This is a genomic window from Chitinophaga filiformis, assembly GCF_023100805.1.
Classification (GTDB): Bacteria; Bacteroidota; Bacteroidia; order Chitinophagales; family Chitinophagaceae; genus Chitinophaga; species Chitinophaga filiformis_B.
In genome coordinates, this window is sequence record NZ_CP095855.1 from 2,176,372 (window position 1) to 2,234,042 (window position 57,671).

54 protein-coding genes (2 of these 54 only partly in view) are annotated in these 57,671 nt (G+C 47.3%); 49 read left to right on the forward strand and 5 right to left on the reverse strand.

Going from position 1 to position 57,671, the window contains the following annotated elements; translation table 11 throughout:
• The 16 genes from hisB to MYF79_RS09140 all read left to right on the forward strand — a co-directional run.
• On the forward strand, positions 1-948 hold the 3' portion of the coding sequence (gene hisB / locus MYF79_RS09065; RefSeq protein WP_247813508.1) for a bifunctional histidinol-phosphatase/imidazoleglycerol-phosphate dehydratase HisB. It extends 189 nt beyond the left edge of the window; only the last 948 of its 1,137 coding nucleotides appear in the window; the start codon falls outside the window, past its left edge; the stop codon is at positions 946-948.
• Positions 949-2,366: 1,418 nt separating this feature from the next.
• Positions 2,367-3,776 carry an anthranilate synthase component I family protein gene (locus tag MYF79_RS09070; RefSeq protein WP_247813509.1) on the forward strand — a complete coding sequence of 470 codons (1,410 nt, stop codon included), beginning with the start codon at positions 2,367-2,369 and terminating at the stop codon, positions 3,774-3,776.
• Position 3,777: 1 nt separating this feature from the next.
• On the forward strand, positions 3,778-4,347 hold the full coding sequence (locus tag MYF79_RS09075) for an anthranilate synthase component II (RefSeq protein ID WP_247813510.1): 570 nt from the start codon (positions 3,778-3,780) through the stop codon (positions 4,345-4,347).
• A gap of 10 nt (positions 4,348-4,357) precedes the next feature.
• A complete protein-coding gene (gene trpD, locus MYF79_RS09080; RefSeq protein ID WP_199657612.1) occupies positions 4,358-5,353 on the forward strand; it encodes an anthranilate phosphoribosyltransferase in 996 nt (331 codons plus the stop codon).
• Positions 5,350-6,150 (forward strand): indole-3-glycerol phosphate synthase TrpC, encoded by an 801-nt coding sequence (gene trpC / locus MYF79_RS09085; RefSeq protein WP_199657611.1) that lies wholly within the window; start codon positions 5,350-5,352, stop codon positions 6,148-6,150. The genes trpD and trpC overlap by 4 nt, the downstream gene beginning before the upstream one ends.
• Positions 6,147-6,782, forward strand: coding sequence for a phosphoribosylanthranilate isomerase (locus tag MYF79_RS09090; RefSeq protein ID WP_247813511.1), 636 nt, complete (start codon positions 6,147-6,149; stop codon positions 6,780-6,782). The genes trpC and MYF79_RS09090 overlap by 4 nt, the downstream gene beginning before the upstream one ends.
• Before the next feature lie 7 nt (positions 6,783-6,789).
• A complete protein-coding gene (gene trpB / locus MYF79_RS09095; protein WP_199657609.1) occupies positions 6,790-8,016 on the forward strand; it encodes a tryptophan synthase subunit beta in 1,227 nt (408 codons plus the stop codon).
• A 9-nt stretch (positions 8,017-8,025) separates the two neighbouring features.
• Positions 8,026-8,796, forward strand: a complete 771-nt coding sequence (gene trpA, locus MYF79_RS09100) for a tryptophan synthase subunit alpha (protein WP_247813512.1) — start codon at positions 8,026-8,028, stop codon at positions 8,794-8,796.
• Positions 8,797-8,809: 13 nt separating this feature from the next.
• Complete coding sequence (hisH, locus tag MYF79_RS09105; protein ID WP_247813513.1) at positions 8,810-9,403, forward strand: imidazole glycerol phosphate synthase subunit HisH; 594 nt, start codon at positions 8,810-8,812, stop codon at positions 9,401-9,403.
• Between the two features lie 6 nt (positions 9,404-9,409).
• Positions 9,410-10,570 (forward strand): 1-(5-phosphoribosyl)-5-[(5-phosphoribosylamino)methylideneamino]imidazole-4-carboxamide isomerase, encoded by a 1,161-nt coding sequence (hisA, locus tag MYF79_RS09110; protein WP_247813514.1) that lies wholly within the window; start codon positions 9,410-9,412, stop codon positions 10,568-10,570.
• 30 nt (positions 10,571-10,600) lie between these two features.
• Complete coding sequence (hisF, locus tag MYF79_RS09115; protein ID WP_247813516.1) at positions 10,601-11,356, forward strand: imidazole glycerol phosphate synthase subunit HisF; 756 nt, start codon at positions 10,601-10,603, stop codon at positions 11,354-11,356.
• A gap of 58 nt (positions 11,357-11,414) precedes the next feature.
• A complete protein-coding gene (gene hisIE, locus MYF79_RS09120; protein WP_247813518.1) occupies positions 11,415-12,023 on the forward strand; it encodes a bifunctional phosphoribosyl-AMP cyclohydrolase/phosphoribosyl-ATP diphosphatase HisIE in 609 nt (202 codons plus the stop codon).
• Positions 12,024-12,047: 24 nt separating this feature from the next.
• Positions 12,048-13,136, forward strand: coding sequence for a TlpA disulfide reductase family protein (locus MYF79_RS09125; RefSeq protein WP_247813520.1), 1,089 nt, complete (start codon positions 12,048-12,050; stop codon positions 13,134-13,136).
• Positions 13,137-13,265: 129 nt separating this feature from the next.
• Complete coding sequence (locus MYF79_RS09130) at positions 13,266-14,438, forward strand: TlpA disulfide reductase family protein (RefSeq protein ID WP_247813521.1); 1,173 nt, start codon at positions 13,266-13,268, stop codon at positions 14,436-14,438.
• A gap of 176 nt (positions 14,439-14,614) precedes the next feature.
• Complete coding sequence (locus tag MYF79_RS09135; RefSeq protein WP_247813522.1) at positions 14,615-14,971, forward strand: BlaI/MecI/CopY family transcriptional regulator; 357 nt, start codon at positions 14,615-14,617, stop codon at positions 14,969-14,971.
• Between the two features lie 5 nt (positions 14,972-14,976).
• Positions 14,977-16,590 carry a M56 family metallopeptidase gene (locus MYF79_RS09140; RefSeq protein ID WP_247813523.1) on the forward strand — a complete coding sequence of 538 codons (1,614 nt, stop codon included), beginning with the start codon at positions 14,977-14,979 and terminating at the stop codon, positions 16,588-16,590.
• 175 nt (positions 16,591-16,765) lie between these two features.
• Here the strand turns inward: MYF79_RS09140 and MYF79_RS09145 are convergent, their stop codons facing one another.
• Positions 16,766-17,818: a formylglycine-generating enzyme family protein gene (locus tag MYF79_RS09145; protein ID WP_247813524.1), complete on the reverse strand. Its 1,053-nt coding sequence runs from the start codon at positions 17,816-17,818 to the stop codon at positions 16,766-16,768.
• A gap of 102 nt (positions 17,819-17,920) precedes the next feature.
• Between MYF79_RS09145 and MYF79_RS09150 the strand changes: the two genes are divergently transcribed.
• The gene (locus tag MYF79_RS09150) at positions 17,921-19,297 is read left to right on the forward strand and encodes a GH1 family beta-glucosidase (protein ID WP_247813525.1); all 1,377 of its coding nucleotides are present in this window, start codon (positions 17,921-17,923) and stop codon (positions 19,295-19,297) included.
• A gap of 136 nt (positions 19,298-19,433) precedes the next feature.
• On the opposite strand, the gene MYF79_RS09155 is transcribed toward MYF79_RS09150, so the two are convergent.
• Complete coding sequence (locus tag MYF79_RS09155) at positions 19,434-20,666, reverse strand: hypothetical protein (RefSeq protein ID WP_247813527.1); 1,233 nt, start codon at positions 20,664-20,666, stop codon at positions 19,434-19,436.
• Between the two features lie 20 nt (positions 20,667-20,686).
• Positions 20,687-22,021 (reverse strand): DUF4270 family protein, encoded by a 1,335-nt coding sequence (locus tag MYF79_RS09160; protein ID WP_247813528.1) that lies wholly within the window; start codon positions 22,019-22,021, stop codon positions 20,687-20,689.
• 251 nt (positions 22,022-22,272) lie between these two features.
• On the opposite strand from MYF79_RS09160, the gene MYF79_RS09165 reads away from it, so the two are divergent.
• From MYF79_RS09165 to MYF79_RS09180, 4 genes are all read left to right on the forward strand, one after another.
• Positions 22,273-23,292 carry a Kelch repeat-containing protein gene (locus MYF79_RS09165; protein ID WP_247813529.1) on the forward strand — a complete coding sequence of 340 codons (1,020 nt, stop codon included), beginning with the start codon at positions 22,273-22,275 and terminating at the stop codon, positions 23,290-23,292.
• Positions 23,285-23,674, forward strand: a complete 390-nt coding sequence (locus tag MYF79_RS09170; RefSeq protein ID WP_247813530.1) for a DUF4907 domain-containing protein — start codon at positions 23,285-23,287, stop codon at positions 23,672-23,674. Before MYF79_RS09165 ends, MYF79_RS09170 begins: the two co-directional genes overlap by 8 nt.
• 178 nt (positions 23,675-23,852) lie before the next feature.
• Positions 23,853-25,115 (forward strand): sensor histidine kinase, encoded by a 1,263-nt coding sequence (locus MYF79_RS09175; RefSeq protein ID WP_247813531.1) that lies wholly within the window; start codon positions 23,853-23,855, stop codon positions 25,113-25,115.
• Complete coding sequence (locus tag MYF79_RS09180) at positions 25,090-25,800, forward strand: LytR/AlgR family response regulator transcription factor (protein ID WP_199657593.1); 711 nt, start codon at positions 25,090-25,092, stop codon at positions 25,798-25,800. The genes MYF79_RS09175 and MYF79_RS09180 overlap by 26 nt, the downstream gene beginning before the upstream one ends.
• Positions 25,801-25,892: 92 nt before the next feature.
• Here the strand turns inward: MYF79_RS09180 and MYF79_RS09185 are convergent, their stop codons facing one another.
• Both MYF79_RS09185 and glmM read right to left on the reverse strand, forming a co-directional pair.
• Positions 25,893-27,020 (reverse strand): cysteine desulfurase family protein, encoded by a 1,128-nt coding sequence (locus MYF79_RS09185; RefSeq protein WP_247813533.1) that lies wholly within the window; start codon positions 27,018-27,020, stop codon positions 25,893-25,895.
• Between the two features lie 144 nt (positions 27,021-27,164).
• Positions 27,165-28,547 (reverse strand): phosphoglucosamine mutase, encoded by a 1,383-nt coding sequence (gene glmM / locus MYF79_RS09190; RefSeq protein ID WP_247813535.1) that lies wholly within the window; start codon positions 28,545-28,547, stop codon positions 27,165-27,167.
• A 300-nt stretch (positions 28,548-28,847) separates the two neighbouring features.
• Between glmM and MYF79_RS09195 the strand changes: the two genes are divergently transcribed.
• The 28 genes from MYF79_RS09195 to MYF79_RS09330 all read left to right on the forward strand — a co-directional run.
• Complete coding sequence (locus MYF79_RS09195; protein WP_247813537.1) at positions 28,848-30,785, forward strand: LTA synthase family protein; 1,938 nt, start codon at positions 28,848-28,850, stop codon at positions 30,783-30,785.
• Positions 30,786-30,832: 47 nt separating this feature from the next.
• Positions 30,833-31,576, forward strand: coding sequence for a class I SAM-dependent methyltransferase (locus MYF79_RS09200; RefSeq protein WP_247813539.1), 744 nt, complete (start codon positions 30,833-30,835; stop codon positions 31,574-31,576).
• A gap of 2 nt (positions 31,577-31,578) precedes the next feature.
• Positions 31,579-32,157: a phosphatase PAP2 family protein gene (locus tag MYF79_RS09205; protein ID WP_247813540.1), complete on the forward strand. Its 579-nt coding sequence runs from the start codon at positions 31,579-31,581 to the stop codon at positions 32,155-32,157.
• The gene (locus MYF79_RS09210; RefSeq protein WP_247813541.1) at positions 32,154-32,885 is read left to right on the forward strand and encodes a ZIP family metal transporter; all 732 of its coding nucleotides are present in this window, start codon (positions 32,154-32,156) and stop codon (positions 32,883-32,885) included. Before MYF79_RS09205 ends, MYF79_RS09210 begins: the two co-directional genes overlap by 4 nt.
• 78 nt (positions 32,886-32,963) lie before the next feature.
• Positions 32,964-34,211: a hemolysin family protein gene (locus MYF79_RS09215; protein WP_247813542.1), complete on the forward strand. Its 1,248-nt coding sequence runs from the start codon at positions 32,964-32,966 to the stop codon at positions 34,209-34,211.
• Between the two features lie 160 nt (positions 34,212-34,371).
• Positions 34,372-35,910, forward strand: a complete 1,539-nt coding sequence (gene hutH / locus MYF79_RS09220) for a histidine ammonia-lyase (RefSeq protein ID WP_247813544.1) — start codon at positions 34,372-34,374, stop codon at positions 35,908-35,910.
• A 19-nt stretch (positions 35,911-35,929) separates the two neighbouring features.
• Positions 35,930-36,658 carry a 3-oxoacyl-ACP reductase FabG gene (fabG, locus tag MYF79_RS09225; RefSeq protein WP_247813546.1) on the forward strand — a complete coding sequence of 243 codons (729 nt, stop codon included), beginning with the start codon at positions 35,930-35,932 and terminating at the stop codon, positions 36,656-36,658.
• 72 nt (positions 36,659-36,730) lie between these two features.
• Positions 36,731-37,954, forward strand: coding sequence for a beta-ketoacyl-[acyl-carrier-protein] synthase family protein (locus tag MYF79_RS09230; RefSeq protein ID WP_247813548.1), 1,224 nt, complete (start codon positions 36,731-36,733; stop codon positions 37,952-37,954).
• A gap of 229 nt (positions 37,955-38,183) precedes the next feature.
• Positions 38,184-38,441, forward strand: coding sequence for an acyl carrier protein (locus MYF79_RS09235; RefSeq protein WP_199657582.1), 258 nt, complete (start codon positions 38,184-38,186; stop codon positions 38,439-38,441).
• On the forward strand, positions 38,441-39,331 hold the full coding sequence (locus MYF79_RS09240; protein ID WP_247813549.1) for a lipid A biosynthesis acyltransferase: 891 nt from the start codon (positions 38,441-38,443) through the stop codon (positions 39,329-39,331). The genes MYF79_RS09235 and MYF79_RS09240 overlap by 1 nt, the downstream gene beginning before the upstream one ends.
• A 9-nt stretch (positions 39,332-39,340) precedes the next feature.
• Complete coding sequence (locus tag MYF79_RS09245; RefSeq protein ID WP_247813550.1) at positions 39,341-39,760, forward strand: 3-hydroxyacyl-ACP dehydratase; 420 nt, start codon at positions 39,341-39,343, stop codon at positions 39,758-39,760.
• A gap of 13 nt (positions 39,761-39,773) precedes the next feature.
• Positions 39,774-40,472 (forward strand): hypothetical protein, encoded by a 699-nt coding sequence (locus tag MYF79_RS09250; RefSeq protein WP_247813551.1) that lies wholly within the window; start codon positions 39,774-39,776, stop codon positions 40,470-40,472.
• A gap of 18 nt (positions 40,473-40,490) precedes the next feature.
• Positions 40,491-40,943 (forward strand): acyl-CoA thioesterase, encoded by a 453-nt coding sequence (locus MYF79_RS09255; RefSeq protein WP_247813553.1) that lies wholly within the window; start codon positions 40,491-40,493, stop codon positions 40,941-40,943.
• A complete protein-coding gene (locus MYF79_RS09260) occupies positions 40,940-42,088 on the forward strand; it encodes a beta-ketoacyl synthase N-terminal-like domain-containing protein (RefSeq protein WP_247813555.1) in 1,149 nt (382 codons plus the stop codon). The genes MYF79_RS09255 and MYF79_RS09260 overlap by 4 nt, the downstream gene beginning before the upstream one ends.
• Before the next feature lie 17 nt (positions 42,089-42,105).
• Positions 42,106-43,173 (forward strand): methyltransferase, encoded by a 1,068-nt coding sequence (locus tag MYF79_RS09265; RefSeq protein WP_247813556.1) that lies wholly within the window; start codon positions 42,106-42,108, stop codon positions 43,171-43,173.
• Positions 43,174-43,203: 30 nt separating this feature from the next.
• Positions 43,204-44,451: an NAD(P)/FAD-dependent oxidoreductase gene (locus MYF79_RS09270; protein ID WP_247813557.1), complete on the forward strand. Its 1,248-nt coding sequence runs from the start codon at positions 43,204-43,206 to the stop codon at positions 44,449-44,451.
• Between the two features lies 1 nt (position 44,452).
• On the forward strand, positions 44,453-45,067 hold the full coding sequence (locus MYF79_RS09275) for a beta-ketoacyl synthase N-terminal-like domain-containing protein (protein ID WP_247813558.1): 615 nt from the start codon (positions 44,453-44,455) through the stop codon (positions 45,065-45,067).
• Positions 45,068-45,090: 23 nt separating this feature from the next.
• Entirely contained in the window at positions 45,091-45,351 is a 261-nt protein-coding gene (locus MYF79_RS09280; protein ID WP_089838859.1) for a phosphopantetheine-binding protein, read from the forward strand.
• Positions 45,351-46,565, forward strand: a complete 1,215-nt coding sequence (locus tag MYF79_RS09285; RefSeq protein WP_247813560.1) for a beta-ketoacyl-[acyl-carrier-protein] synthase family protein — start codon at positions 45,351-45,353, stop codon at positions 46,563-46,565. The genes MYF79_RS09280 and MYF79_RS09285 overlap by 1 nt, the downstream gene beginning before the upstream one ends.
• 3 nt (positions 46,566-46,568) lie before the next feature.
• Positions 46,569-47,633, forward strand: a complete 1,065-nt coding sequence (locus MYF79_RS09290; protein ID WP_247813561.1) for a beta-ketoacyl synthase N-terminal-like domain-containing protein — start codon at positions 46,569-46,571, stop codon at positions 47,631-47,633.
• Positions 47,627-48,403 (forward strand): polysaccharide deacetylase family protein, encoded by a 777-nt coding sequence (locus MYF79_RS09295; protein WP_247813562.1) that lies wholly within the window; start codon positions 47,627-47,629, stop codon positions 48,401-48,403. The genes MYF79_RS09290 and MYF79_RS09295 overlap by 7 nt, the downstream gene beginning before the upstream one ends.
• Positions 48,396-49,031: an outer membrane lipoprotein carrier protein LolA gene (locus MYF79_RS09300; RefSeq protein WP_247813563.1), complete on the forward strand. Its 636-nt coding sequence runs from the start codon at positions 48,396-48,398 to the stop codon at positions 49,029-49,031. The genes MYF79_RS09295 and MYF79_RS09300 overlap by 8 nt, the downstream gene beginning before the upstream one ends.
• A gap of 10 nt (positions 49,032-49,041) precedes the next feature.
• Positions 49,042-49,629, forward strand: coding sequence for a hypothetical protein (locus MYF79_RS09305; protein WP_247813564.1), 588 nt, complete (start codon positions 49,042-49,044; stop codon positions 49,627-49,629).
• Positions 49,629-49,994, forward strand: coding sequence for a 3-hydroxyacyl-ACP dehydratase (locus MYF79_RS09310; protein WP_247813565.1), 366 nt, complete (start codon positions 49,629-49,631; stop codon positions 49,992-49,994). Before MYF79_RS09305 ends, MYF79_RS09310 begins: the two co-directional genes overlap by 1 nt.
• Positions 49,994-51,193 (forward strand): DUF2062 domain-containing protein, encoded by a 1,200-nt coding sequence (locus MYF79_RS09315; RefSeq protein WP_247813567.1) that lies wholly within the window; start codon positions 49,994-49,996, stop codon positions 51,191-51,193. The genes MYF79_RS09310 and MYF79_RS09315 overlap by 1 nt, the downstream gene beginning before the upstream one ends.
• 18 nt (positions 51,194-51,211) lie before the next feature.
• A complete protein-coding gene (locus MYF79_RS09320; protein WP_247813568.1) occupies positions 51,212-55,087 on the forward strand; it encodes a trifunctional MMPL family transporter/lysophospholipid acyltransferase/class I SAM-dependent methyltransferase in 3,876 nt (1,291 codons plus the stop codon).
• The gene (locus MYF79_RS09325; RefSeq protein ID WP_247813569.1) at positions 55,077-56,582 is read left to right on the forward strand and encodes a phytoene desaturase family protein; all 1,506 of its coding nucleotides are present in this window, start codon (positions 55,077-55,079) and stop codon (positions 56,580-56,582) included. Before MYF79_RS09320 ends, MYF79_RS09325 begins: the two co-directional genes overlap by 11 nt.
• Positions 56,583-56,594: 12 nt before the next feature.
• Positions 56,595-57,671, forward strand: the 5' portion of a protein-coding gene (locus tag MYF79_RS09330; RefSeq protein ID WP_247813570.1) for a C45 family peptidase. It continues 612 nt past the right edge of the window; only the first 1,077 of its 1,689 coding nucleotides appear in the window; its start codon is at positions 56,595-56,597; the stop codon falls past the right edge of the window.

Sequence of the window (57,671 nt, forward strand, 5' to 3'; positions counted from 1 at the left end):
TTTCCCGAGGCAGATTTCTGGCCGCCGCAGAATTTTATTTTGCGCTCATTCGAGAATGAAGGGGTTAGATTCAATGCCGTGCATGTTGACCGTACCTTTCCACATGAGAATGCACCTACCCGCAAGCCAGGTACAGGAATGCTGACCCAATATTTTTCCGCTGACTACGACCTCGCAAATTCATTTGTGATCGGCGACCGGATCACCGACGTGCAGCTGGCAAAGAACCTGGGCGCCAAAGCTATCTGGATGAATGAAGGCACCGGCCTGGGCAATGCAGAGGTTGATTCCAATACACAGGCTCTGAAAGAGGTGATTGCACTGGAATCTACTGACTGGGAGAAGATCTACGAGTTCCTGAAACTCGGCTTGCGTACAGTATCTCATACGCGCACCACTAAGGAAACGGATATCTTCATTGCTTTGAACCTGGATGGTACCGGTAAGGCTGATATCAGCACCGGGCTGGGGTTCTTCGATCATATGCTGGATCAGATTGCCCGTCATGGCAGTATTGACCTGACTGTCAAGGCAAAGGGTGATCTGCATATTGATGAGCATCATACCATTGAAGATGTGGGTATTGCCCTTGGAGAGGCCATGGCGCAGGGACTTGCTGATAAGCGGGGTATTGAGCGTTATGGTTTTTGTCTTCCGATGGATGACTGCTTAGCGCAGGCTGCGATTGACTTTGGTGGCAGGAACTGGATTGTGTGGGATGCGAAGTTCAATCGCGAGAAGATAGGGGAGATGCCGACGGAGATGTTCTTCCATTTCTTTAAGTCCTTTTCTGATGCGGCGAAGTGTAATTTGAATATTAAGGCGGAGGGAGAGAATGAGCATCATAAGATCGAGGCAATCTTTAAAACATTTGCGAAGGCGATAAAAATGGCGGTGAAGAGGAATCCCGCGAATATGGCGTTGCCGAGCACCAAGGGCGTGTTGTGATTCCCACCCGCTACTTGGCTGCCTCTCATGAATAGTTTGACGGCATCAGGATATTGTGTAAGTATTTTTTACCGCAAGTAGCGTGCGGTTAAAGTATGGGCCTGCGGTCGGCGCCTCTTTGGGCAGTTGGTCGCTGATATAGTTTATCAAGCATATGGGCTTTGGAATATATATATGGCATCATCAATCGTATGCCCAAAGAGCCGAAGGCCCGCAGTCTCCATCTTTAACCGTCTGCTACTTGGCTGCCTCCCATGAATAGTTTGACGGCATCAGGATATTGTGTAAGTATTTTTTACCGCAAGTAGCGTGCGGTTAAAGTATGGGCCTGCGGTCGGCGCCTCTCTGGGCATTTGAACGCTGGTATAGTTTATCAAGCGTATGGGCTTTGGAATATCTATTTGGCGTTATCAATCGTATGCCCAAAGAGCCGAAGGCCCGCAGTCTCCATCTTTAACCGTCTGCTACTTGGCTGCCTCCCACGAGTAGTTTGGCGGCATCAGGATATTTACTATATCTTCTTCCGAATACATATTCTGATTCTAATAGTAAGTGATATAGAAAAGAGAACTGAGAAAATGAATGGGATCGAAAGAATTGAGGAAATAAATAGGGAAGCGAAATTTGAAGGCGAACGATTCTGAGAAGATGGAATAGAACGGACTTGAATAAAAACAAGAATAGAAGAATAGAAGAGTAGAAGAATAGAAGAATAAAAGAATAAAAATGGAAGAGGAACGACTTTATCCATACCAACGCTGTGAATGCGGCGACAGTATTGCTAAGCGTAAGGATATTGTTGGCACGATATCGCGGCATTGTCTCTGAATATTACAGGCAGACCATGACGAAGACGGGGTTCAGTGGAGACTGCGGGCCTTCGGCTCTTCGGGTGAACGATTGACGAAGTATTATAGCTATCCCCAAGCTAACACGATTGATAAAGCTAAATAGCAAGCCAATGCCCGGAGAGGCGCCGACCGCAGTCCCATCTGACCCCGGCGCGGAATGTCTGCCCCTGGCGATGAAGCGTCGGTCCCGATTAGTAAGAAACTGGTTAGAAGCTCTGCCCCTGGCAATGAAGCGAAAGACGCCGATCTGGAGCAGACAAAAGGAGAAAGCAGGCCAAGGCACTAAAAGATATATGAATTCGCAACAGAAAGCCAGGAACTTATCACTTCACAAATAATTTCAAAAAAAATTTGCATGTTTTCAAAAAACACCGGATATTTGTTCCGCAAGATATTAAAACATGATAACAAATATTACAAACAAGCATTGGTGGTGGCACAATATCAGTTCCTGATACGGTGTTACAGTGCCATGTTTCGTAATGAAATATAATTGGAAGGCTCGCTGTTACACAGCGGGCCTTCTTCGTTTTAGATAGTCACCCAATTTAACTCAATCACAAACCAATGGGTAGTATTCAAGTAAAATCAAAATCAAAGAAAATGCTGGCAGACGTATTCACGCCTGTTGGTATCTATTTGCGGCTCCGCGACAAGTTTCCTGGTACCGTACTGCTGGAAAGTACAGACTATCGCGCCAGTGAAAACAGTTTCTCCTTCATCTGCATCCAGCCTATAGCAGGAATAGAAGTGACCAGCACCACGGATTTTGAATTTAAATATCCTAATCTCCCGCCAGAAAGAAAACAGCTGAAAAATAAACAAAGCGTGCTGAATGAACTGCAGAAGTTCCTCGGTAACTTCACTTTCACCGATAAGCCCGTACTGCCCGTGGTGCAGAGCCTATTCGGATACAGCACATTTGATTCAGTACAGTTCTTCGAAACTATAGAATTCAACAAGGATAAGCAGAACGGTAATACCATTCCATTGATGCGCTACCGTTTTTATCAATATATCATCGCCATCAATCACTTTAAAGATGAGCTTTATCTCTGTGAAAATGTGGTGGAAGGCCTTGACAGCGAGTTCGATCTCATAGAGTCACTGATAAGACAAAAAGACGTACCGACATATAGTTTCAAGGCAGAAGGGGAGGAAAAGAGTAACCTGACGAATGAACAATATATGGAGATCGTCGAAAAAGGCAAACAACACTGCTTCCGCGGAGACGTTTTCCAGGTAGTACTCTCCAGAGCCTTCCAGCAAAAGTTCAAAGGTGACGAATTCAATGTGTACCGCGCGCTCCGCTCTATTAACCCTTCCCCTTATCTCTTCTTCTTCGATTACGGCGATTACAAATTAATGGGCTCCTCACCGGAGGCACAGCTCATCATTAAAGATAATAAAGCCACCATTCATCCTATTGCCGGTACTTTCAAGCGTACAGGCGACGATGAACAGGACAGGCAGCTGGCGGCAAAACTGCTGGAAGATCCAAAGGAGAATGCAGAACATGTTATGCTGGTAGACCTTGCCAGGAACGACCTGAGCAGACTGGCAACAGATGTGGAGGTAGAGTCTTACAGGAAGATACAGTACTACTCGCATGTTATTCACCTGGTGAGTGAAGTGACCGGAAAGATACAACCAGGCCTGAACCCATTCTCATTGCTGGCGGCTACTTTCCCGGCAGGAACATTGTCGGGTGCACCGAAGTACAGGGCAATGGAGATTATCGATGAGAATGAACCTACTGCCCGTGGTTTTTACGGAGGTTGTATCGGATCAGTTGGATTCAACGGCGATTTTAATCACGCCATCATGATACGTTCTGTGTTGAGCAAAGCCAATACATTGTACTATCAGGCAGGAGCCGGTGTAGTAGCGAAATCTGTCGCATCGTCCGAACTGGAAGAAGTGAACAATAAACTGAATGCATTAAAACAGGCCATTATCATGGCTCAAACTATCTGACATGAATATTCTGGTGTTCGATAATTACGATTCATTTACCTATAACCTGGTGCACCTGGTGGAGAAGATCATCAATGGTAAAGTGACGGTGGTGCGCAATGATGAAATACCATTGGAGAAAGTAAAGGATTATGATAAGATCATCCTGTCTCCCGGACCAGGTATTCCCGAAGAAGCAGGACTGCTGCTGCCGCTGATCAAAGAATATGCACCGAGTAAATCCATCTTCGGCGTATGCCTGGGTCAACAGGCTATCGGAGAGGCTTTTGGTGCGAAACTGATCAACCTGAAGGATGTATATCACGGAGTAGCAACGAACGTGAACATCACCGCGAGGGAAGGAAGACTGTTCAACGGCTTGCCTGATCAGCTGGAAGTAGGCCGGTATCACTCATGGGTAGTGGATGAAGCAACATTGTCTCCCGACCTGACCATCACTGCCAGGGACGATAACAATTATATCATGGCGCTGCAGCACAACAAATACGATGTAAGTGGCGTACAGTTCCATCCTGAAAGTGTATTGACACCACAGGGAGAACAGATCCTTCGTAACTGGTTGAATGCTTAAATTCCAAGTAATGAAAAAGATACTCAATTACCTTTTTGAACATAAAACATTTAGCCGGGAAGCGGCCAAAGAGATACTCATCAGTATTTCAAAAGGCATGTACAACGAAAGTGAACTTGCCGCTTTTATGACCGTCTTCCTGATGCGAAGCATTACAGTAGATGAGCTGCTGGGCTTCCGGGATGCATTGCTGGAACTTTGTGTGCCGGTAAACCTGAACGGATATGAAGTACTTGATATTGTAGGTACCGGTGGAGATGGTAAGAATACATTTAATGTGTCCACCCTGTCTTGTTTCATTGTAGCGGGCGCGGGCGGAAAAGTGGCCAAACATGGCAACTATGGCGTATCTTCCATTAGCGGAGCTTCCAACCTGATGGAATCAGCCGGATACAAGTTCAAGAATGATGATGCAAAACTCAGGGAGGAACTGGAAGAAGCTGGTGTTTGTTTCCTGCATGCACCCTTGTTCCATCCTGCATTGAAGAACGTAGCCGGTGTGCGCCGTCAGCTGGGTATCCGTACTTTCTTCAATATGCTGGGGCCGCTGGTGAATCCGGCTTTCGCACAACATCAGCTGATAGGTGTGTACAGCCTGGAACTGGCAAGAGTGTATAATTATCTGTTCCAGCAGACTGACAAGCGCTATGCGATCGTTTATAGCCTGGACGGTTATGATGAGATCTCCCTGACTGCTGACACCCGTGTGATCACGAATGAGGGAGAGAAAGACTGGACACCGGAACAACTGGGTAAACGCAAGGTGTATCCGGAAGATATCTATGGTGGCAGCACCGTGGAAGCGGCAGCGAAGATCTTCATGAAGATATTGAAAGGCGAAGGAACCTGGGCGCAGAACTCGGTAGTACTGGCTAACGCTGCTATGGGTCTGTATTGTATGAAGAAATTTGATAATTATAACGACTGTTTCCTGGCGGCTGTAGAGTCGCTGGAATCAGGCGCAGCGCATAATGCGTTTAAGAAGTTGATAAGCTTGCAATCATGAAAAATATCCTGACGGAAATAGTAGCCCACAAGCACACAGAAGTGGCCGCCCGTAAACAACAGCGGAGCGTGGAAGAACTGGAACAGGTATCCTGGTTCAAACGTACACCACTGTCTCTGGCCCAGTTTCTCCGGGACCCGGAGAAGACGGGGATCATTGCAGAGTTCAAGAGACGTTCCCCTTCCAAAGGCGTTATCAATGGTAACGTGACTGTACAGGATGTAACCACCGCATATACCCGCTATGGCGCATCTGGTTTGTCGGTACTGACCGATGAGAAATATTTTGGTGGTTCTTCGGACGATCTGCAACAGGCAAGAGCGCTGAATAATATCCCCATCCTCCGGAAGGATTTTGTTATCGATGAATACCAGATCGTGGAAGCAAAAGCGATCGGTGCTGATGTGATCCTGCTGATAGCAGAATGTTTGTCAAAGCAGGAAGTAGCACAACTGGCGGCTTTTGCCAACAACCTGGGACTGGAAGTGTTGCTGGAAGTGCATAGCGGCGATCAGCTGGATAAAGTGACGGATCATATACAAATGGTTGGTGTCAACAACCGTGACCTTACCACATTTAAGGTTGATTTCAACCGCTCCTGCGAACTGGCGCCACAGATCCCCGCCGGCAAATGCAAGGTGGCAGAAAGTGGTATCAGCAATACAGATGCTATCGTCACACTGAAACAGGCGGGCTTCCAGGGATTTCTGATAGGAGAGCATTTTATGAAACAGGAAAATCCGGCAAGGGCATTTGAGCACTTTGTAACGGAACTGGCCAATAAATCAGTACAATGAAAATAAAGGTCTGCGGTATTACACGGAGAGAAGACCTGCAGCAACTGGTGAATTACCAGGTTAACTATGCCGGCTTTATATTCTATGAAAAGTCGCCGCGCTTTGCGGCACACAAAATAGATGCCCGTACCGTCCGCGAAACAGCAGGCATCAAAAAAGTAGGCGTATTTGTAAATGCGCCGCTGGAACAGTTACAACGTACCATCGCTGATTATGGCCTGGATATGGTGCAGCTGCACGGTGATGAAACACCGGAGTACTGCGCGGTGATACAGAGAATTGTACCAGTGATAAAGGCTTTCCGCGTGGGAGATAACGTAGACTGGTCGGCGCTGTTGTCGGCTTATCTGCCGGTAACAAGCTATTTCCTGTTCGATACGGAAGCCGGCAAGGAATATGGCGGCACCGGCAAACGTTTTAACTGGGAGCTGTTAAAGACCTATCCTTATACACATCCTTTCTACCTGAGTGGTGGTATAGGTTTGGAAGAAGCGCCTGAGTTGCTGCAGCTACAGCTGCCGGCTTTATTTGCAGTAGATGTGAACAGCAGGTTTGAGATACAGCCTGGTGTGAAGAACATGGAAAAGGTGCGCTTATTTACAGATCAGATTCATTCAACTTATTTAAAATAATCATAGCATGAAGATCGCGGAAAATACGTTCGGCTCTAAATATCATGTAGATGAAAAAGGCTTTTACGGCAGATTTGGCGGCGCTTACATCCCGGAGATGTTATATCCGAATGTGGAAGAGCTGCAGCGCAATTACCTGGCAATACTCCGCGACCCGGGATTCCAGGAGGAATTTGACCAGCTGCTGAGGGATTATGTAGGCCGCCCTTCACCCTTATACTTTGCCAAACGATTGTCTGAGAAGTATAAAGCAAAGATCTATCTCAAGCGTGAAGACCTGAATCATACAGGCGCTCATAAGGTAAACAATACGATCGGGCAGATCCTGCTGGCAAAGCGCCTTGGTAAGACGCGTATCATTGCTGAAACCGGGGCAGGACAACATGGTGTGGCCACTGCAACGGTGTGTGCTTTAATGGGACTGGAATGTGTGGTGTACATGGGCAGCATTGACATCAAGCGCCAGGCGCCGAATGTGGCGCGGATGAAAATGCTGGGTGCCACAGTAGTACCAGCTACCAGCGGCAGTCAGACGCTGAAGGATGCCTGTAATGAGGCGATCCGCGACTGGATCAATAACCCGGTGAATACACATTATATTCTGGGTACAGCAGCAGGCCCGCATCCTTATCCTGATATGGTGACACGCTTTCAGTCGGTGATCAGTGAAGAGATAAAAAAACAGTTGCTTGAAAAGACAGGACGTGAAAATCCTGACTATGTGATGGCATGTATCGGCGGAGGCAGTAATGCAGCAGGTGCATATTATCATTTCCTGGATGAACCGGATGTGAAACTGATAGCCATAGAAGCAGGTGGTAAGGGCGTACATTCCGGTCATTCTGCTGCTACCACGCAACTGGGTAAACTGGGTATTATCCATGCAAGTAAGACACTGCTGATGCAGACAGAAGACGGACAGATCACTGAACCGTATTCTATTTCCGCAGGACTGGACTATCCGGGTATTGGTCCCCTGCATGCACATCTCTATGAGACAGGACGCGCTACGTTCCTGAACGCGACAGATGATGAAGCCCTGCAGGCTGCCTATGAACTGACACGCCTGGAAGGTATCATTCCTGCACTGGAGTCGTCTCACGCACTGGCGAAACTGGGACAGGTAGCATTTAAACCGGATGATGTAGTAGTAGTATGTTTGAGCGGACGTGGTGATAAAGACATGGAAACTTACATTCGTAATTTGCCTGGTAATACTGGCGGTAACGTATAAACATATTTTATGAGCAATCGTATAGATCAATTATTTGCCGGCAAAAGAAAGGGTGTGCTGAATATTTATTGTACAGCAGGATTCCCGGAGCTGAACGATACCCTGCCTGTAATGAAGGCATTACAGCAGTATGGAGCGGATATTATCGAACTTGGTATGCCTTTCTCCGATCCGCTGGCGGATGGCCCCGTGATCCAGGACAGCAGTACCCGCGCTATTGGTAACGGTATGAGCCTGAGAGTGTTGTTTGAACAGCTGAAAGATTTCAGACAGCAGATACATGTACCCGTACTGCTGATGGGATACCTGAATCCGGTGTTGCTGTATGGTATTGAGAACTTCTGTAAGAAATGTGCAGAAGTGGGCGTGGATGGTGTGATATTGCCTGACCTGCCGATGGATGAATATGAATCTGAATACAGGCCTGTTTTTGAAAAGTATGGTCTTCACCTGGTATTTCTCGTAACGCCTGAAACAAGTGAAGAACGCATCCGCAAGATCGATAGTGTGAGCAAAGGATTTATATATGCGGTGTCTTCTTCCTCCACAACAGGTACGGATAAGAACATGGGACATCAGCAGGCTTATTTCGAAAAACTGGAAGCGCTGCAGTTGAAGAATCCCGTACTGATCGGGTTTGGTATCAAAGATAAAGCTACCTTTGATGCTGCTACTGTTCACAGCAATGGCGGGGTGATAGGAACAGCCTTTATCCGCGCTATCGAGAAAGCAACTAACCTGGATTCAGCAATACAGCAGTTTATTGCTGGCGTAAAATAGACAAGAAGAGTATATGAAGACTGTCATCATAAAATATAATGCCGGTAACATCCGTTCAGTGCTGTTCGCGCTGGACAGGCTGGGCGTGGAAGGCGTGGTAACAGACGATCCGGAAGCGATCAAAGCGGCAGATAAAGTGATCTTCCCCGGTGTGGGAGAGGCCAGTTCTGCGATGCGTTATCTGCAGGAGAGAAAACTGGATCAGCTGATCACCGGTTTAAAACAACCGGTGCTGGGCATCTGCCTGGGTATGCAGCTGATGTGCAAACACTCGGAAGAAAACGATACTAAGTGCCTTGGCATTTTTGACGTAGAGGTAAAACGTTTCCAGTCGCCGGTAGATAACCTGCTGAAGATACCGCAGATAGGATGGAACAACGTGACAGGATTGTACAGCACCATGTTCGAGCATGTGCCGGAGAATTCCTACATGTATTTTGTGCATAGCTACTATGCTGCATTGAGCCCGTATACAGTGGCTACTACCAACTATGTGATCAACTACAGCGCTGCATTGCAGAAAGATAATTTCTATGCGGTGCAGTTCCACCCGGAAAAATCGGCCGGAGAAGGACAGAAGATCCTGGAGAATTTCCTGAAGTTATAAAATACTATGCAGCCAGTACAGATAAGAAGGATCAAGCCGGAAGATACATTGCAGCTGCGCCGGGATGTGTTATATCCTGATGCAACATTGGAAGCAGTGCGGGTAGATCATGATGAAGACGGTTTACATTTTGGCCTGTTTGAAGATACCAGGCTGAGAGGGATCGTATCGTTGTTTCCGCAGCGACAGTCCGCACAGTTCCGCAAACTGGCGGTGCATCCCGACAGCCAGGGGAGAGGATATGGGAGTATACTGATGCAGTATGTGGAAGACTTTTGCAGAAAGGAGCATATTTCAACTATATGGTGTAATGCCCGTAAAACTGCGGAAGGATTTTATATAAAGCGAGGGTATGAATACTGGGGAGATCATTTCACAAAAGATAATATTGTTTTCCGCAAGATGAAATTGCAACTTGATAAGACAAGTGGGAGTGGATTTACCATTATCCCTGCTATTGACATTATAGATGGTAAGTGTGTGCGTCTCACACAAGGCGATTACGGACAGAAGAAGGTATACAACGAACATCCGCTGGAAGTAGCTAAGGCTTTTGAAAGCATTGGTGTGCGGCGTTTACACCTGGTAGATCTTGATGGTGCCAAAAAGGGCGCTGTGGTGAACTGGAAAGTGCTGGAGGCGATTGCCGGTAAAACCAGCCTGGTGATAGATTTCGGTGGAGGTATCAAAACAGAGGATGACCTGCGCATTGTATATGAAAACGGCGCTGCGCTGGCCACAATAGGCAGTATCGCTGTAAAAGATCCTGCATTATTTTCTGGCTGGGTGAAGAAGTATGGTGCAGAAAAGATCTTCCTGGGAGCAGATGTGAAAGAGGAAAAGATTGCTGTGGGCGGATGGCTGGAAACGACGGAGTTATCCGTATTTGACTTCCTTGAAGAAAATGTAAAACAGGGCGTAAAACATATCTTCTGTACAGATATTGCAAAGGATGGACTGTTACAGGGGCCTTCCGTTGCATTGTATGAAAAGATCCTGCAACGCTTTCCGCAGATCGATTTTGTTGCCAGTGGCGGTGTAAGCACAATGGCAGATGTACATGCACTGGCAGAAGCAGGTTGCAGTGGTGTGATAGTGGGAAAAGCAATTTATGAGGAAAGGATCAGTATGCAGGAACTGGCTGAGTTCCTGAAATTGAATGCCTGATCCTAATCTTAATTCCAAATCTTTTTAATCATGTTGACGAAACGTATCATTCCCTGTCTGGATATCAAGGATGGCCGCACTGTAAAGGGTGTGAACTTTGAAAATATACGCGATGCAGGCGATCCTATAGAACTGGGTGCTTTATATGCAGAGCAGGGAGCGGATGAACTGGTGTTCCTGGATATCACCGCCACCAACGAGCGGCGAAAGACCTTGTCTGAACTGGTAACACGCATTGCGAAACATGTGAATATCCCGTTCACCGTAGGCGGTGGCATTTCTTCTGTAGAAGACGTGAATGTATTACTGCAATCAGGTGCAGACAAAATATCCGTTAATACTTCTGCTTTTAAGCGTCCTGAGCTGGTGGATGAGCTGGCCCGTGAATTCGGCAGTCAGTGCGTGGTACTGGCCATTGATACTCGTTTTGAAGATGGCGACTGGTATGTATACCTGAATGGCGGCCGGGTAAAAACGGAGATCAAGGCTTATGACTGGGCAAAGGAAGCCGTAGCGCGTGGCGCGGGAGAGATCCTGCTGACCTCCATGAACAATGACGGAACCAAACAGGGATTTGCGCTGGACATTACCGGAAAGTTGTCCCAAAACCTGAATGTGCCCGTAATTGCCTCCGGCGGGGCAGGTACCATGGATCATTTTATGGATGTGTTTGAAAATGCCCAGGCAGATGCCGCATTGGCCGCCAGCATTTTTCACTATAAGGAAATCGAGATCCCTGCATTGAAAACATACCTGTACCAGAGAGGCCTGAACATCAGGTTCTGAGAAAACAACTAATTTTGCCTACCGGACGGTATATATTACTTTAAAATGTGACTACTGCATGTATAACAACAAACAGATAAATTTTGACAAATGTGCGGATGGTCTGGTGCCGGCCATTGTGCAGGATTCAGCAACCCTGAAGGTTCTGATGCTGGGCTATATGAACCAACAGGCACTGGATAAGACCCTGGAGGAGGGCAGAGTAACCTTTTTCAGCCGGTCCAAACAGCGTCTGTGGACAAAGGGAGAGGAAAGCGGCAATTTTCTGACCCTCCAGGAGATCAGGGTGGATTGCGACAGCGATACTTTGCTGATCAAGGCCATTCCTGCCGGTGTGGTATGCCATACCGGGGCAGATACCTGCTGGGAGGAAGAGAATATCAGCAATGATTTCCTGTCTAAACTGGAAAGCATTATCACAGATAGAAAAAACAATCCTTCAGAGAATTCCTATACATCGAAGCTGTTTGCAAAAGGAATTAACAAGATTGCACAGAAAGTAGGGGAAGAGGCGGTGGAAGTCGTTATAGAAGCTAAAGATGATAATGAGGAGTTGTTCCTGAATGAATCAGCGGACCTGCTTTTCCATTATCTCGTGCTGCTCAATGCGAAAGGATACCAGTTGTCCGACGTATTGGCCGTTCTGAAGAAAAGGCACGACAAATAGCAGTTATTTTTTATATTAGTAGGAATGAAACAACTTGTTATTGGTGCCCTCGCGGTGCTTTTCTCGTGTGCAGCCTTTGCCCAACAGGAGGTCTCCGGTTCTTTGACGGGAGCGGAGGGCAAAAAGCTCTATCTGTACTCAGATGATGATAATAATCCAAAGGATTCAATATCCCTGAAAGGAGATAAATTCTCATTTAAGGTACCTGCAGCCAAAGGGCTGTCTATTTACGCGCTGGTCCTGGAAGGGGTACAGAACCCTCTGCTGTTTGTAACAGGCAAGGAACCAGTGCATTATACGCTGGATGCCCAGCATTTTCCTATAGCTGCAGCCATAAAGGGAAACGAAGAGAGCAAAGCGATGCAGGCATACCAGAAAACCTTCCTGGCCCTGATAGAACGCGCACAGACCCTGAATGCGGAAGCATCAAAAATAGCCCCGGAAGATGAGGCTGCGAAGAACGCTTTTCGTGCAAAGGCATCCCTCTTCAATGAAGATGTAGTGAATGCCGGACGGGATTTTATAAAAGGCCATCCAACGCAGCTGGCTAGTCTATGGGTGTTATTCAATGAGTTACGCAACCGTCTGGAGCCGGATGAATTCGAAAACATCTTCAACTCACTGGGCCAGCCACTGAAAGAATCCAAATATGGATTAGCAGCGGCCAAATACCTGCGTACCGTAAAAGGTGAAACTGAAGGCGGTGGTGTTGCCTCCGACTTTACCCAGGAAGATATCAACGGCAAACCGGTTAAATTGTCCTCTTTCCGGGGAAAATACGTGCTGGTTGATTTCTGGGCCAGCTGGTGTGGTCCATGCCGGGCAGAAAATCCGAACGTGGTAAAGGCTTTTGAGCGTTTTAAGGACAAGAATTTCACCATCCTGGGGGTTTCCCTTGATCAGGATAAAGATCGCTGGATCGGGGCTGTAAAGAAAGATAACCTGCAATGGACCCAGGTGTCTGACCTGAAGGGCTGGAGCAATGAAGTGGCACAGCTATATGGTGTAAATGCCATTCCGGCAAACTTCCTGATAGACCCGAATGGGAACATCATTGCCCGCAACCTGCGTGGCAGGGCATTGGAAGCCAAACTGGAACAGATATTAAAATAATTTACTTACCGGCCTCGTACTTACACGAGGCCGCTTCTTTTATATTCCTTTCCGTCGCCGTTTATCACAAACAGGTTGATTTTCCTGCCGGGATATGTGAATTTCGTTAGTCTTAAATAATCTAAATCAATGAAGTCCGTAATGATGGCCGTGGCGTTTTTTGCGCCTATGGTCCTGTTGGCGCAGGAAAAATGGAAGGGTGAACAATCATTTACGATACAGGGAACTGTCACAGCTTTACAGAAACCGGCAAAGGTGTATCTGAATATCAGGCGTTGTGGTGATAACAAACTGGATAGCACAGAGGTGAAAGATGGCAAATTTTCTTTCTCCGGTGTCCTGGCGGAGGCAACTATTGCCAATTTGTTACTCAAGGTGCAGGAACCGCCTGTCCAGAAAGATAGCCAGGAGGCTCCCGCAGTAGATAAGAACGATGTGCTTACCCTGTTCCTGGATAAGGGAGATATTACCATCACTACAGAAGATTCTATTTGTAAAGCCACCGTAAAGGGATCTGTAGCAAACGATGACTACCACCGCCTGAACGGACAGTTGAAAGATGTGAATACGCGCCTGGATGACCTGGAGCGGCAGTACCGTCAGCTGTATATGGCGGAGGATGAAGAGGGAATGAAAAAGCTGGAGCCCCAGTTCGACGAACTGGCCGCACAGCAGAAGCAGGTGATGCGGGATTTTCTGAAAAATAATAGTAACTCGCCCATAGCGATCTACGTGTTAAATAAATATGCTGATTATGATATTAACCTGGCTGAAATTGAACCCATGTTCAATAAGCTGGGAAAAAATATCCGTAATACACCCGGGGGAAAGGACTTTGCCTCAGGATTGGAAGCCGCTAAGAAAACTGCGGTGGGCCAGCCGGCACTGGACTTTGCCCAGCCGGACGCCGATGGCAGGAATGTAAGCCTGGCTGCTTACAAAGGAAAGTATGTGCTGATTGGCTTCTGGGCCAGCTGGTGTGGTCCCTGCCGTGCGGAAAACCCGAATGTGCTGAAAGCTTACAGCCGCTTCCGGGATAAGGGCTTTGATGTACTATCCGTCTCCCTGGACGATAAACGGGAAAAATGGCTGGCGGCAATACAGGCCGACAATCTTCAGTGGACACAGGTATCGGACCTGAAGGGATGGAAAAATGATGTAGCAGAGAAATACGGTATCAGGGCTATTCCTCAGAACCTGCTGATCGATCCCCGGGGAAATATCATTGCCAAGAATCTGCGGGGCGACGCACTTGAAAAGAAGCTGGAAGAGGTTTTTAAAGTGGAAGTTGCCGGAAAGTAAGGCCTGGCAAAGATGCAGTAGCCCTGCATGACAGTTTTTAAAGTAAGTACATACTAGTATAGATAAGAAAAATAGCTGTGAAAACAGGTGTTTTTCTTTTTTTATTTGGTGTTTTACGAAAAGTTCGTAGATTTACGAAACAATCGTAGATGATCGTTTATTTAAATCAAATGAATATGGAAAAGCTGACGCAGCAGGAAGAAGTAGCAATGTTAGCCATCTGGAAAACAGGGCCGGGCTTTGTAAAGGACTTCCTGGAAGCACATCCCTCTCCTCAGCCGCCGTATACGACGCTGGCATCTACTATCAAGAACCTGGAAAAAAAGGGGTATCTCCAAAGTGAGAAAATGGGAAATGTATACAGGTATACACCCATTATAGCGGAAAGCGAATACAAGCAGAAATTTATGAATGGTTTTGTAAGGGATTATTTTGAAGATTCCTACAAGGCCCTGGTTACCTTCTTTGCCAAGGAGAAGAAGATCACTCCGGAGGAGTTAAAGGAAATCGTTAAGATGATTGAGAAAAACTGATCATTATGCTTATTTACCTGCTCAAGGCCAACGTAGCGCTGATACTGTTTTACCTGGCCTATCATTTTGGATTAAGGCGGCTCACCTTTTATACGCTTAACCGGTTTTTTCTGCTGAGTGGTATTGTCTGCGCGGCTATTTGTCCCCTGATAGACCCTTCATTGTTCATACAGCAGCACCAGCCACTCAATGCTGTGGCGGAGACATATATACCCGACCTGGCGGCTTTACAGACCCACCAGTCAGTTCCCTTTATCAATGTGTTCCTGGAATACATATTCTGGGCAGGAGTAGCAGTGATGAGCGTACGGCTGATGATCCAGCTACTGTCTTTGTGGAAGTTGCACCGGCACACAACGGCCACCTTATTACCTGATGAACAAAGGCTGAGAATAATGGAAAAGCCGGTGAATCCTTTTTCATTCATGCGTAATATTTATATCAATCCTTCCCTGCATAGTCCGGAAGAATTTAATTCCATCATCCGGCATGAACAGGTGCATGTACGGCAGTGGCATACGCTGGATGTATTGCTGGGAGAGCTGAACAAGATCTTTTACTGGTTCAATCCCGGCGCCTGGTTAATGAGCATCGCTATCCGTGAGAATCTCGAATTCATCACCGACAGGAGCATACTGCGGCAGGGAATGGATGCCAAAGTGTATCAATACAGTCTGATAAAAGTAAGTGGGATCCCATATGCGACGGCCATCGCAAACAATTTCAATTTCTCACATTTAAAACAAAGGATTATGATGATGAATAAAAAGAGATCATCCCGCTATCATCTGCTACGTTATGTGGTACTGGGCGCCATTATGGGGATCGCGGTACTGTCGCTGAACTTCACGAGGGCTATTGCCAGGGCCGAAAAGCCGGCAAAAAAACTCGTTGTTGTAACGCTCCCTGAAGATACGGCAAAGCCTGCAGTAGCGCCTGTGCCTTCTGCACCGGTACCACCGCCGCCGCCACCTCCGCCAGCGCCTGTAAAAGGGCAGGCAGCGCCAGGTGTTCCTCCTGTGCCGGCAGCTCCTCCGGCTCCAAGAATTCCGGGTGAAGCTGTTCCTGCAGTTCCTCCGGTACCTCCCGTACCAGCGGCTCCTGCCGCACCGGCAGCACCTGGCAAGGATGTCATTACGATGAGCTCCGAATCCGGCATTCATTTAAGAGGAAGCCAGGCAGCCCCACCGCTGTATTTTGTGGACGGTGCAAATATGGGGCATCAGGCCCCCGAGTGGCTGAGACCTGAAGAGATAGAATCTATTTCTGTCTTTAAAGGCGAACATGCCGTAGAATATGGAGAAGATGGTAAAAATGGAGTGATATTTATTTATACCAAAGGATATAATGGTAGTACAAAGGCAAAAACTGTCACCAGCAGCTTTGTGTATAATACAAGTAGTTCGCCATCTGTTGTCCACACAAGTACATCCACGCTTACGGGGCAGCCGGTGAAGGTAACAACCAACGTTAATACCGATACCAAAACTTCAGTCAACACAAACGTAAATGCAGCTACAACGGTAAATACTAACGCCAAAGTAAATGCAGATACGAAAGTAAATACCACGGGTAAAGTGAGCGTTGATGTTGCAGACAAGCAATCTGAAAATCAATAAAGATTTTATAAACACGGAAGACTGAAAAGTGAAACTGGCGCTGGAATCGCTTATACGCTTAAGCATCTCCGTCCGGTATCCGAACAAAAAGAGGCTGTGTCAAAAAGCTGAAGTGCCCCCAAAAGTGTCTGACTTTTGGGGGCACTTCAACTTTGACACAGCCTCTTTTCATTGCTTATTTATCTTTTACGCACCTGAAGCCAAGATTTTCCAGTCCTGATTCCGGTGACGTTTTCATTCTCGCCGTAACCCTGTAGCCCGAGCAATATTCATCTGTACACATAAAGGAACCTCCCCTGATGGTATGTTTAGGTGTGGAGGGATCTTCCGGGTCGTAACCACTGGCTGGACCTTTAGGATTGTGACTATTGCCCGCCTGCTGATAATAACGGCTGTCGTACCAGTCGGCACACCATTCCCATACATTGCCCGACATGTCGTATAATCCATAGCCGTTAGGTGCAAAGCTTTTTACAGGAGCAAGTCCGGTAAAACCGTCTGTCTTCGTGTTCTGATAGGGAAAATGCCCGTTCCAGGTATTGGCTTTAGTCTTTCCTACGGTGAGCGCTTCTGCCCCCCATGGATAAGGTTGGTCTTTCAGTCCGCCGCGGGCTGCATATTCCCATTCCGCTTCTGTCGGCAGGCGTTTGCCCGCCCACTTTGCAAAAGCCTGTGCATCATCCCAGGAAATATGTACTACCGGCAGATTTGCTTTGCCATCGAGGTTGGTGTCTGGTCCGCCGGGATGTTGCCAACTGGCGCCCAATACGAACGACCACCATTGGGATACATCATTCAGTGGTACAGCATGAGATGGGGGAGCAAACACCAGTGATCCCGGTTGTAACATACTGCTATCCGGTTCAGGAGAGCCCGGCGGGAGTTGCTGCATCAGTTCTTCTTTACTGATAGGTTTCTCGGCTGTAGTAACATATCCTGTAGCCTTTACAAAAGCGGCAAATTCGGCGTTGGTCACTTCATGTTCATCCATCCAGAAACTATCCACCTTTACGGCATGACGTGGCTGTTCATCTTTGCGTGCTTCTGCATCGTCGGCGCCCATGGTGAAGGTTCCACCTGGAATGAGCACCATATGGTTCAGCGAGTCATTTATAACGGTATGATCAGCCTTATTGGCGGCAGCGGCCTGCTGCGGATGATTGCCCTGGCAGGCGTACAGCAGGACGCTTGTACTCAGTGCCCATCCGGTGATGTATTTACTAAACATTTACCTAAGATCGCTATTTTGTATGTTAAATTTCAGGCTCCTTAACAATTAAATAATCAGTTATACAAACAAACTGTTGTAAACTGCATCCTTGTTTTATCTATGGAACAATTTACCGCGCCTTTCAGCCGTCAGGATTTTGGAGAGCACTTCCTATGGGGAGTGGCCATTTCGGCTTTTCAGAATGAAGGGGCCTGTGATGCTGATGGTAAGGGCAGGTCTATCTGGGATGAGTTCTCTTCAAGGAAAGGAAAGATTAAGGATGGCAGTAATGCCCTGACAGCAAATGATTTCTATAACCGTTACCGGGAAGATATCCGTTTGGTGAAGCAACTCGGCTTTGATGTATTCCGCTTTTCCATTGCCTGGCCACGTATACTGCCACAGGGCACAGGCGCAGTTAATCCGGCAGGGATCGCCTTTTATCATCGTGTAATAGACGCCTGCCTGGAAGAAGGGTTGACTCCTTATATCACGCTTTATCACTGGGACCTGCCACATGCCCTTGAACTGAAAGGGGGCTGGTGCCACCGTGGGGTGATCTTTGCATTTGAGGAGTATGTGCGTATATGCATGAAGGAATATGGCGACAAAGTGAAGAACTGGGTGGTGATGAATGAGCCGTTTGGTTTTACCTCCCTGGGATATATGCTGGGGGTACATGCACCGGGGAAATTCGGGGTGTCCTATTTCCTGCCTGCCGTGCATCATGTATTGCTGGCACAGGCGGCCGGGGCAAAGGTGATCAGGGAAACGGTAAAAGGAGCCAATATAGGGACTACCCTGTCCTGTTCTTACATTTACCCGTATTCACAACAGGAGGCCGATATACAGGCTGCCAGAAAGGCTGACGCACTGTTTAACCGGCTGTTCCTCGAGCCGGTGCTCGGAATGGGTTACCCGGTGGATGATTTTCCCCTGCTACGCCGTATTGAAAGGCGCTATGCCCTCTGGCGGGACTGGGATCAGTTATCGTTCGATTTTGATTTTATAGGTGTGCAGAACTATTTCCCCCTGGTGGTGCGTAGAAATGCATTCATGCCGGTGGTAGGTATTTCAGAGGTCAAGCCCAAGGCCCGCAGGGTACCGACAACGGCTTTGGGTTGGGAGATCAGCGGCGAGGGTTTATATGCTATCCTGAAGCAGTATGCAGCTTATGAAGGCATTAAGAAACTAATCGTGACAGAAAGCGGTGCTGCCTTTGCCGATGTGATGAGCGAGGGTAAAGTGGACGACAGGGACCGTGTCAGCTATTTTGAAGAATACCTGTCAGGCGTATTGAAAGCAAAACGGGAAGGCGTACCGGTAGAGGGCTATTTTGCATGGACCCTTACCGATAATTTCGAGTGGGCAGAGGGATACAGGGCCCGTTTCGGCCTGGTACATGTGGACCTTGAAACACAACGCAGAACAATAAAAAGATCAGGATACTGGTTCCGGGAGCTCCTGCATAAGGATCCGGCATCAGCAAAGCGATAATAAAAAGGATGTACGCATAGCAGAGGTGCATCCTGAGAATTGTTTGTAAGACTGCCGGTTTCCCGCAGGTACATAAAAATAAAAAGAGCCTGCATTCCACAGGCTCTTTAATAATTTCACTATCTGCCAGCTCAGATCAATCGTAAGTTCTGCGCAGGAACCAGATATCTCTCAATGAGAAGTGGAACACACCGTTCACGTAAGTCTCTCTGATAAGTCCGCCGCTGGTAGTACCGCGCCGACCTACTTCAACACCGATGTAATACCGGAGCATATTGGATTTGGCCGGGATGGAGATACCTGCAGTACCGGCTACGTCCTTGATCTGGTTATTATTGACGATCAGGTATGATTTGTAATAGGAGAAGCCGGCCTGGACCACAAGGCCTTCCGCCTGTTGATTTCCATATTTACGTTTGAAAGAATATTCGAGACCGGTAGAGTAGCGTTCGGAATTGGTCAGCCTGTATTTAGCGCTTACGATGCGGCTGTCGCTCCACATCTGTTTGCGCATATCGGCCACCCATGTCAGGCTACCGTTGGTTAATGAAATGCCACCACCAAACTGCTCAGGCAATGTATATCTTTCCTTGGCCAGATCGTCTTCGAAGAGCGTTGTTTCCGTCGCGTTCTGTACGATCAGCTTTTTCTCGTAGCTTAATTTTGTTTTGAAACGGTAGGTAGCACCGAGGCCCAGCATCCAGTTCTTGCCCAGCATACCGGAATAGAGGATACCGGTATTGAAGTTGGTGTTAAATGCATAGCGCTGGATCTTGGTAGATACGGTATCTCCGCCAATATTCTCTGTTACGTTGTTAGGACCGAACAGGAAGTTGGTGGATACACCGACAGAGAAATTCTTCGTTAATCTAAACCCATTGGAGATATACGCTTTATAGACGCCACCAGTACCTTCGGTAGTGGTGGTCTGGGGAGACGTATCGATAAATGTGGTTGAGACCAGTTTATAGTCAACGTTGCTGAACTGGCCGAAACCGGCGCTCATGCCCCACCTGTTATTCACTTTGAAACCCATTGCCAGTCGTTTGATGTTAACATCGCCCGCCTGTCTGTTCAGGGAACTGGCATCTTTATAGTTGACGGATTGTGCGCGCAGTGATACGTCGAACATAAAATTCTGACGTGGTATTGCCGAATAGGATGCAGGGTTCAGTTCATTGAGATAAAAATCTGAACGACGTCCGATACCGGTGCTACCTAGTCCAAAGTTGCGGGTATAATCATGTTCCTCCTGGTCGCCGATGGCGTAGGCAGAATAAAGTGAATTGATACCGTGTTGTGCCATAGCTTTTGCGCCCATTAAAAGCATCAGGCCGCATAAGCCGGTCGTATATTGTAATCGCTTCATGTAGTCAATTCTTGATTGCATTATTTATACCGCAGGTAATAAATCTGAACTGTTATCCTGTTTTTCGTGTTCCTGTTGTCGCCCAGAATAGCACGGTCAAAGCTGGTCAGACCGAATGATCTTGGGGGCAGCAACGCCAGCCCTCTTCTTGAATTATCAGTACTATGTAATTGTGCAATGCAATAATTGGTGATATCGTAAGTATAGGCGGTTGTCTCATTATAAATAGGATCGATGACCAGGCTGCCATATTGTACGCCGCCGGTAGTAGGGGAAACGAGCGTGTCTTCTATGACATTGCCGTCTTTTATAACGCCCAGCACCAGGTTCTTTGGAAGAACGTATGGATATTTATAGGTTGCTTTTTCTGGTCTTACGGTCAGTGTTGCCCGCATGATCTTGGAAAACTTGCTCAGCTGGTTAAACGTATGAAGATAAGGGAAGTCAATACGGCCAACGATGTTGGTCAGTGGCTGTACAAATATCCTGTTGTCTGCAGCAGAGGAAGGCAGTAATTTCTTGGTCGGGCTTAATGTTGCCAGCGGAGACCCTGAGGGGCGCTGCACATCAACATGATTGAACTGTAAAGCTGAATTATAAACAGGGAAATCAATGTATGCCTGTACGATCTCACCTGGAGTAGTATGGTAGAAGAGGCGCAGGTTCAGTGAGTCATCCGCTCTGAAAGCGGTGATGACCTGGCTGTTGGCGCCTGGTTTCAGTGCAAGGCCCCTGAAGTACCTGGAGAAATTGAGCTGATTGGTAATGGTTTGTGAGTTTTTATCACAGAGCGTGAAGAATTCTTTTCCCAGTACGTCGTCCAGTCTTATTTTAAATATGGAGTCGCGGTGCGGGCGTATCTTCATTTGCCGGCTACCCAGCGGGGTAGGGTCTGTCGCGAATGAGTTACGGCTATATAAGAAAGTGCTGTTTCCGGCTCTTTTGATCTCTTCCTGCACGCGGTATACTTCCAGGTGCTGGGTCAGGGTCGTATCGCCGTAATATTCTGTTTTAGGATGTACCACTAATATAAGAGAGTCATAAATGGCCCTGTCAGGAATAGCAGTACCGCTAAAGGCTTTCAGCTGCCAGTATGAAGTGGCGGAAATTTTTCCGAAGAAAGGATCATCGGCGGTACCACAAAGGGCTACGCCGAGATTTGAAGTAGGAACAGAATCCAGGTACGCCGTGCTCATGTTCATGGTAATGGTATCTGTTACCAGAAATTCCGTACCACTCTCATCTGTGATATTATCGTATAAAAAACCTTCCTTATCACAGGCGGCGGCGCCAGTGATCAATAATGCACAAACCAGGTATTTAAAGGCCACTTTGGCGCGGATACTTTTATTCATGGAGCGCAATTTTAGACAGGAACCCAACTTCCCGCTGATTTAATATGCGAACAGGCCCTTTTTATCGACGAATACCCTTCGGCACTCTTTGTGCTACTGCTGGGGTAGCAAGGCGCAATACATGGCAAAAAACCAATTGGAAGATAAAAACCCCTGATTTGTCTGTCAAAAAACCCCAAACGTCTATTTCGTGATTGAGCTTAAATAAGTGCGGATAATTTTGGCAGCTATTAAAAAAGTAAAAATAACTTATGCGCTATTTAAAAGTATGTTTTCTGGGATTGGCAGTACTTACATTGGCCTCCTGTTCATCAAGCAATGACACGACCAAGCTGGGTAACTGGGTAAGAAGGGCAGATTACCAGGGAGACGCCAGAAGGGAAGCAGTGAGCTTTGTGATCGGAGATACAGCGTATGTAGGAACTGGTACCAGCGGTGTTGATGGTGGTACCTGGTTAAGTTCTTTTTATAAATATGACCCGGTAAAGGACAACTGGACCCTGGTAGCATCCCTGGCGGATAAGAATGATCCTACAAGGGATCTGTCACGTACAGGCGCAACAGCATTCACCGCTGCCGGCAAAGGATATGTAACAACCGGTAGTAATTCTGACCTGAAAACACTGAAAGATACCTGGGCCTACGATCCTGCTACCAACAGCTGGGAGAACAAGGCTGATTTCCCGGGCGCCAGCCGTTATTACGCGGTAGGTTTTGCTATAAAGAACATTGGTTATGTAGGTACCGGCTATGATGGCGGTAACAACATGAGCGATTTCTATAAATATGATCCGGCTTCCAACTCCTGGTCAACAGCCAACTCTCTGAAAGACAAGAGAAGACAGGCAGTTGCATTCGTAATCGGCGACAGTGCATACGTTGTAACAGGTTCCGGTGCAGGTACAAGCCCAACCCGTATGTATGTATACGATGCAGGTAAAGACCAGTGGAATGAAAAAGCTAAGATCGAAAATGCAACAGACCAGTCTTTCGATGATGACTATACCTCTATCGCCCGTTACGGTGGTGTGGCATTTGTGATCAACAATAAAGGTTATGTTACCACCGGTTCAAGCGCTACTACCTGGGAGTATGATCCGATCAATGACCGTTGGACAGAAAAGACCGCTTTCGACGGAGCAAGCCGTACCTCAGCTGTAGGGTTTACCGTTAAGGGCAGAGGTTTCCTCGGTACCGGTTACTCTTCCGCCACTTACCTGGATGATCTGTTTGAATTCTTACCAGATCAGGAAAATGACACTAATGACTAATAACAAGTCTGTTCTTCGGATATGTATGCCGGCCCTGGCAACAACGCTGTTCTTTGCAGCCTGTCAGCAACCGCCCAAACAAACTGAAGAAAGAACTGAACATACAAAAGAAGCGCCAGCTACCGCAATGCAAGACAGCATTGCGGTAGTTACATTTCAACCCGAAGGGGGAGGATGGGGCTTCAAGATCAACAGAGGCACCCATACTTACATTGAACAACCTTTCATCCCGGTGATCATGGGCAGAACGCCTTTCAAAACGGAGGCAGACGCCCTGAAAGTGGGAGAATTACTTGCGGCTAAGCTCAGGAAAAACCCGGCCGGACTGCCGGACTTAACCAGGCAAGAGCTGCTTGATATGAAAATAGCCGGTGTAGAGTAGCACTAAAAGCTCTCCGGTAGATATATTGCAACTTATATTAATATTGGCCATAGTACTGTATTTGGCCATGGAGATCCTTTATTCCCCATAAATTTTAACATTCCTTTTACTACGCTTAACAAATTTTAACAGCCTCTTTACGGGAATTGAGTGTAAGTTTATCGCGCTTTTGGGCTACATGATAAATTTAAAACAACTCTATAGGAACCGGCTATTCAGCGTAGGACTGCATATTGTAGTTTGGACCTGTTTCCTGTTCTTTCCTTTTTTTATCTACCGGATCAAAATCCAGCATCCCTGGTTCTTTGCCCGGGAAATAGTTGATAACCTCTTCCTCATAGGTTTGTTTTATCTCAATTTTTATGTGCTGATCCCCCGTTTTTTCACATTAAAGAAAATAGTCTATTATCTGTCTTTTGTGGTGTTAACACTGGTGTTCATCATTATGCAACAGGCAGTTACGGAGTATGTTTTCTGGAAAACGTTCGCTTCACAGGAAACCGTCATGACGCCAAACAGGGACAGGGAAGCGGGATTTGCCCCGCCACCTCCTGCATTTGTGCGATACCATTTGCTGGAGGGACGCCTGCGGTCAAAAGAAACATACGGGGAACGGAGTGCTCCGCTTTATGCCGGTGCTACACTGAATGACTCACAGGGGATCAGGAAAATGGAATTTATCAACGCCCGGCGGGAACTGTCTTTCCTCGACTATATCCTTTTCCCGGAAATATTGCGGAAATCGGTTTTTGCAGCACTGCTCATGCTTTTTATGAGTGGTTTTATCAAGATCGCGCAGGAATGGTTTAAGAGTGAACAGCAAAGGGAAGCCCTGAAAGTGGAGAATCTGAACGCAGAATTAAAATTTTTAAAGTCTCAGATTAATCCTCACTTCCTTTTCAACTGTCTAAACACCATCTACTCTCTGGCCCATAAACATTCCGCACAGACAGAACACGCTATTGTCAAGCTGTCTACCATCATGCGGTACATGATCTATGACTCCAATGAGGACAAGGTGCAGTTACAACAGGAGCTGCAATACCTGGAGGACTATATTGATATTCAACGCCTGAGAATGCCGGACGATATTGTGGTGGACTATGCTGTGCAGGGAAATCCGGCAGGATTGAAAATAGAGCCCATGTTGCTGGTGCCGTTTGTTGAAAATGCTTTTAAACATGGGATCAGTTACGCCGAGCCATCATTCATTGCCATTGCACTGGCAATAGAAAGGAACCAGGTGAGGCTGGTAGTCGAAAACAGCCGCTTCAGAAAGCGGGTGGCCGAAAAAGGGGGAATAGGCCTGCAGAATGTGCGTAAACGGTTGGAATTGTTGTATACCGACGACCATGATCTCGAGATCACAGAATCTGAAAACCAATTTATTGTTGATTTAAAAATCGTGTTGAAAAATGATCAGGTGCATAGCGGTGGATGATGAACCACTGGCATTGGAAATAATCACAGACTTCGCCAGGAAGGTTCCTTTCCTGCAGCTGGTGGGTACATTTGAGAATGCGACGGAGGCTTTACGTTTTTTACAGGAAGAGCGGGTAGACCTGCTGTTCCTGGATATTAAGATGCCGGATATCACCGGTATTCAGTTGATGAAATCCCTGAAGTATCCGCCTATGGTGATCTTTACCACCGCATATGGAGAATATGCGCTGGAAGGATTTGATCTTGAAGTGGTGGATTACCTGTTGAAACCAGTGCCTTTTGAACGTTTTCTCCGGGCAGCCACCAAGGCGCTGGAACTGAGAACAATGTCCCAGCAGAAGAACGGGGACAGCAACAACGGGCATGTCAATGATTACATCTTTATCAAGACGGAATACAAGATCATTAAGATCAACCTGGAAGATATTTTATTCATCGAAGCACTGAAAGATTATACGAAAATTTATACACCATTTCAGCCAGTACTTACACTGCGCAGCCTTAAATCTTTTGAAACGCGTTTACCTGCAGATAAATTCATCAGGGTACACCGCTCTTATGTGGTATCGCTGAATAAGATCAATTCTGTAGAGAAAAATACCGTGATGATCGCCAACCAGTCTATTCCTATCAGTGACGGTTATAGGGAGAAGTTCTATGACGTGATCAACCGGAACAGTTAATCAGTCTGCAATATCAATAGCATAAAAAAGAAACGGTAAAAAGCGATCTGCTGTTTACCGTTTTCTTTTTATAACTATTGAAGTAGGGTCGTTTAGACAATCTCTTTCAGTCTTGTGATGACCTCATCTATCTCTTCTTTCGTATTGTCTTTAGCGAAAGAGAAGCGTACGGCGATCCTGTTAGGATCACTGTTGATGGCGCGGATAACATGAGAGCCTGCATCGGCGCCGGATGTACAGGCGCTGCCGCCGGATGCACAGATACCATTGATATCCAGGTTGAACAGCAGCATTTCACTCTTCTCCGTTTTGGGGAAAGACACGTTCAGCACCGTATACAGGCTGCGGCCATAGAGATCGCCGTTATGGCTTACGCCGGGTATATGCTGTTTTAACTGATCCATCATATACATACGGAGATCGTTGATATACTTACTGTGTTCTTCCATATGTTCCGTAGCCAGTTCCAGCGCTTTGGCGAAACCAACAATACCATATACATTCTCTGTGCCGGCGCGCATGTTACGCTCCTGGGCGCCTCCGTGAATGAACGGCGTGATCTTCACATTTTCATTGATGTAAAGAATACCTACTCCTTTCGGGCCATGGAATTTGTGACCGGAGCCATTTATAAAATGCACCGGCGTATTACGAAGGTCAAAAGCATAGTGCCCTACGGTCTGCACCGTATCGGAATGGAAGATGGCGTCAAATTCCTTACAGAGGTTACCTACTGCATGAAGATCCAGCAGGTTACCAATTTCGTTGTTGGCATGCATCAGGCTCACCAGGCAGCGTTCGGGAGAATTGGCCAGCAGTTCGCGCAAATGTGCCATATCCACATGACCATCGGGCAGTAATCTTACATTACTCAGCCTGATCTTGTCTTTCGAATGGGCATGTTCCACGGAATGAAGGGTGGCATGGTGCTCAATTTCAGAAGAAATGATATGCCTGCAGCCCAGGTTGTGAATAGCCGCGTTCACCGCAGTATTGGTACTTTCCGTACCACCCGAGGTAAAAAAGATCTCTCCCGGATGTGCGTTCAGGATCTTTGCTACGGATTTACGTGCATTTTCAATGGCCAGTCTGGTTTCACGGCCATACGAATAGATGGAAGATGGATTTCCAAACTTTTCTGTCAGGTAAGGCAGCATCACATCCAGCACGTCTTTATCCAGCGCCGTGGTGGCTGCATTATCAAAATAAATTCTTTTCAAGGTAGTGGTGGTTTTTGATAAAAAATGCCGTTGGCGGACACAAATGTCTGATTTTTTTGGAAAATAATGCGCAATCTCCAAAAAGACGACCGGCGGATACAAATACATGCATCCGCCGGTTAAAATATTCTAAGTTGCTGGGAATTAGTGCATAAACTCACGGATGTCCTGCATGATGCGCTTGGCGATATTATCTGCCGTGGTCTCATTCTGGCTTTCCGCATAGATACGGATAATAGGTTCCGTATTGGAAGTACGCAAGTGTACCCAATCCCTGTCAAACTCTATTTTCAGACCGTCTTCTACGTTAATGGGCTGATTCCTGTATTTACCCTTGATCTTATCAAAAATGGTAACTACATCCACGCCTTTGTCGAGCTCGATCTTATTTTTGGAAATAAAGTAGTCAGGGTAGCTGTTGCGCAGGGCTTTCAGGTTCTTTTTGCTCTGTGCCACATGGCTGAGGAAGAGGCCTATACCGATCAGTGCATCGCGGCCATAGTGCAGGTCCGGTACAATGATACCACCATTACCTTCGCCACCTATCACTGCATTCACTTCCTTCATTTTTCGTACCACATTCACTTCTCCTACTGCAGAAGGATGGTATTCCCCGCCGTTCTTCAGGGTCACATCTTTCAGTGCCTGTGTGGAAGAAAGATTGGAAACAGTGTTTCCTTTGCGGCTTTTCAAAATATAATCAGCTACTGCCACCAGGGTATATTCTTCACCGAACATGCTGCCGTCTTCACATACGAAGCAGAGGCGGTCAACATCAGGATCTACAGCAATACCCAGGTCTGCGCTGGATTTATTCACTTCATTGCTAAGTGCAGTCAGGTTTTCCGGCAGGGGCTCGGGGTTGTGGCTGAAACGGCCATTTACTTCGTCGAACAGTACTGTCACCTCTTCCACTCCCAAAGCCTTCAGCAGGGCAGGAATAAAAATAGCGCCGGTAGAGTTGACAGCATCCACCACTACTTTGAAGTTGCGCGCCTTGATAGCAGGAACATCTACCAGGGGATAGTTCACCACCATGTCAATGTGTTTCTGCAGGTAGCTGTCATCTTTCCGGTAGGTACCAAGTTTGTTGACATCTGCGAAAGTAAAATCCTCGCGTGCAGCAAGATCGAGTACGATCGCTCCGTCATCGCCTGATATGAATTCGCCATCACTGTTCAGTAGTTTCAGGGCGTTCCATTCTTTGGGATTATGGCTGGCAGTAAGGATGATACCACCTGCGGCCTGTTCTGCCGTTACTGCTACTTCGACAGTAGGAGTAGTAGAAAGGTCCAGGTCAACTACATCCAGGCCCAATCCGTTCAGGGTAGCAACTACGAGTTGTTTCACCATTTCACCTGAAATGCGCCCGTCCCGCCCTATTACTACTTTTCTATTATCGGATTGTTTGATGAGCCATGTGCCGAATGCAGCTGTGAACTTTACAACATCGAGAGGAGAGAGCCCTTCTCCTGGTTTGCCCCCGATAGTTCCGCGAATGCCAGAAATCGATTTGATCAGTGCCACGAATTTCAATTTTTAAAGGAAGGGCAAATATAAAATTACAATCAGCAATAGACAAATGAATTAAATATATAGCACTCCTTTCTATTTAAATATTAATTTAAATAGATGTGTTATACTTTTAATGTGGGCTGTTTATATAGGGCTTAGGAAACTTTGCCCCGTTTTTCATTAATGCCACAGTTTAGCATACTTTTGCATGTCAAATTAATCAACAGCTGCGTTTACATGAAATATTTATGGAAGAGTATACCCCGGTATATTCGATATGTGATTATCCAGGCCTTATTCCTATATCTCTTCATGGTCGTTTTTCGTCTGGTTTTCTTTTTCTTCTTCTTTAAAACCACCATTACGGATAGCGAAGCCATCCTGAAGGCATGGACGCTGGGGTTAAGATTCGATATGCGTCTTGCCCTGATCCTGACTGTTCCCATATTACTGATCGCTTTCATTTTCAGAAATAGCTTTTTTACAAAACCGGCCATTAGAAAGCCGGTTTTTGTCTATCTCTTCCTGGTGTACCTGGTGCTGACCTTTGCCTATGTGCTTGACCTGGGGCATTATGCCTACCTCGGTTTACGCATGGATCCCACTATTACCCGTTTCCTGGCGGCAGGAGAGCGGGCTGACAATGCCAGGATGTTATGGCAGAGCTACCCGGTGGTACGCACCGTACTAGGGATTGGCCTTTTCCTGTTCCTGATCTCTTACCAGTTCATCCGTTCCTACCGCCAGCTGGCAAAAGAACCGGCTGTACTGCTCAATAGCCGGAGGTATAGTGGTTGGCTGTTCTCGATGGTAGCGCTCTTTGCCGCCGGTATTTACGCCAGCATCGCTTACTTTCCGCTTCGCTGGAGCCAGGCGATGTTCACCAGGGATAACGGAGTGACCAGCCTGGCGCTGAACCCGGTATTGTACTATGTTTCCAATATGTCCGGCAAAACGGATACCTACGATGTCAAAAAGACAAAAGAGCTTTATCCTGTAATAGCCCGGTACCTGGGCGTACAGCAGCCCGATGCGGAGAAGCTGAACTTCGTGCGTGATATTCCCGGCGCAGACAGAAAGAAAATGAACGTGGTGCTGGTCATGCTGGAATCGACCGGGGCGGCAATCACCAGCATGTACAATAACCCGATGCAACCCACGCCTAATATGAAAAGGCTGGCCGACAGCGGGATCCTTTTCCGTAATTTCTATGTACCGGCTGTCAGCACTGCCAGAACGGTGTATGGTGTGACTACAGGGCTGCCCGATATCAGTTTAACCAAAACCGCTTCCCGTCATCCGAAGATGATCGACCAGCGGGTGGTGCTGGACCAGTTCAAAGGATATGAGAAATACTACCTGCTGGGAGGAAATACCAACTGGGCCAATATCAGGGCGGTATTTACGAATAATGTGGATGGTGTGAAGATCTTTGAAGAAGGGTATTATAAAGCGCCTAAAGCAGACGTTTGGGGCGTCTCTGATTATGACCTGATCACGGAGGCCGACGAAATATTCAGGGACGCAGGAAAAAGAAAACAGCCCTTTGTGGCTTTCCTGCAGCTGGCGGACAATCACCCTCCCTACACGACTACAACGGGAGCGGGCGATTTTAAGAAAGTAACAGAGAAAGAGATCGATAAAGAGCAATTTAAAAAATCAGGATTTGTTTCCATAGATCAGTTCAACGCTATCCGTTATGAGGATTATAATGTGGCACACCTCATAGACCTGGCGAAAAAGGGTGGATACCTGGACAATACCATCTTTATTATGTTTGGTGACCATAACTGTACCCTGAATCCTTATCATTTTATGCCCACCCCCGAGTACGAACTGGTCAGCGGCTCAGTACATTCCACCTGCTTTATTTATGCCCCTGCGTTAATTAAGCCGGGCGTGATCAACTATGCGGTCAGCCTTGTGGATATCTATCCCACAATGGCGAAACTGGTAGGCATGCCGGTGAAGAACTATACGCTGGGACGGGATATGCTGGATTCTACGCTGGCATACAGGTATGCTTTTGCTTCCTATGCCAAGAACCTCCAGGGTTATATATCCATGATAGGGGAACGCTATATGTATGAGATCAATACGAAGACCCAGGATGCTTATCTGTACGACATGCAGGGAGATCCTTTGAAAAATGTAAGGGCGCAATATCCCGATACGGCAAAGGCACTCGATAATTTAACGCGGGCATTTTACGAAAGCACCCGATATTTGATGTTTAACAATAAAAAATAGAGCTTTGGGGCGTTCATCTGATCATGGAAGTTTTTAATGATTTAGCAGTGGAAATACAAAAACAATGGTTTAAAGATTGGTTCAATTCTCCTTACTATCACCTGTTGTACAATAACAGGGATAATGCAGAAGCGGCAACTTTTATAGACAAGCTGTTGAACTACCTGCGTCCGGCTGCTAATGCCACCATGCTGGATGTAGCATGTGGTACCGGCCGTCATTCCAGCTACCTGGCCTCAAAAGGATATACTGTTACAGGTATTGACCTTTCCATCCGCAGCATTAACATTGCCAAAAAGCTGGAAAATGACCATCTCAGCTTTTATCAGCATGACATGCGACTGCCTTTCAGGGTGAACTATTTTGATCTTGTATTTAACTTTTTTACCAGCTTTGGATATTTTGATACGGAAAGGGAAAATGAGAATGCCCTGCGTACCATGCGGAATGCCCTGAAGCCGGGAGGATGCCTGGTACTCGACTATCTGAACAGTCCTTATGTTAAGGCCAACCTGGTGCCATTTGAGGTGAAAGAAAAAGGAGAGGTGGTGTTCGATATTGTCAGGGAGGTAAATGACGGAAAGTTTCAGAAACAGATCAATATCCTGGACCGTTCCCGTTTATACCGGACAACATTTACCGAGAATGTCAGTGCCTTTACCCTTCAGGATTTTGAGGAAATGTTCGCTCACCAGGGTTTGCAAATAACAGATATCTTTGGAGACTATCATTTCAATACTTACGATGAACAGCATTCGCCAAGACTGATCATTATTGCTACAAAACATTAGCCATGCTGGAAAGACTGCTTAGACTGGACTACAAACTCTTTTTCTATATCAATAACGTGTGGCGGAATGCTGTGCTGGATGCTATTGTGCCCTGGTTAAGGGAGCCATATGTATGGGCGCCGCTGTACCTTTTCCTGGTATTGTTTGTGACGATCAATTACGGTTGGAAAGGTTTCTGGTGGATCGTTTTTTTCCTGGTTTCTTTTGGTCTGGCTGACCAGGCCAGCTTACACATCAAGGAGGCGGTAGGGAGGATAAGGCCATGCCGGGACCCGCTGATGCAGCATTTTGTAAGGGTATTGGTGGTATATTGCCCCGGTAGCGGTAGTTTTACCTCTTCCCATGCAGCCAATCATTTTGCGCTAAGCACTTTTTGTTTCCTCACTTTCAGGCATATTTCAAAACTGTATGCCTCTCTGTTTTTTGTCTGGGCGCTGCTGATCTGTTATGCACAGGTATATGTAGGCGTTCATTACCCGCTGGATGTGATCGGAGGTGCTGTACTGGGTATCATGATAGGTACCCTGAGTGGCGGATTCTTTCAACGGCGTATCAGACTGGAACCTGAATTAACAACATGAACTGGATCTTTCTTTTAATTATTTTACTGGCCACATTAGGCGGTGGTTTAATTCCCATGACGGTAAGAAGGGTAACCCCCAACTTCCCGATCTACATGCTGGCATTTACCGGCGCCTGCCTGTTTGGAGTCACTATCATGCACCTGTTGCCTGAAGTGTATCATGAACTGGGACATCAGGCAGGTATCTATATCGTATTGGGTTTTTTCCTGCAGGTGGCCCTGCAGGCATTGTCGCACGGAACGGAACACGGGCATACCCATGTGCCGAAAGATGGTCATCACCACGTACAGATCTTTCCACTGCTGCTGGGATTGTCCATTCATGCTTTTATGGAGGGTATTCCCCTGGGTTTTCATTTTGAGGACCGCGCGGCCCTGGCCTCACTGGTTATAGGGGTAGCTGCGCATAAGCTGCCCGAGGCATTTACACTGATCACCGTCATGATGCACGCCCATCAACAGGGAGGGCGGTTATGGCGTATCCTGATCATTTTTTCACTGGTTACGCCTGTTGCAGCGCTGCTGGCATCTGTTCTGGGGCAACAATCTGCGTATATATCCAATATTACTGCTTACATCGTAGCATTGGTGATAGGTGCATTCCTGCATATTTCTACCACCATTTTCTATGAAAGCGGTACCAAACACCATGAATTGAGCTATCGTAAAGTAATTGCCATAGCGGCAGGGTTGCTTTTAGCATTTCTTACCTTAATATTTGAATAATTCTTTATTTTTAGCCTTTTAAACATGGAAGTCGTCGTCATTATCCTCATCCTTATTTTGCTAAATGGCTTATTCTCAATGTCAGAGGTCGCCATGGAATATGCACGTAAAGCAAGGCTGGAATATCTGGCCAATAAAGGGGATGAAAAGGCAAAAGCTGCGCTTAAACTGGCCAGCAATCCGGACAGGTTTCTCTCCACTGTCCAGGTGGGAATCACACTTATCAGCATTTTAATAGGTATATTATCAGGTATCAGCCTCAAACCACGCCTGGTTGAATATATTTCGGGTTATCCACAGTTAAGTTCTTATGCCGATGGTATTGCCATTACCGTTATTGTGGTGGTGGTAACCTATTTTACACTGGTACTGGGCGAACTGGTGCCCAAGCGCCTGGGCATTTTACGCCCGGAAGCTATTGCCAGGCAAACGGCAGCCCCGATGAAATGGGTGTCTATGGTCACCTATCCATTCATATGGCTGCTGACCATATTCACCAACATGCTGGTGAATATCTTCAATCTGAAGCCAAGCACCGACAACAATGTGACGGAAGAAGAGATCAAAGCGCTGATCAATGAGGGCACCACCGCAGGCGCCATCGAGGAGACCGAGCAGGAGATCATAGAAAGGGTGTTTCACCTGGGAGACCGTAATATTACCTCCCTCATGACGCACCGTACCGATATCGTATACCTGGATATCAATGATCCTAAAGCAGTTATCCGCAGTAAGATCCTGGACAGTCCGCACTCCGTGTACCCTGTATGTGACGACGTAATTGACAATATCCAGGGTATTATCACCATCAAGGACCTTTATACAGCAGCAGCAGATACGGGCCATGAGCTGGCGCGTATCATGAAAAAGCCCCTGTTTGTACCGGAGAACAACTCTGCTTACCAGGTACTGGAAAAATTCAAGGAAACACAGAGCCATGCTGCGTTTATTGTAGACGAATATGGAACTTTCCTGGGTATGATCACCCTGAATGATATACTGGAAGCCATTGTAGGAGACATGCCGGAAACCGGGCAGGACGACGATTACGAAATAGTACGCCGCGAAGATGGTTCCTACCTGGTAGATGGACAGATCCCATTCTATGACTTTCTTGCCCGGTTTGACAAGGAAGACTGGATGGCAGAGTTTGAGCAGGAATTTGATACGATGGCTGGTTTTATCCTGCACCACCAGGAACATATCCCCAAGATTGGAGAAAAATTTGAGTGGAGGGGCTTCACTTTTGAAATTGTTGATATGGACGCCCACCGTATAGATAAGGTACTGGTGGAAGCGCCTGCGGATGCCGTGGAAGAAGGATAATCTGATTAAGGGGAGGGACTGGTCTGATTACGAATTGTAAATGGCAGATACGTATGATTATCATACAGATAAATTACGTAGTTCTCCATTTGTGATTCGTAATTGTTTTTTGCTAATTTTGAGCACTTTTTTACATAATCAAATAATTTAATTTAAAATAATGGTTGTTTTAGGGAGTAAGGTGCTTTCACTGGAAGAAGTGTACCGCGTGTTATTTAACGGGGAGGAGTTGAGCCTGGAGGAAGCCGCTTTACAGGAAGTAACGCACAACTTTGAGTTTTTAAAGAAATTTGCCGCCAAGAAGCTCATTTATGGTATCAATACCGGCTTCGGCCCCATGGCGCAATATCGCATCAGCGAAAGCGATACTCATCAGTTACAGTACAATCTTATCCGCAGCCATAGCTCAGGAGCTGGCAAATATATGCCGCCCCTGTTAACTAAAGGTCTCATGATAGCGCGCCTCAGCAGCTTCATGCAGGCTCATTCCGGTGTACATCCGGAAGTGGTGACCCTGCTCAGGGACCTGATCAATAAGAACGTTTATCCATGTATATATGAGCACGGTGGCGTAGGCGCCAGCGGCGACCTCGTACAGCTGGCCCATCTGGCCCTGGTACTGATCGGTGAGGGAGAGGTAGTGTATGAGGGAGAACTACGTTCTACGGCAGAGGTATTTAACCAGTTAGGTATCAAGCCTATCGGCATACACATCCGTGAGGGACTGGCAGTGATCAATGGTACTTCTGCCATGACAGGTATCGGCCTGGTAAATATCATAGAGGCTAAGAAACTGCTGGGTTGGAGCTGTATCCTGTCGGCCATGATCAATGAAGTAGTGGAAGCCTTTGACGACCATCTTTCCAAAGAACTGAATGCCGTAAAGCGTCATGAAGGCCAGAACAAGGTAGCGGCCGCTATGCGCAACATCCTGAAAGATAGTAAGATGATCAGGCACCGTCCTGACCATTTCTATAAAGAACTGGAAGAGGAAATCTTTAAAGACAAGGTGCAGGAATATTATTCCCTGCGTTGTGTACCACAGGTATTAGGTCCTATCTACGATACCCTGGTAGCAGCTGAAAAGATCGTAGTACAGGAGCTGAACTCCGTGAGTGACAACCCGGTAGTGGACCATCACCAGGAGAACGTGTTCCATGGTGGTAACTTCCACGGGGATTATATCTCCCTCGAAATGGACAAGGTGAAGATCGCGATCACCAAACTGTCTATGCTGTCTGAAAGGCAACTGAACTACCTGATGAATGAAAAGCTGAACCACAAGTTCCCGCCGTTCATGAACCTGGGCAAACTGGGACTGAACTTCGGTATGCAGGGTATTCAGTTTACTGCTACATCAACAGTGGCGGAAAACCAGACATTGTCTTTCCCCATGTATGTGCACAGCATTCCCAACAATAACGACAACCAGGATATTGTGAGCATGGGATGTAACGCGGCGCTGATGACCAACCGTGTTATTGAGAATGCATACGAGGTACTGGCCATCCAGGTAATGACGATGTTACAGGCGGTTGATTACCTGAACTGTCACGAGAAACTGTCATCCTTCTCACACCGCATTTACAGTGAAGTAAGGGCAATTTTTCCTAAATTTATTGAGGACAGTCCTAAGTATAAAGACGCTAAAAAGATCAAGGAATACCTGTTACAGCATGATCCTGAAATAGCATGGTAACCTCTAAAACAATTAACGGATGAAATGTGCTTTAATAACAGGTGGCTCCAGGGGTATAGGCAGGGCGATATGCGTGAAGATGGCCGAGTTGGGGTACTATGTAATTATCAATTATAAGGGCAATGAAGCTGCAGCCATGGAAACGCTGGACGCGGTGAGAGCGAAGGGAAGCGATGGCGAACTGCTGCAGTTCAATGTTGGCAATAATGAGGAAGTACAGGCGGTATTAGGTGGCTGGGTAGACAATAACAAAGAGAAACAGATCCAGGTACTGGTGAATAATGCCGGTATCCGGGAAGATAACCTGCTGTTCTGGATGAACAGTGACCAGTGGAGAAATGTGCTGAACATCAGCCTGGATGGCTTCTTTAATGTCACTAAACAGGTGCTGAACAATATGCTGATGAAACGTTACGGACGTATCATCAATATCGTCTCCCTGTCTGGTATTAAAGGCCTTCCCGGTCAGACGAATTACTCTGCGGCCAAAGCAGGCGTAATCGGCGCAACGAAAGCGCTGGCCCAGGAAGTGGCTAAGCGTGGGGTAACAGTGAACGCAGTCGCTCCGGGTTTTATTAAAACGGATATGACGGCCGAACTGAACGAGAAAGAGCTGGCGGCACAGGTGCCTATGAACCGCTTTGGTACGCCGGAAGAAGTAGCGGAAGCGGTTGCCTTTTTTGCATCTTCATCCTCCTCTTACATTACAGGCGAAGTTTTGTCAATTAACGGAGGACTATACACATGATTATAATCAGGAGCAGAGGACAGTATCGGTAAGTGGTAGCTGGTCTCAGGTTCCTGGTCCAAATTGATTTATATGAACAGAGTGGTGATCACAGGATTGGGAGTTTATTCCTGTATAGGCAAGAACCTGGAGGAGGTACGTGATTCTTTATATAAAGGAAAATCCGGTATTATTCTGGACCCGGCCAGGAAGGCCTTTGGATACCGTTCGGGTTTGACAGGCTATGTAGACCGTCCGGACCTGAAAGGAGTGCTTGACCGCCGCGCCCGCATGATGATGCCGGAGCAGGCGGAATTTGCTTTTATGAGCACCAGGGAAGCGCTGGAGCAGGCTAAGATAGATCAGGATTATATAGAGAAAACGGAAGTGGGCCTGCTGTTTGGTAATGACAGTTCTTCCAAGCCTGTGATAGAAGCTACCGACATTATGCGGGAGAAGAAAGATACCATGCTGGTGGGTTCCGGTTCTGTGTTTCAGACCATGAACTCTACCGTGAACATGAACCTGGCCACCATCTTCAAGCTGAGAGGAATTAACTTCAGCGTGAGCGCGGCCTGTGCGAGTGGTTCCCATGCCATCGGGCTCGGTTATATGTTCATCCGCAATGGTATGCAGGACTGTGTGGTGTGTGGGGGGGCGCAGGAGATCAACATTTACTCTATGGGTAACTTCGATGCCATTGCCGCGTTTTCTGTCAGGGAGAATGAGCCTGAAAAAGCCAGCCGTCCGTTCGATCGTGACCGTGATGGCCTGGTGCCCAGTGGTGGCGCGGCAACAGTGATCCTGGAAAGCCTGGAATCAGCCCGGCGCAGGGGAGCAAATATCCTGGCGGAGGTGATTGGTTATGGGTTTTCTTCCAATGGCGCGCATATTTCCAACCCGACAATAGACGGACCTGTGCGTTCTCTGCAGATTGCCTTACAGGATGCAGGCCTGCAGGCGAAGGATATCGAATACATCAATGCACACGCTACCAGCACGCCGGCAGGAGATGCCAGTGAAGCGGCAGCGATCGACCAGGTATTTGGCGGCTCAAGACCATATGTCAGCTCTACCAAGTCGATGACAGGGCATGAATGCTGGATGGCGGGAGCGAGTGAAATTGTTTATTCCATGCTGATGATGCAGAATGGTTTTATTGCACCGAACATTAACCTGGAGAATCCTGATGGAGCAGCTACCAGATTAAATATCAACAATACTACCATTAATAAAGATTTTAATATATTTTTGTCTAATTCATTTGGCTTTGGGGGCACCAATTCATCCCTGATAGTCAAAAAATGGACAAAATAAATAGTTAACTGTCAACACTTTAATACCACAAAAGCGGCAATATTTAATATCTGCCCGGATATTTATACCTTTGAGGGACTAAAACAGAAGCAAGGAAGGTTGATCAGCTAAAACTATCATTAAAGAAAAATTATAAGGTACATAAGGACCGGATTAACAGCCAATCTAAGCGAACTTTTTTCTGATAATCACGTATATAGATCAACCTATATCCTAGAGTTACACTGATATGGACAAACAAGAAATCATACAAATCACGAATGCATTCCTGGTAGAGGAATTTGAAGCGGATGGAAGCAAGATAACGCCTGATGCCAACCTGAAAGCTACCCTTGACCTGGATAGCCTGGACTACATTGACCTGGTGGTTGTAATTGAAAATAACTTCGGATTTAAGGTAAATCCGGAAGATTTTCAGGGAATTGCCACTTTCCAGGATTTTTACGACTACGTGGCTAATCGTATCAAACAAAAAGAACTGGTATAATGCCTTCCTGGGAGGGGAAATCCAAGGGAAATAAGCTGGGGTACAGTATTTTTATCGGGACATTGCGTTATGGGGGCGTACTGCCTGCTTATGTATTATTAAGGTTTGTTGCCGCATATTATTTTCTGTTTTCCTACAGCTCTTCACGCCCCATTTTTCAATATTTTCATACCAGGGTAGGACATGGCTGGTGGCGATCATTGCTCAGCGTATACCGGAACTACTATGTATTCGGTCAGGTGCTGATCGATAAGGTTGTCGTGATGTCCGGTATCAGGAACCGGTTTACCTTCGAATTTGAGGGAGAACAGTACCTGCGCGAAATCACTGCTGCAGGCAAGGGCGGTATCATGCTCAGTGCCCATTTGGGAAACTGGGAAGTGGCCGGGCACCTGTTCCGGCGCCTGGAAACGCGTATCAATATTGTCATGTTTGACGGCGAGCATGAGCGCATCAAGAAGTACCTGTCATCCGTGACAGGTGAACGTAATGTGAATATTATTGTTATTAAGGATGATTTATCGCACATTTACGCCATTAATGAAGCGCTGAGCAACCAGGAGCTGGTATGTATGCATGCAGACAGGTTCCTGGAAGGCAATAAAACGGTAACCGCATCCTTTCTGGGGGCGGATGCCCGCTTTCCGGCAGGTCCATTCCTGCTGGCGGCCACGTTCAGGGTGCCGGTATCGCTTGTATTTGCTTTTAAGGAAACCAGCAGTCATTATCATTTATATGCAACTCAGCCAAGAGAATATCATGGACGCCGCAGGCAGGGCGTAGAAACTGCCGTTCAGGATTTTGTTCATGAGCTGGAAGCGATGGTTAAGAAATATCCTGAACAATGGTTTAACTATTACGATTTTTGGGAAATACCGGAAGATAAATAAGCAGATTTTATGTTCATCCACACCGACAACGTTACAGCATATATACCGCAACGCACACCGATAGTCATGATCAGCGGCATATTGGAAGTAAAGGACAACATCACCCGTACCGGCCTGCAGATTGCAGCCGATAATCTTTTTGTGGAAGATGGCGTGCTGAAATCGCCCGGACTGCTGGAGAACATGGCGCAGACTGCGGCTGCCCGTGTAGGATATATAGCCCAGCAGGAAAATACCCCGGTTCCTATCGGCTTTATCGGCGCCGTAAAAGACTTCGAAGTGTTTGAATTCCCTCCCGCCGGATCCTTCATTGAGACCACCACGGAAATACAAAGTCAGGTGTTCAACGCTACCATGGTAGCTGCTAAAGTGACCCTGAATGGAAAGGTAATGGCGCAATGTGAACTGAAAATTTTCATAAACCCATAAAAATCCATTTGTAATGACCACCTTAAAGAAATGCCTGCTGGCAAGTTTTGCTTTAGTATTTGTATGCCTGTCTGCGGGACGCAGCCATGCACAGACCCTGAAAGAATTTTTCAGCAATGAATCTACCCCATTGACCTACCTCGGTGTTGATTTCTCTGCCGCCAAAATAGAAGGAGAGACTGCAACTGCCGCAGAAATTGTCAATAAGTTCGAGCCGATCAATAACGTGATCGTTACAGAATCCAAAAAATATGACATTGCCGGCACCTTCAAAAGGACCAGCGTGAGCAATTTCCTGGAAGCTGTACAGAAACTCAATGAAGGTGTGAATCCTGCTACCATCAAGGCCAATGGTGTGGCTGACCTGGAAAAAGGATTGACAGCTGCAGACATTGACAAGCATGTAAAGAAGTACGATCTCCATGGTCAGAAGGGCATCGGCCTGGTATTCATCATGGACGGTATGAGTAAAACAAACAAGGAAGCTTACGTATATGCTACACTGATAGATCTATCCAGTAAAAAGGTACTGCTGACGGAACGTTTTACCGGGAAGGCACAGGGCTTTGGTTTTCGTAACTACTGGGCTTATACCATCTATAAAGTGCTGAATTCCATCGATCATGGAAAATATAAAGAGTGGAAGTCTAAAGCTGAAGCTACTGCCGAAACAAGGGTAGCTGCTGTAGAAAGCCAGGCGAGCCTGATGTAATTAATCCGGAAAAATAAAATGATGAGCCCTGTATTGACTGAGCGTGCGAATATACTTGTGAAGTTCAATGAAGCCGATCCACTGGGAATAGTATGGCATGGACATTATATTCGCTATTTTGAAGATGGGAGAGAGGCTTTCGGTGAGAAATACGGGCTGCGCTACCTCGATATTTATAAAGAAGGATATACCGTACCTGTTGTGAATGTACAATGCAATTATAAACGTTCACTGAGATACGGAGACCGTGTAGTTGTGGAAACCAATTATGTGAATACCGCCGCTGCAAAGATCAGGTTTGAATATAAGCTATACAATTTTGCAACCGGTGAGCTGGTAGCTGATGGTAGTTCTCTCCAGGTATTCCTGGACGTGGCTACATCTACACTGCAGCTGACCATCCCTCCATTTTTTGAAAAATGGAAAGCACAGCATGGGCAGATCATTGCTCCTAATAATGTGAAAAGATGAAAAGTGTGTATGTAGTGGCAGATAATATATTGTCGCCACTGGGCAGAACAACAGAAGAGAACTTTGTAAACGTGAGGGATGGCCTGAGCGGTATCCGGCTGCATGACAATCCTGTCATGTCGGCAGCGCCGTTCTATGCGGCTATGATGGCACCCGACCAGCTGGAAAACAGCTGGAACGAGGAAAGCCTCGAACAGTATACAAAGTTCGAACAGCTGGTGATACTATCCGTGCAGAATGCACTGGACAGAACGTCCATTGACATTACGGATGGTCGTACTGCTTTCATCGTATCCACTACAAAGGGAAACATTGAACTGCTGGAGCAGGAGGAAGATCCTGCCAATGCGCCATTGCAGGAAATGGAGTTGTTCCATACTGCAAAGAAGATAGCACAGTATTTTAATTATACAGAAGATCCTATAGTAGTCAGCAACGCCTGTATCTCAGGCTTGCTGGCTATTTTAACAGCCAGAAGGCTGATCCTTTCCGGCCGTTATGACCACGCAGTGGTAACCGGCGCAGATGTGGTGACCAGGTTCGTATTATCTGGCTTCCAGTCTTTCCAGGCTGTCAGCAGCGAGCCATGCCGGCCTTTCGATGCCAACCGTAAAGGAGTGACATTAGGAGAAGGAGCAGCCACTGTGATACTGACCAATAACGAAGCATACGTTACTCCTTCTTCCATCCGGGTAGGAGCAGGAGCTGTGAGTAATGATGCCAATCACATTTCCGGACCTTCCCGTACCGGGGCAGAGCTGAGCATCGCCATGCAAAAGGCAATGAAAGGTTCGGGGCTGCGGCCTGCAGATATCGGTTTCGTTTCCGCCCATGGTACAGCAACGCCGTACAACGATGAAATGGAATCCAAGGCGCTGCACCTGGCAGGATTGCTGGAAGTGCCTGTGAACAGCCTCAAAGGGTATTATGGGCATACACTGGGTGCGGCAGGGCTCATAGAGGCCGTGATAGGTATGCATGCACTGCAGCAGCAGCTGGTCATTCCCACAGCGGGATTCCAGTCTCTCGGCGTACCTCACCCGGTAATGGTGAGCAATCAGCTGAGCAGCAGGCCTATGCAGCATTTCCTGAAGACAGTATCCGGTTTTGGCGGTTGTAATGCAGCCATGATATTTTCGAAATAATCTAATCTTAATTCAGAATGGAGTTTTTTACTAAAGAAACGAAAACAGCACTACAGGCGCAGGAAGCAGCATTGAGACTGGCTTTTGCGCCGATAGCATTTCAGGCTACCCGTGCCCTTCGTGATATGGGCATCCTGCAGGCTATCAGTGACGCCGGACAAAAGGGACTGACCATTGAAGAAGTACTGGAAAAAGTATCGCTCTCCCGTTATGCCGTACGCGTACTGCTGGAAGCGGGACTCGGTATCGAACTGCTTATTGTGAACGATAAAAGATACATTCTGACCAAGACAGGTTATTTTATCCTGCACGATAAGCTGACCCGCATTAATATGAACTTCTCCCAGGACATCTGCTACCGCGGTATGGATCACCTGCAGGACAGTTTAAAGGAAGGCCGGCCGGTAGGATTAAAAGAGCTGGGCCCCTGGGACACCATCTATCCCGGATTGCCATTGCTGCCACCGGAAATAGGCAAGAGCTGGTTTGACTTCGACCATTACTACTCTGATCTGGCATTCCCACAGGCATTGCCGATCGTATTTGAAAATAAACCCCGTACACTGCTGGACATTGGTGGTAATACCGGTAAATGGACACTGGCCTGCACTGCCTATGATGCAGATGTAAAAGTGACCATGTTCGACCTGCCGGGAGAAATTGCCATTGCACAGCAGCGTACCAAAGAAGCTGGCGTGGCTGACCGTGTGTCTTTCCATGAAGCCAACATCCTGGATGAAAGCCTGCCTTTCCCTTCCGGATTTGACGCTATATGGATGAGCCAGTTCCTTGATTGCTTTTCGGAAGAACAGATCGTATCTATACTGAAACGTTGCCGTGAGGCGCTGACAGAGAACGGTACTATCTTCATCCTGGAACCGTTCTGGAACAGGCAGCCATTCAAATCGGCCGCTTTCTGCCTCCAGCAGACATCCTTGTATTTTACCGCTATGGCGAATGGCAACAGCCAGATGTACCATACGGACGATTTCTTTAAATGTATCGAAGACGCGGGACTACAGATAGTTGAAGAGAATAACCAGATGGGACTTAGCTACACACTGTTAAAATGTAAAAGAAAATAGTCTCCATAATACACTCCATAAAACATATCCATGACAACAGAAAAGGTAGACGTATTAGTGATTGGTGCGGGCCCTTCAGGAACAGTGGCGGCATCCATTATCCACCAGGCAGGCTATTCTGTGAAAATAGTGGAAAAGCTTAAATTCCCCCGCTTTGTGATAGGTGAAAGCCTGCTGCCACGTAGTATGGAAGCGTTGGAAGAAGCCCGTTTTATTGATGCCATTAAGGCCAAAGGTTTCCAGGAAAAGTATGGCGCCAAGTTCGTAAAAGGTAACAAGGTATGCGACTTTACCTTTAAAGAACAGCATACGCCCGGCTGGAACTGGACCTGGCAGGTAACCAGGGCCGATTTTGACAAGACCCTGGCAGATACGGTAGAAGCAATGGGTGTACCTGTGTGCTATGAAACAACAGTGACCGCCATTCGCTTTAACGGATCGGATTCTGTGACTACAGTAGAAGATATACACGGCAATAAAAGTGAAATAGCTGCCCGTTTCATTGTAGACGGCAGTGGATATGGCAGGGTGATCCCCCGCTTGTTCAACCTGGAAAAGAACTCAAACCTGCAGCCGCGTAAGGCCCTGTTTGCACATACAGTGGATGCCCGCCGTTCCATGGCAGACGAGCCTAACCGTATTACAGCAGTGGTACATCAACCAGGTACCTGGATCTGGATCATTCCATTCTCTACCGGAGTGACCTCTGTTGGTTTCGTAAGCGATCCTTCATTTTTTAACAGCTATTCCGGCACACCGGAACAGCAATACCGGGCTTTGCTGGAAGCAGAGCCTTATACCAGGGAGCGTTTCCGTGATGTGGAACTGGTGTTCGAACCACGTATCCTGGAGTCATGGTCTGCCACTACAGACAAGTTCTATGGAGACGGCTTTGTGCTGACAGGCAACGTAACAGAATTTCTGGACCCTATTTTCTCATCTGGCGTAACTTTGGCCTGCGTTTCGGCGCAGACTGCCGCTAAACTGGTGATCCGCAAGCTGAAAGGAGAAGCGGTTGACTGGGAGAAGGAATACATGGAGCCTACCATGCAGGGCGTGAATACTTTCCGCTCTTATGTAATGGCCTGGTATGACGGCACCCTGGACAAGATCTTCTTCTCTGATGATCAGCGCCCGGAAGTGAAAAATCAGATCTGTTCAGTGCTGGCAGGGTATGTTTGGGATATGAGCAATCCTTTTGTACAGCACCATGACACAGCACTGAAACGCCTGGCACGTACCATAGAATTAACACAAATTATAAAACAGGACCAATAGCTTGGACAACGGCGAGGCATATATAACGGGAAGTTGTGTGATCCGGAATAACCGGGTATACAAGGATGGCGTACTGTTGTGGGAAGCACCGCAGGCACCGGAATTAACGGATTTCCTGCGGGCAGGATATGATCAGTTTTCCGGTCAGTATCCCAAGTTCCATAAGATGGACCCGCTGAGTAAGCTGGGCTGGCTGGCTGCAGAAGTACTGCTGAAAGATGCCCCGTTGAGCAGCTATCCGCCCGAAAGTGTAGGGCTGATCCTGGCCAATAAAAGCGCCAGCCTCGACACCGATCTGCGGTACTTTGATACGGTGAAAGACATTGCCAGTCCGGCGTTATTTGTCTACACCCTGGCCAATATCGTAATGGGTGAGATCAGTATCCGTCACGGCTTCAAGGGAGAGAATGCCTTTTTTACCACCGATGCATTTGACCCGGCATTCATGGCCCGTTATATCGGCCAGCTGTTCCTGGAAAACGCAGTTTCTGCCTGTCTGTGTGGTTGGGTGGAAGTAATGGGGCCCAGGTACGAGGTGATGCTGTACAAGGTAGAAGCTACCGGCGGAGGATTGTCATTCAATGCAGACAATCTGCAGAAAGCAGTAAGTATTTAAATTAATATACAGTAATAATAACCATGGAAAAATTGATGGCGGCGCTGAAAGCCCAGATCGTAGAGCAGTTGAACCTGCAGGAAGTAAAACCTGAAGATATCGGGGATGATCAGCCTTTGTTCAAGGATGGATTGGGTCTGGACTCTATCGATGCGCTGGAAATAATTGTACTGCTGCAGCAGCATTACGGTATCCGTATTGCGAATCCTGAGCAGGGACCGGAAATATTCCATTCCGTGCGTACCATCGCTGAATTTATTACCGCGCATCAAACCGCTAAATAATGCATAGTGATGTATGGATTGCCGGAGGTGGCGTCATTTGCGGCATAGGGAACAACCTGCCTGAATGCCTGGAGGCATTCAAACGTATGGAGCCCGGTATGGCCCATATGGAGTATCTGCATTCTGTGCACCGCCATACATTCCCGGTAGTGGAAGTAAAAGCGTCCAACGCCACCCTGGCCGCCTGGACAGGGATGCCCGAAAAGATCAGCCGCACCGCTTTGCTGAGTCGTGTGGCTGCGCAGGAAGCCTGGAAAAGTACCGGTCTTGGAGATATCAGCCAGTACCGCGTAGGTTTTGTTTCTGCCAATACGGTGGGGGGGATGGACAAGACGGAAGACTTCTTTGCAGATTACCTGCAGGATCCGTCCAAAGGTCATCTGAGCCAGGTAGTGCACCATGAATGTGGCGCCATTACTGAACTGGTGGCCGATGCAATGGGCATTCGTCACCATATATCGACTATCAGCACCGCCTGTTCTTCCAGCGCGAATGCATTGATGTATGGAGCAAGGCTTATCAAAAATAACCTGGTGGATGTGGTGATAGCCGGTGGTACCGATGCCCTGACCCGTTTTACACTGAATGGTTTTAATACGCTGATGATCCTCGATCCTGCAGCCTGCCGTCCCTTTGACGACACCCGCGCAGGACTGAACCTGGGCGAAGGCGCGGGATATGTTGTGCTGATCAGTGAAGCGCTGGCCGCAGAACTGCCTGCCAGCCGGCAGCCCTGGTGCCGCCTGAGTGGTTATGCCAACGCCAACGATGCTTATCATCAGACCGCTTCTTCTCCTGATGGCACAGGCAATTTCCTGGCCATGCAGACCGCGCTGGAGATGAGCGGTATCAAACCTGAAGATATCGATTATATTAACCTGCATGGTACCGGTACGCAGAATAATGATGCTGCAGAAGGTTCGGCTATAACCCGTCTTTTTGCACCACATTATCCGCCGGTAAGCAGTACCAAGTCCTTCACAGGGCACACATTGGGCGCCAGTGGAGGCATAGAAGCCGTTTTTTCTGCCTGGGCAGTGAAAGAAGGTGTGATCTATCCTAATGCGAATTTCAGTAAACAGATGAAGGACCTGCCTTTTTCACCTGTTACCAGCTTCGCTGAAGGGCAGCAGCTGCAGCATGTAATGTCAAACTCATTTGGCTTTGGCGGTAACTGCTCCAGCCTGGTATTTTCAAAAAATGCGCAATCGTAAAATATGAACATCTATATACAGGGAACAGGTTGTGTGTCACCGCAGGAAACTGCGGCAGGCAATACATTCCCTGCTGCCGTGCTGCCCTGGGAAGGGCCACGCCTGAAAGCATGGGAGCCTGATTACAAACAATGGATAGATGTGAAGCTGATACGCCGCATGAGCCGTGTTATCAAGATGGGCGTGGCCGCTGCAAAACTGAGCCTGCAGGAAGCCGGCGTGGAGATCCCCGATGCGATCATTACAGGCACTGCCTATGGCTGCCTGGACGATACCGGCGTATTCCTCTCGAAAATGATCAATCAGCAGGAAGAGATGTTAACGCCTACAGCGTTCATCCAATCCACTCACAATACCGTAGCAGGACAGATCGCGCTCATGCTGGGCTGTCATGCTTACAACAACACATTTGTACACAAAGGCTTCTCTTTCGAAAGCGCTTTGCTGGACAGCATCATGATACTGAGAGAAGGTCGTTCTTCCAGCATCCTCGCCGGTGCAATGGATGAACTGACCAATCATAGTTTCAATATCCTCTCCCGTTTTGATCTGTACAAGAAAGAACCGGTTACCCACCAGCAATTGCTGACAAGTAATACGCATGGTACAGTAGCAGGAGAGGGAGCCGCCTGTTTTGTGCTGGGAACCGAAAAAGGGCCCAATACAAAGGCTAAACTGACGGGACTGACCACTTTATACAAACCGGCAGGAAAGGCTGAAATTTCGCCGGATATCACCTCTTTCCTGGCCGCACATAATTGCAGTCAGGATGAAGTGAGCCTGGTCATCACCGGCCGTAACGGAGATGCCAGCGGAGATGAATGGTATGAGTATGTGGAAAACACATTGTTTGCCGGTAAACCGGTAGCTGGTTTTAAACATCTCTGCGGAGAATATCCTACCGCAGCCTCTTTTGGTATGTGGATGGGCAACAGGATACTGGCGGAACAAAAGGTGCCTGCCGAAGCCCTGTTGAAGGGAAAGGTACCGGAACAATTTAAGAAAGTGTTGATCTATAATCATTATAAGCAAACGCATCATTCACTGATCCTGCTCACGGCATGCTGACACACCGCATTGCAAATATCGGCCTGATCCTGTTGCTGGCAGCGGCGCTGCTGGTGCATAACCTCTGGCTGACATTGCCATGGTGGGTGTTCCTGCTACTGTTGCAGCCTTATATAGCAGCGCTGGTATGGGGAGCATGCAATATCAGATCAGGCTTTTACATACCCGTGGTATGTGCCGCTGATACGAAAGAGAAAGTGATTGCCATAACATTTGATGATGGCCCTCTGCAGCAGCATACACCAGAGATCCTGGATATTCTGCAAAAGGAACAGGCGCCTGCAGCTTTTTTTTGCATCGGTAGCCGGATAGGGGGAAACGAACCACTGTTGCGTCGTATTGATGCAGAGGGGCATGTGATCGGGAACCATAGTTTTTCCCATCACTTCTGGTTCGATATGTTCGGCACTGCAAAGATGCTGACCGAACTAAAACAAATGGATGATACGGTGGAAAGTGTAACAGGTAAAAGACCGCGGCTTTTCCGTCCTCCATATGGGGTTACAAATCCGAATCTCGCCAGGGCCATCAGGAAAGGCGCTTATACGCCCATCGGCTGGAATATCCGCTCGCTCGATACGGTAGCGAAAGATAAAGACCAGCTGCTGGACAGGATCAGACGGGGTATCAAACCGGGAGCAGTATTACTGCTGCACGACTCGATGGAAGTAACAGTACAGGCATTGCCCTTGCTGCTGCAAGATCTGAAGAAAGAGGGGTACCGCATTGAAAGAATCGATAAATTATTAAACATACCTGCTTATGCATAGATGGCTTTTGATATTGGGTTGTATACTGTGCGCGATGCCAATGATGGCGCAGCAGCCGGGCTTTAAACCGGTGGCAGATGCAGCTGCCTTCAAACAACAGTTTGCAAAGGCTTCACAGGCTACACAATCCATTCAGTGCGATTTTGTACAGGAGAAGAACCTGAGCATGTTGTCTGACAAGATCGTATCCAAGGGTAAGTTCTGGTTCAGGAAAGAGAACAAGGTACGCATGGAATATATGCAACCTTCCTATTACCTCTTGGTGATGAACGGTAAGGATATTAAAACAAAAGACGGACAGAAAGAGAACCGCGTATCCACTAAAGGCAATAAACTGTTTGAACAGATCAATAAGATCACGGTTGATTGTGTACAGGGAAATGTAGTGAACAGCGCTGACTTTAATACCCGCATCCTGGAGAATGGCCAGTCTTACCTGCTGGAGCTGACACCGGTGAATAAATCGCTGGCGCAGTATTTTAAATCCATTCACCTGCTGGTAGATAAGAAAGACTACTCTGTATCAAAGATCCAGATGTATGAAGCGGGTGGTGATGATACCAGTATCAGCTTTTTGCACAAACAACTGAACGTAAATATTCCAGATGCGGTCTTTGCTGTTAAATAGTGTACTGCTGATGGGACTTTTGTCCGGTTGTAGCAGCGCATATAAAAACCTGCAGCAGACCAGTGGTGATGTAAGTTGTATTACGAAATTCCGTCCGCAGTTTGCCAACACCCTGTACAGCACACAGGTGGATATACTGAAGCATCATCTCAGCGGATTACTGTTCTTCAAGCAGATGCCGGATAGTAGCTTACGCGTGGTGTTTGCCAATGAGATGGGCTTTAAGTTCTTTGATTTTGAATTTACCAGGGATGGTGGTTTTGTAAAACATTACATGCTGCCAAAGATGGATAAGAAGGCAGTGGTGAAAACACTGCGTGGTGATTTTGAACTGGTGCTGTTACGCCCCGATCTTAGTCAGGCGCATATCATGCAGGACAGTACTTATCACTACACCGTAGTGCCTACGGCCAAAGGCAATAACTATTACATCACTGATGCTGCCTGCGAGCGGCTGGAACGGATTGAGAAATCTTCCAAACGCAAGCCGGTCGTAAAAGTATGGCTGGGACATTATGAAGCTGGCGTGCCGGATACAATCGCTATCCGCCACCAGGGCTTTAAATTTAATATATCATTACAACGCGTACAGAAATAATGTTAGCAGGAAAACTATACACGCTTGAGCAGGAGCAGTCAGCCGGTGAAACCGGGACTTACCAGGTTTTGTGGAACGCAGCACATCCTGTATTTGAAGGGCATTTCCCGGGCCGTCCTGTTGTGCCGGGCGTTTGCATGATGCAGACCATCCAGGAACTGCTGGAAAGATTGTTACAGAAGAAGGTGTTGCTGAAAAAAGCGTCCCAGATGAAGTTCCTGAATATGATCGATCCTGCGGCCAATCCGAGGGTAGAGATAGGCGTTCAGTATAAACTGCAGGATGGAGAAATGAAGGTGACTGCATCCCTGAAACATGAGGCGCTCACCTTTATGAAATTCCAGGGAATATTTGTTGAAGCATAATGACCTATACTAGCACATATCATGATCAGTTCACTGCGCAGAAAGCGGCAGTGCTGGTGCCAACCTACAACAATGCCAGAACGCTGGAGGCGGTATTAAGAGATGTGCTCTCTTATACGAGCCATGTCATTGTGGTAAACGATGGCAGCACCGACAATACAGCTGCCATACTGGATGCTTTTCCTGAGATTCAACGGGTGGAATATACCAACAACAAAGGGAAGGGAATTGCGCTGCGTCGTGGTTTCCGCTTTGCCGTTGAGCAGGGATATGAATATGTCATCACGATGGATGCAGACGGACAGCATTTTGCTTCCGACCTGCCTGTGCTGCTGGATAAACTGGAAACAGAGCGGAAGGCTATCATTATCGGTGCACGTAACCTGCAACAGGAGAACATGCCCGGCAAAAATACTTTCGCCAACAAGTTCTCCAATTTCTGGTTCTACGTGGAAACAGGACTGAAAGGTCCGGACACACAATCCGGTTACCGCCTGTATCCTGTTCACGCCATGCGCAAAATGCGCTTCTGGTGTACCAAGTATGAGTTCGAAATAGAAGTGCTGGTACGCAGTGCCTGGAAAGGCGTTAAAATTGACTGGGCGCCTATTAAGGTATACTATCCTCCGGCAGAGGAAAGAGTGTCCCACTTCCGTCCTTTCAGGGATTTTTCGCGTATCAGCGTGCTGAATACCGTATTGGTGCTGATCACCTTCCTGTACATCAAACCGCGCGATTTCATCCGCTTCCTGTTCAAGGCAGAGAGCTGGCGGATGATGTGGTATGAGCATGTACTGAACAAGGAAGAGACCAATGCACGTAAGGCGCTCTCCGTTGGTTTCGGCGTGTTTATGGGCATTGTACCCATCTGGGGATTCCAGATGGTAACTGCGCTGGCATTAGCTGTATTGTTCAGGCTGAATAAAGCGTTGGTGTTCATGTTCTGTCATGTAAGCCTGCCGCCAATGATCCCCTTCGTGATCTTTGCGAGTTTTGCAACTGGAAAGATCTGGATAAAGGATGGCAGCATACTGCCTCCGCTTACCAGCAATCTTACACTCGACATGATCAAACAGAATTTATTTCAATATTTGACCGGCGCTGTCACACTTGCAGTAATAGCAGGTGCAGTGGCATTTCTGGTCGTTTATATACTGCTGGCCATCTTCCGAAGGAACCCTGTGAAACAGGTCAGCTAGTCAACAGTATGAATTGATATGGGTAAGTTATTTGTAAGCATATATAATTTCTTCCACCGGCATAAGGCCTGGCTATGGATCTGTACCATCGCCTGTTTCGCCCTGGCCGGTTATTTCGCCTCCCGTATTAAACTGGAAGAAGACATTACCCGTATCCTGCCGCAGGATAAGAAGCTCGATAAATTACAGCAGGTGTTCAACGATTCCCGGTTTGCCGACAAACTGGTGATCACCATCTCTCAGAAAGATACAACACAGGCGCCCCAGCCAGACAGCCTGACGGCTTTTGCACAGGCCCTGACTGCACGGGTGAATGAACGTTATGCACCCTACATCAAACAGTTCCAGGCACAGGTAGAAGACGCCGCCGTACTGGATCTCATGCAGGTGATACAACAACACCTGCCGGTATTCCTGGAGGAAAGAGATTATCAGAAGATCGATTCGCTGATCATGCCTGACAGGCTGCAGCAGACCCTGGAAAATAATTATCGTACACTGATTTCTCCCGCCGGACTGGTAGTGAAGAAAGTGATCGCCGGTGACCCGGTGGGAATGTCCTGGCTGGGTATTAAGAAACTGCAGCACCTGCAGTACGATGACCAATTCGAACTGTATGATGGCTTTGTCATGAGCAAAGACCAGCGGCATTTGTTGTTGTTCATTACACCGGCAAATCCTGCGAGTGCCACCGGAAAGAATGCAGCATTGTTAAAGGGATTACAGGCAGAAATAGATACACTACAGAAAAGTTCAACTGCTGCAGGTGCGTCTTTTTTCGGCGCTGCTGCCGTATCTGCAGGAAATGCTATGCAACTCAGGCAGGATACCCTGCTGACACAGGGCATTGTGGTACTATTGCTGGTAGTGCTGATCGCCCTGTTCTTCAGAAAGAAACGTGCACCGCTATTGGTAATGTTGCCGGTAGTATTTGGCGCCTTGTTCTCTCTTGCCGTGATCGCCATTGTACAGCAAAGTATATCTGTGATCGCATTAGGTGCGGGAGCCGTAGTACTGGGTATTGCGGTGAATTATTCATTACATGTCTTTAACCACTATCGTCACCTGCCTGATATCCGTGAAGTGATCCGTGACCTGGCTACTCCTATGACCGTCGGTAGCTTTACAACCGTGGGTGGTTTTGCCTGTCTGCAGTTTGTAGAATCGCCCATCTTACAGGATGTTGGCCTGTTTGCCGCATTAAGTCTCATAGGCGCTGCATTGTTTTCCCTGATCTTCCTGCCACACTGGATCATATTGGGCAAACAGCCGGCGCATCCGCCGGTACAGCAGCACAACTGGCTGGACAAACTAGCTGCTTATAAACCGGAAAAGAACAAATACCTGGTAGGCGTTATTGTACTACTGACGGTTATCTTCTTCTTTACTGCAGGTAAGGTGGGTTTTGAAAGTGATATGATGCGCATGAACTTCATGCGTCCTGAACTAAAAGCGGCAGAAGCAAAGTTCAACGAGGTGAATGCCTATACTGCACAATCCGTCTACCTCGTTACGGATGGTGCCGATCTGGAAGCAGCCTTGCAGCATAGTGAACGCCTGCTGCCACTGATACATGGATTACAGGAAAAAGGAATCATAAAGAAATATGCTGGTGTAAATACCTTGCTGATGTCCGACAAGGAACAGCAACAAAGGATACAGCGCTGGAATACATACTGGACACCTGAAAAGAAACAACAACTGGTTGCCTATCTTCAGCAGCACGGACCGGCAGTTGGTTATAAAGCCGCTGCATTTGAACCCTTTGTGCAGTGGCTGCAAAAGGACTTCACGCCTGTTCCGGAAAGCGATCTGAAGGCATTGCGCTCCGGCAACCTGGGCGACTTCATTACAGAAAAGAAAGACCGTGTATCTCTGGTTACACTGCTGAAAGTAGACCCAGCGCAAAAAGCGGCAGTATATAAAGCTTTGGGTGAACAGGAACATACTACGGTGCTGGATAAGCAGTATGTGGCTAATCGCCTGGCAGAAGTGATCCGTAATGAGTTTAACAGCATTGCCTGGATGACGTCTTTACTGGTATTCTTTGCCCTGCTGATCTCATATGGTCGGATAGAACTGGCGCTGATCACTTTTATTCCAATGCTCATCAGCTGGATCTGGATACTGGGTATCATGGGGCTGTTTGGAATTAAATTCAATATCGTTAACATCATTCTGAGCTCGTTCATCTTTGGTCTTGGAGATGATTACAGCATCTTTACCATGGATGGCCTGCTGCAGCAGTATAAATCCGGCAGAGAAGATAATTTGTCTTCTTTCCGTACTTCCATCTTCCTTTCAGCTATTACCACCATCCTGGGATTGGGTGTGATGATCTTTGCCAGGCATCCATCGCTGCGCTCTATTGCATTGATCTCTATCATCGGCATCAGCTGCGTAGTGCTGATCTCGCAGGTAATGATACCATTCCTCTTTAACTGGCTGATCACCAATCGTACCCGTAAAGGCAGAGCGCCGTGGACGTTGCACGGATGGGTGAAATCAGTTTTCGCCTTTGCTTATTTCACCTCGGGATGCCTGGTGCTGACAGTAATAGGATGGGTACTGGTGAAGTTTAATCCCTTTAAGAAAAAGACGAAAGCAAAATATTTATACCACCGCATCTTATCGGCGTATACGAAGTCTGTGATCTATATCATGGGCAACGTAAAAAAGAAGATCATCAATCCGGATGGTGAGAAGATGGAGACACCTGCAGTGATCATCAGTAACCACCAGTCCTTCCTGGATATCCTGGTGTCTACGATGTTGAATCCAAAGGTGATCCTGCTGACGAGTGAGTGGGTATGGAACTCTCCGGTGTTTGGCGCAGTAGTGAGGATGGGCGATTATTATCCCGTAGCAGAAGGCGCTGAGGGGAGCATTGAAAAGCTGAGAAAGAAGGTGGAAGAGGGGTATTCTATCGTGGTCTATCCGGAAGGAACCCGTTCTCCCGACGCATCAATAAAGCGTTTCCATAAAGGAGCATTCTACATCGCAGAGCAAATGGGGCTGGATATACTGCCGATCGTGTTGCATGGTACGGCGTACACCATGAGCAAGAATGATTTCCTGCTGAAAGATGGTACCATCACCGTGAAATACCTGCCAAGGATCAAAGCCGGCGATACCTCCTGGGGAGACAACTACACAGCGCGTACTAAACAGATCAGCCGCTACTTCAAGGCAGAATACGAAAAGCTGCGTGAGGAAACAGAGGTGCCGGCTTATTTCAGGGAACAACTCATCTACAACTATATTTATAAAGGGCCTGTACTGGAATGGTACATGCGTATCAAAACAAAACTGGAAGGTAACTATGCATTGTTCGACCAGTTGTTGCCGAAACGGGGTCGCATCCTGGACATCGGATGCGGATATGGCTTTATGAGCTATATGCTGCACTGGCTGTCTGAAGAGCGCGAAATGAAGGGAATAGACTATGATGAGGAGAAGATCATTACCGCACAGCATTGTTATCTGCGGAATGAGCAGGTGAGTTTTGAACATGCGGATGTGACTAACTATGCCTTCGGACAGTACGATGCCTATGTGATCAGTGATGTGCTGCATTACCTGCAACCCGGAGAACAGGAGAAGGTGCTGTCGGCCTGTATCAGTCAGCTGGGCCCTGATGGTGTGATCATTGTACGTGATGGAGACAGCGATCTGAAGGAAAGGCATGAAGGCACCAAACTCACGGAATTCTTTTCTACTAAACTGATCGGATTCAATAAGACGAAAGATAAACCGCTGTCATTCTTCTCTTCTTCCCGCATCCGGGAAATTGTTACAGCTAACGGAGCGGTAATGGAACAGATAGACAATACAAAATATACCTCCAACGTAATTTTCATTATCAAAAAGTTATCCCCTGTACATGCAATATGATGTGATCATAATAGGTAGCGGGCTCGGAAGCCTGGTTTGTGGCGCTATTCTCAGCAAGAATGGCTACAAAGTCTGCCTCTATGAAAAAAACCGGCAGATAGGCGGCTGTCTGCAGACATTTTCCCGCGACAAAGCGATTATCGATTCAGGTGTACACTATATCGGCGGGCTGGGAGATGGACAAACCTTAAACCAGGTATTCCGTTACCTGGGTATCATGGATAAAATGAAGCTGCGCCAGCTGGACATGGATGGATTTGATCATATTCATTTCGGTAATGAACAGAAAGTATATAAGCTGGCCCAGGGCTACGATAATTTTATAAAGCAGCTGTTGAAAGATTTTCCTGAAGAAAAAGACGCCCTGTACGCGTATTGTGACATGATGCGGGACGTGTGCAGCAAATTCCCTTTGTTCAACCTGCGGATGGGCGACTATCGCGAAAAGGAGGGGGTAATGGGAATTGATACGTACGATTTCATCAGCAGTATCACGAAGAATGAGCGGCTGCAGCATGTGCTGGCAGGCAATAACCTGCTGTATGCAGGCGAACAGGGCAAAACACCGCTTTATGTACATGCGCTCGTGCAACACAGCTATATAGAAAGCTCCTGGAAATGTGTGGATGGCGGCTCCCAGATATCCCGTGCACTGAACAAGGTGATCAGGGAGCATGGAGGAGACATCATCAGGAACACAGAAGTGGTGCGCATCGTTGAGTTTGACGGAAAGGTCGATCATATTGTACTGGCAAGCGGAGAGCAGGTGTCTGCCAGGCATTTTATATCTGGTCTGCATCCTGCCAAGACGATGGAAATGACAGAAAGTATCAGTTTGCGACAAGCCTACAAAGCAAGGATCTGCACACTGGAGAATACGCCCGGTACCTTTATGCTGAATGTGGTACTGAAGCCAGGTACTTTCCCTTACCAGAACTATAACTACTATCATCACGATAGCAACAATGCCTGGGATGGTGTGCATTACACGTCAGAGAACTGGCCGAATACCTACGCTCTCTTTGTCTCTGCCGGTACAGGAAAGGAGCAGTTTGCCGATAACCTGTCTATCATGACCTATATGCGTTATGCCGATGTACAACGCTGGCAGGATACTTTCAATACCGATTCGCACCCCGATATGCGGTGCGCTGACTACCAGGAGTTCAAGAAAGAAAGATCAGAAAGACTGCTGGATGCTGTGGAGAAACAGTACCCGGGTATCCGCGATTGTATACTTGCATATTATTCTTCTACACCGTTGACATACAGGGACTATCTGGCTATGCCGGAAGGCAGTATGTACGGCATTGCAAAAGATGCCGCTGATCCTTTGAAAACAATGATCTCGGCAGCCACGAGGTTACCCAATTTGTATCTTACCGGGCAAAACCTGAACTTGCATGGGATTTTGGGGGTAACGATGACAGCAGTGGTCACCAGTTCGGTGCTACTGGGCATGGAAAAACTTATAAACGATATTAACGCAGCATAAACGAATAGAGAGATGTCATTGAAAAAGGGAAAAAAACGGAGCGGATGGCGTAGACTGGGCAAGGCGCTGTTGTATGTGACAGGGACGATCGTATTACTACTGATCATACTGGTTATATATGTGGTCAGCGTATCGCATATCGATCCGCCGGCAATAACAGATAAACAATCCCTTCAATGGCAGCGCAAGCCGCTGGACAGCACCAGCTACACCCTGGGCAACAGCTGGTTCCGCAAAAGTGAGAGTGGCCTGTATGAAATGTATGTGGAAGGAAAGCCTTTTGAAAGAGGGGTGGTGGAAGGTAAGCTATCAGCCGAGCTGATACAGCGACAGGAAGATCATTTTACCGATCAGATCAAAAAGATGATCCCTTCACAATCCTACCTGAAATTCCTCCGCTACTTCGTGGGCTTCTTTAACCGGAACCTTGCACACAATATTGCTGAAGAGAATAAAGAGGAGATCTATGGGATCTCTTTTTCTGCATCTGATAAGTACGATTTCATCGGCACCAATTATGAACGTATCCTGAACTACCACGCTGCACACGATATTGGACATGCCTTACAGAATATGGCGCTGGTAGCCTGTACCTCCTTTGGTACCTGGAATGGCGCTTCTGCCGACAGTAGCCTGATCATAGGCCGAAACTTTGATTTTTATGTAGGAGATAAATTCGCAGAAGATAAGATAGTAGCCTTCTATCATCCTGAAAAGGGTTACCGTTTTATGATGATAACCTGGGGTGGCTTTACAGGCGTAGCATCCGGCATGAATGAGAAGGGATTGACGGTTACTATCAATGCAGATAAAAGCGATATCCCTACCGGCTCTGCCACACCGGTATCGCTGGTAGCCAGGGAAGTGCTCCAGTATGCGAAGAACATCAATGAAGCCTGGGCTATTGCCAGCAAGCATAAGATGTTTGTATCGGAATCATTCCTGGTAGGCTCCGCAGAAGACAATCGTGCGGCTATCATAGAGAAGACGCCGGAGAAGATGGATATGTACGATCCGAAAGATCAGTTCATCACCTGCACCAATCACTTCCAGGGCAGCACCCTGGGTACGGAAGAGAAAAATATCAAA

Coding starts and splice junctions, on each gene's coding strand:
- MYF79_RS09070 (WP_247813509.1), top strand. CDS start 2,367: ATGGGTAGTATTCAAGTAAAATCAAAATCAAAGAAAATGCTGGCAGAC.
- MYF79_RS09075 (WP_247813510.1), top strand. CDS start 3,778: ATGAATATTCTGGTGTTCGATAATTACGATTCATTTACCTATAACCTG.
- trpD (WP_199657612.1), top strand. CDS start 4,358: ATGAAAAAGATACTCAATTACCTTTTTGAACATAAAACATTTAGCCGG.
- trpC (WP_199657611.1), top strand. CDS start 5,350: ATGAAAAATATCCTGACGGAAATAGTAGCCCACAAGCACACAGAAGTG.
- MYF79_RS09090 (WP_247813511.1), top strand. CDS start 6,147: ATGAAAATAAAGGTCTGCGGTATTACACGGAGAGAAGACCTGCAGCAA.
- trpB (WP_199657609.1), top strand. CDS start 6,790: ATGAAGATCGCGGAAAATACGTTCGGCTCTAAATATCATGTAGATGAA.
- trpA (WP_247813512.1), top strand. CDS start 8,026: ATGAGCAATCGTATAGATCAATTATTTGCCGGCAAAAGAAAGGGTGTG.
- hisH (WP_247813513.1), top strand. CDS start 8,810: ATGAAGACTGTCATCATAAAATATAATGCCGGTAACATCCGTTCAGTG.
- hisA (WP_247813514.1), top strand. CDS start 9,410: ATGCAGCCAGTACAGATAAGAAGGATCAAGCCGGAAGATACATTGCAG.
- hisF (WP_247813516.1), top strand. CDS start 10,601: ATGTTGACGAAACGTATCATTCCCTGTCTGGATATCAAGGATGGCCGC.
- hisIE (WP_247813518.1), top strand. CDS start 11,415: ATGTATAACAACAAACAGATAAATTTTGACAAATGTGCGGATGGTCTG.
- MYF79_RS09125 (WP_247813520.1), top strand. CDS start 12,048: ATGAAACAACTTGTTATTGGTGCCCTCGCGGTGCTTTTCTCGTGTGCA.
- MYF79_RS09130 (WP_247813521.1), top strand. CDS start 13,266: ATGAAGTCCGTAATGATGGCCGTGGCGTTTTTTGCGCCTATGGTCCTG.
- MYF79_RS09135 (WP_247813522.1), top strand. CDS start 14,615: ATGGAAAAGCTGACGCAGCAGGAAGAAGTAGCAATGTTAGCCATCTGG.
- MYF79_RS09140 (WP_247813523.1), top strand. CDS start 14,977: ATGCTTATTTACCTGCTCAAGGCCAACGTAGCGCTGATACTGTTTTAC.
- MYF79_RS09145 (WP_247813524.1), bottom strand. CDS start 17,818: ATGTTTAGTAAATACATCACCGGATGGGCACTGAGTACAAGCGTCCTG.
- MYF79_RS09150 (WP_247813525.1), top strand. CDS start 17,921: ATGGAACAATTTACCGCGCCTTTCAGCCGTCAGGATTTTGGAGAGCAC.
- MYF79_RS09155 (WP_247813527.1), bottom strand. CDS start 20,666: ATGAAGCGATTACAATATACGACCGGCTTATGCGGCCTGATGCTTTTA.
- MYF79_RS09160 (WP_247813528.1), bottom strand. CDS start 22,021: ATGAATAAAAGTATCCGCGCCAAAGTGGCCTTTAAATACCTGGTTTGT.
- MYF79_RS09165 (WP_247813529.1), top strand. CDS start 22,273: ATGCGCTATTTAAAAGTATGTTTTCTGGGATTGGCAGTACTTACATTG.
- MYF79_RS09170 (WP_247813530.1), top strand. CDS start 23,285: ATGACTAATAACAAGTCTGTTCTTCGGATATGTATGCCGGCCCTGGCA.
- MYF79_RS09175 (WP_247813531.1), top strand. CDS start 23,853: ATGATAAATTTAAAACAACTCTATAGGAACCGGCTATTCAGCGTAGGA.
- MYF79_RS09180 (WP_199657593.1), top strand. CDS start 25,090: ATGATCAGGTGCATAGCGGTGGATGATGAACCACTGGCATTGGAAATA.
- MYF79_RS09195 (WP_247813537.1), top strand. CDS start 28,848: ATGGTCGTTTTTCGTCTGGTTTTCTTTTTCTTCTTCTTTAAAACCACC.
- MYF79_RS09205 (WP_247813540.1), top strand. CDS start 31,579: ATGCTGGAAAGACTGCTTAGACTGGACTACAAACTCTTTTTCTATATC.
- MYF79_RS09210 (WP_247813541.1), top strand. CDS start 32,154: ATGAACTGGATCTTTCTTTTAATTATTTTACTGGCCACATTAGGCGGT.
- MYF79_RS09215 (WP_247813542.1), top strand. CDS start 32,964: ATGTCAGAGGTCGCCATGGAATATGCACGTAAAGCAAGGCTGGAATAT.
- hutH (WP_247813544.1), top strand. CDS start 34,372: ATGGTTGTTTTAGGGAGTAAGGTGCTTTCACTGGAAGAAGTGTACCGC.
- fabG (WP_247813546.1), top strand. CDS start 35,930: ATGAAATGTGCTTTAATAACAGGTGGCTCCAGGGGTATAGGCAGGGCG.
- MYF79_RS09230 (WP_247813548.1), top strand. CDS start 36,731: ATGAACAGAGTGGTGATCACAGGATTGGGAGTTTATTCCTGTATAGGC.
- MYF79_RS09235 (WP_199657582.1), top strand. CDS start 38,184: ATGGACAAACAAGAAATCATACAAATCACGAATGCATTCCTGGTAGAG.
- MYF79_RS09240 (WP_247813549.1), top strand. CDS start 38,441: ATGCCTTCCTGGGAGGGGAAATCCAAGGGAAATAAGCTGGGGTACAGT.
- MYF79_RS09245 (WP_247813550.1), top strand. CDS start 39,341: ATGTTCATCCACACCGACAACGTTACAGCATATATACCGCAACGCACA.
- MYF79_RS09250 (WP_247813551.1), top strand. CDS start 39,774: ATGACCACCTTAAAGAAATGCCTGCTGGCAAGTTTTGCTTTAGTATTT.
- MYF79_RS09255 (WP_247813553.1), top strand. CDS start 40,491: ATGATGAGCCCTGTATTGACTGAGCGTGCGAATATACTTGTGAAGTTC.
- MYF79_RS09260 (WP_247813555.1), top strand. CDS start 40,940: ATGAAAAGTGTGTATGTAGTGGCAGATAATATATTGTCGCCACTGGGC.
- MYF79_RS09265 (WP_247813556.1), top strand. CDS start 42,106: ATGGAGTTTTTTACTAAAGAAACGAAAACAGCACTACAGGCGCAGGAA.
- MYF79_RS09270 (WP_247813557.1), top strand. CDS start 43,204: ATGACAACAGAAAAGGTAGACGTATTAGTGATTGGTGCGGGCCCTTCA.
- MYF79_RS09280 (WP_089838859.1), top strand. CDS start 45,091: ATGGAAAAATTGATGGCGGCGCTGAAAGCCCAGATCGTAGAGCAGTTG.
- MYF79_RS09285 (WP_247813560.1), top strand. CDS start 45,351: ATGCATAGTGATGTATGGATTGCCGGAGGTGGCGTCATTTGCGGCATA.
- MYF79_RS09290 (WP_247813561.1), top strand. CDS start 46,569: ATGAACATCTATATACAGGGAACAGGTTGTGTGTCACCGCAGGAAACT.
- MYF79_RS09295 (WP_247813562.1), top strand. CDS start 47,627: ATGCTGACACACCGCATTGCAAATATCGGCCTGATCCTGTTGCTGGCA.
- MYF79_RS09300 (WP_247813563.1), top strand. CDS start 48,396: ATGCATAGATGGCTTTTGATATTGGGTTGTATACTGTGCGCGATGCCA.
- MYF79_RS09305 (WP_247813564.1), top strand. CDS start 49,042: ATGGGACTTTTGTCCGGTTGTAGCAGCGCATATAAAAACCTGCAGCAG.
- MYF79_RS09310 (WP_247813565.1), top strand. CDS start 49,629: ATGTTAGCAGGAAAACTATACACGCTTGAGCAGGAGCAGTCAGCCGGT.
- MYF79_RS09315 (WP_247813567.1), top strand. CDS start 49,994: ATGACCTATACTAGCACATATCATGATCAGTTCACTGCGCAGAAAGCG.
- MYF79_RS09320 (WP_247813568.1), top strand. CDS start 51,212: ATGGGTAAGTTATTTGTAAGCATATATAATTTCTTCCACCGGCATAAG.
- MYF79_RS09325 (WP_247813569.1), top strand. CDS start 55,077: ATGCAATATGATGTGATCATAATAGGTAGCGGGCTCGGAAGCCTGGTT.